Below are 57671 nucleotides of genomic sequence, written 5' to 3'. Positions count from 1 at the left end.
TCGGATCAATGCCGGGGCTTGAGTTCCATCACGTAATCATCCGGATGGGCGACATTGAGATTTTCGCGGATCAGTTCTGCGGCCAGATCACGGTCGGCATTCTCAGGATCGAGCAGATCGACATTGTTGCTCAGATCCGCCCGCTGAAGTTCCAGCTCGGCGATATGCGCCTGTCGTTTTTCGAGCAGGGCCGAGCTTTCCGCCCAGGCGAGCGCGCCATAGGGCCCGACCAGCGCCAGGCCGCCGAGCAGGAGCAGATAGGACAGCGCCGCAAATTGCGACATACGCCCCTTCAAGCCCATCTTTTTCGCCGGCAGCACCATTTGCCGACAGAATCACAGTTATACCGCAGTATCAAGCAGATTCAGACGATTGCTGATGATTTTCGTCCGAATATGTCACCGCTTGAGACAAAGTGATAGATTGGTTACAGTGGAAACCATGGCCGATCTGTTCGACAATCCGCTGCAACTCGACGGGTTCGAGTTTCTGGAGTTCTGCGCACCGAACAAAGGCGTGCTGGAGCCGGCGTTCGAAAGCATGGGATTTAGCCTGGTCGCCCGCCATCGCAGCAAGGATGTGCAGCTGTGGCGGCAGGGCGGGATCAATCTGATCACCAATTACGAGCCCGGCAGCCCAGCCGCCTATTTCGCGGCCGAACATGGCCCATCGGCGTGCAGCATGGGTTTCCGCGTGCGCGATGCCGCCAGGGCCCATGCGCTGGCGATCGCGCGCGGGGCGGAGCCGGTGGCAGTACCGACCGGCGCGATGGAGCTGAACATTCCGGCGATCCGCGGCATCGGCCAATCCCTGATCTATCTGATCGACCGCTATGGCGATGATCTGACGATCTATGACATCGATTTCATTTATGAAGACGGTGTGGAGCGGCATCCCCATGGGGCGGGCCTGCACACGATCGATCACCTGACCCACAATGTCTATGCCGGGCGGACGGCGCATTGGCAGGATTTCTACGCCCGCATATTCGGTTTTCGCGAATTCCGGCAGTTCGATGTGAGCGGCGAATATTCGGGCTTGAACACCCGCGTGATGATGGCGCCGGACGGGCGCATCCGCATCCCGCTGAACGAGGAAGGCGCCGACGGAAAGAGCGGCGGGAAAGGGCAGATCGCCGAATATCTGCGCGCCTACAATGGCGAGGGAATCCAGCATATCGCGCTGGCCAGCGACGATCTTTATGCCGCGCTCGACAGTCTGAAACAGCATGGCATGCAGTTTGCCCCGCCCCCGCCCGACACTTATTACGAAATGCTCGACGAACGCCTGCCAGGCCATGGCGAGCCGGTGGAAGAATTGCGCCGGCGGGCAATATTGGTGGATGGCAGCACCGAAGGGTCATCGCCCCGACTGCTGATGCAGATATTCAGCCAGTTGATGGTGGGGCCGGTGTTCTTCGAATTCATCCAGCGCAAGGGCGACGAGGGATTTGGCGAGGGCAATATCACGGCCCTTTTTCGGTCCATGGAAGAAGACCAGCTGCGCCGAGGGACGCTGTCCAAGCCGGATTAGCCATGGCGGGTCAGGCATGCGGGTTGTGGCCTTCCACCGCAATCCGCTTGCGCACGGGCGCGCCAGTCGCCACTAGGATAAAGATCGATGGAATGATCGGTCGCTGCGTCAAAAATCCCTTGTTTTCCGGATGATCCGAATCGCCAGGCGATTCCGCCCGGTCGAGGGAAAGGCCGCGCCGCCGACGAGAGGGAGTCTGAAAGCCATGAATGCGCCGCGCGCAACCTATCTGCTGGCAGGCGCCGCCGCGCTGCTGGCCGCCACCGCCCCGGCAACCGCCCAGGTCAATGGCGAAGTGGTGCTGAACATCATGCGCGAATGCGCCAAGATCGATGATCCGTCCGCCCGGCTGGCCTGTTACGACAACAATATCCGTGCCGCCGGCGCCAATCCGCGCACGGTGCCGGGCAATGCCCCCGCTCCGCGCGGCGGCGGTGCGCCTGTGGCGGCGACGGGCAACACCGCAGGCTTTGGCGGCGACAGCATCCGCACAGCTGAACGGTTCCAGACCCCGGCCGGCGAAGCCAGCGAGATCACGGCGCGCATCGCCTCCATCCAGCCGCGTGAACCCGGCGTCTATCTGGTGGAGCTGGAAGATGGGGCGCAATGGCTGTTCAGCGAAAGCGTACCCAACAATTTCGGCGTTCCGCGCCGTGGCGATACTGTCCGCATTGCGCGGGCAGCCATGGGCAGCTTCCTGATGCGGATCGACAAGCAGGCACCGGTGCGGGTGCGCCGGGTCCGCTGACCCCCGCGATACCCCCCGGCCGCGCTGCGCGCCGGGGGAATTACAAGCCTGCGAACAGGCGGTTCAATGCTGTTCGAATTCGGCGAAGGCCCGTTCGCGTTCCAACTGCGCCGAGGCATTGCGGCGGATTTTGTCAAAGATCGCCAGAAAGCGCACGCGCCTGTCCCGTTCCAGCGGGGCCATCAGGAAAGTGCTGCGATCATTACCGGCCTGCTGAATGATGGCGAACAGTTCCTGCCCGGCATCTGTCAGGGAAAATCGCCCGTGTCGCCGCCCTGGGCGCCCGCTGCGGGTGATCAGCCGTCGTTCCATCAGCGCGTTCAGGGTGCGGCTGGCCTGGCTGTGATCGCGGTGCAGGCTATTGACCAATGTCGACCAGTCGACCGGAGCACTGCGGCCCACTTCGGACATGACGAAAGCTTCGAACCGGGACAATCCGGTCAGCCGCTTGAAGGCCAGCCCGCCGCTGCGCGCGAAATAGGACAGCAGCGTCATGAGCGAAGGCACGATCCGCTTGCGATCGATTACCAGCTGACCTTCGATCCGCCGTTCGAAATTCCGCGTCTCGGCATCCCCGTCCGCCTCGCCGTCTGCACGCGCAGGCACCTGCGCCGCCAGTTCGCGTTCCTGATCATAGAGCGCCACAGCCCGATCGACCAGCAGCTCGATCGTGTCCGAAAAGCTTTCCAGCTCTTCATCGCTGATGTCGAAGGTGAGTTCGCGATTGCGCAATTCCGCGAGACGCAGCAGCCGGGAAGAAAGCCCCTCCCCAGCGATCGTAAGGCGAAGGGGTGAGCGCAGCTGATCCCGCTCCGCCACCCCCAATTCCAGCAGGCGCTTGACCGAGCGACTGACCTGCGCCTTGTCCACGCCGACGGCACTGGAGATATCAGCGGGCGCCATGGGACCGGCGGTCTGCAGCATCATGAGGATGCGGCGATCCAGCTCTATCAGATCACGTTCACGGGCATAGGACAGTTCCGCGCTTTCGCGCACCTTGTGCAGCACCTGCCATAGATCGCTCTGGATGACGTGTGACTGGGTGGCGCGGTCCAGTTGCAGGCGCGCGGTCTGTTCATCGGCAATCGCGTCGAAACTGTTCAGCAGCAAATCCAGCCTGGTGGCAACGCCAGGCGGCAATTCGCCACCCGCGCCGACAGTCACCCGGGCGCCAAGCGCAAAGGCCTCCACGATGGCAACAACATCCTGCAGCAGCGGCCCGAAGGCTGTGGTAAGGATGTCGAGCTGTTCAGCAGTGAGCGGTTCGAAAGCCCCCCGGGTCCAGACGCCAAGCGCGCGTTCACGCAGCAATCGGCGCCACCCTGGCCTTGCCAGCTCTGCACTGCCGTCACCGCCTGATCGACTGGCAGCACTGCCGCCGGGATCGCTCATGCCTTCCGCCCTCCAACACCCCAGATTTGTGCGCCTACCTATGCGGTAGAGTTATTTTCCATCGGTGAACAGCCACCCGCATTCCGAAGAATTCGGCAACATGCGCCAGCTTTCTCCCAGTCCGCAAAACTTAGCCACGACCGATGCAGCTTGGCAACACCCACCTCTGTGCGCAGACACATGCTGAAACATTTCGGTTTTATTTCAATTCATTAGCTCTTGATACAATTTGCGATCTGCATGGTTTTCAACGATTTTTCAGGCGAATGATCCACGCTTGAACCACCCCGATGTGACGCAATCGGCAAATGGCGCCATCTGGCCGTCTGGACAGCGTCAACTAGCGACAATAAGACGCGGGGGAATTGGACCACACCGAGTCATATGGGGTGGCCATCAGGGGAGGATGCTCAATGATTGCAACGGTGCACGCCACCGCACGATCAGCCCGCAAAGCACGTTGCGGCGTATGCGATTCCCGCAATATTTCCGGCTATTCAACCCGTTCTGCAGCGGCCGCTGCTGCGCATTGTTTCGACAATGTATCGGCTGCCATGTTCGGTCGCACGGCCTGATCTGGATTACCGGCTGCGACTGGCAGCCAAACTTTACGTGAAGGGAGCACAAAGTGAGGATGTTCAATAACATGGGGGTTCACAAGGCCCTGTTGCTGGCAGGTTGCGCCAGCACAGTAGCCGTCGCCGCACCGGCGATGGCGCAGGAAGCAGGAGCGGAAGAGGCTGCCGCACCGATCGTCGTGACCGGTTCGCGCATTCAGCGCCGCGACTTCGAAGCAAACAGCCCGATCGTGACCGTTGACAGCGCGCTGCTCGAACAGTCTTCGACGGCCGCTATCGAGCAGAACCTCAACCGTCTGCCGCAGTTCAGCCCGGCCAAGGTCCCGACCGCCGGCGGCGACATTCAGCCGACCGCGACGAACACTCCGGGTTCGGCAACCATCTCTCTGCGTGGTATCGGTGCCAACCGTAACCTCGTGCTGGTTGACGGCCGCCGCGCCACCCCCTCCAACGCATCGGGCGTGGTTGACGTTTCGACCATTCCTTCGGCAGCGATCGAACGCGTTGAAATCATTTCCGGTGGCGCATCGGCCACTTACGGTGCCGACGCTGTTGCGGGCGTGACCAACTTCATTCTGAAGAAGAACTTCCGCGGCCTGGAACTGGACGCGCAGGCCGGCATCACCGAAAAGGGTGACGGCTTCGAATACCAGATTTCCGGCATCATGGGCACGAACTTCGACGATGGTCGCGGCAACGTGAGCTTCGCCATGTCGATGAACACCCGCGAAGCCAACTATCGCAAAGATCGCCAGTGGTTCCAGGACCTCTGGGCCAATCCCGACACGACGGCATCGGGCTTCTTCGTTCGTAACCCCGGCATCGAATTCACCTTCGGCAACCCGATCCAGAATTCGAACGCAATCTACAACGAACTGTTTCCGAACCGCGGCAATCTGCCGATCACCAACCAAGGCGTGACTTTCTTCGCCAATCCGGATGGTTCGCTGTTCACCACCGATTTCGTGAACCGTGGCGGCGCGACCGGCTTCAACAGCCCGAATGACGACAACCATTACAAGCTGACCTCGGCGGGGACCATTGGCCCCAACTTCACCGACGCGATGCTGATCCTGCCGCTGACGCGTTACAACGCGCTGGCTCGCGGTAACTATGAAATCAACGACTGGATCGGCGTGTTCGGCCAGGCGACTTTCAGCCGCGTGCAGACCAACACCCAGCAGGAAGCTGGTCCGCTGACCGGCGGCTGGTCTACCCTCGTCCCCTGGGGTTCCGGTGTCTACACCGGTGGTGCGCTGAACGGCTATTCGCCCAATGTCAGCTCCGTGTTGCTGAATGGCATCAACGGCTATGTTGATCCGACGCCGGGTATCCTGACCGACAACCCCACCAACCCGGCATTCGCAGCAGCCTACGGCAATCAGTTTGCCTGCGCCACTGCTGCTGTGGGCGGTTGCACCAACAGCGCCATGTTCGGCAGTCTGATCCCCGCGGATCTGCAGACCCTGCTGAACGCACGTGAGAACCCGAATGCACCATTCACTCTGCGTGGCCTGCTGCCGGTTCCCCGCGCCGGTGAAACCACCGTCACCACCTACAACCTGCTGGGAGGTTTCGAAGGCAAGATTCCGGGCACCGACTGGACCTGGGAAGCTTTCGTCAACCACGGCGAATCCGATACCTTCTCCAACCAGACCGGTATCTTCTCGCTACAGCGCCTGCGTACCCTGCTGACGTCGCCGAATTTCGGTGAAGGTTTCAACTTCGTTGGCAACCCGTCTGGCGGTGGCTTCGGCGCATCGACCGGCACCTGCACCAGCGGCCTGAACCCCTTCAACAACTTCGAAGGCGTTTCGCAGAATTGCTGGGAAGCTGTTACGGGCAGCCTGCGCAACCGTTCGACCGTGCGTCAGACGATTGTGGAAACCAACCTGCAGGGCGGCCTGCTGGAACTGCCCGCCGGCACGCTGCGTGCAGCCGTCGGCGCCAGCTATCGTGAACTTGATTTCAACTTCATCAACGATACGCTGACCACGCAGGGCCAGTCGTTCCTGGATCAGGCTCTTGGTATTTACCCGAGCGGCAATGCCCAGGGCTTCATCGATACGCAGGAAGTCTATGGCGAACTGCTGATTCCGGTCCTTTCGGACATCCCGGGCATCAAGCAGCTGGACCTGGAAGTCGGCGGCCGTATTTCCAATTTCAGCACCACCGGCACCAGCTACACCTACAAGATTCTGGGTGACTGGCAGGTAACCGACTGGCTGCGTTTCCGCGGCGGTTACAACCGTGCAGAACGCGCACCGAACATCGGCGAACTGTTCCTGGCTTCGCAGCAGACCTTTGGCGGCAACAACCGCGGCGACGTCTGCTCGACCCAGAACCCGGGCAGCTTCTCGGCCAATCCGAATGCAAACCCGACCGGCTGGCAGAATGTCCTGACCACCTGCGGCCTGCTGATGGAACAGTCGGGCGATCTGACCGCAGACAGCCAGTTCTATGGCAATGACTGGCGTGACATCATCGCCGGCGGCGCTGCGAACCTGGGCACCACGGTCACTCAGCCGCAGTCGAACACGGTTGGCGGTTTCTCGTTCCCGACCCTGGTCGGCAACGCAAACCTGACCCCGGAAAAGGCAGACACCTGGACTGCCGGTGTGGTGATCACCTCTCCGTTCTCCAGCGCGCTGCTTTCGCGTCTGCGTCTGACGGTCGACTACTACAACATCAGCGTAAAGGACGCGATTGCGGCCCAGACCGTTGGTTCGGCTCTGCAGCAGTGCTTTGACCCGGCTCTGAACCCGCTCGCGACCGATCCGGTTGCAAATGCGGATACCGTGTTCTGCCGTAACGTGGCACGTAACCAGACCGGTGCCCTTGGCAACGTCCTGCTCACCTATGTGAACAATGGCCGCTTCAGGGTTTCCGGTATCGATGCCGCACTCGATTGGGGCTTCGATGTTGGTCCGGGTACGCTGAGCATCAATTCGATGCTGAACTATCAGCTCGAATTCAAATCAGCTGACCTTCCGACCAACCCGTTGGTCGATTATGCAGGCACCTTCGGCACCACCGAAAACGGTCTGAACCAGGGTGCATATCGCTACCGCCTGTTCAGCACGCTCGGCTACCGCGTCGGCGCTGTCGGGGCTTCGCTCCAGTGGCAGCACCTGCCTTCGGTGAAGGACGCGTCTTCGGCTCTGCTGCCGACGTCGACCCTTACCGGCGCCAAGGCATATGATGTGTTCCACCTCAACGTGACCTATCAGGCTGCGGAAAATGTTGGCCTCCGCTTCGGTGTAGACAATCTGTTCAACCGTGCACCGCCGCTCAGCGGCGTAAACACGGCGAACACTTCGCCTGCGACGACCGGCCAGCTGCCGGGCGGCACGTATAATGACACGTTCTATGACATCAACGGTCGTCGCTTCTACATGGGTGCGAACTTCAAGTTCTGATCCGCGTAATCATAAGACGACACATGATCTGGCCCTCCCTTCGGGGAGGGCCATTTTTTTTTGCGCAATGCTGGCGCCTGTTTGCACCGAATGATGCTGACGCCGGGCACGACAAGCCGACGCACCATGCGAGGCATGGCGCGATAAATCATTATATCGAAATCAGATTATCCGCCGACCGCTGCGACAGGCGGTCTGGCGCGTCAGCCTTGGCGCAGCAGACGCTGATATTCGGCGATCTGGGCATCCAGGCCCGTCTGGCCAAACACGGCGCGAGCCTCCGCCCGGCCCGCCGGGGCGACCGGATCGGCCAGACTTTCTGCAATGGCCTTCGCGAAGCCGGCCGCATCATCGCGCACGACGAATTGATCCTGCATGTCGGCGGGGAATCCTTGCACGCCGATGCGGGTGGTGACGATCGGGGCGTCATAGCGCAGCATGTCGATCGATTTCACATTCACGCCGCTGCCCGACAGGATCGGGTTTACCAGCACGCGCGACTGCGCAAGGATTTCGTCCGCACTGGGGGCATTGGGCACCAGCACGATATCGGGCGCGGTGGCGAACAGGGCCAACGCCTCTTGCGATGGGTTGGCGCCGGCAAAACGCAGCGTCACGCCGGGGCGGAGCTGGCGCAGGATGGGCAGCACTTCGTTCACAAACCAGATCAGCCCGGCCAGATTGTTCGGCAGGCGCATATTGCCGATATAGCCGACATCGAATTGCCGCTCCGTTGCCGGGATCAGCGTACCATGGGCCGAACCGGGATAGACGGTGGGCGCCCAGGACAGGTTCTGTACGCCCTGCCCGCGCCAGTAATCGAAATCATCGGCGGAAATCTGGAACGACCAGGCGGATTCCCGGGTCATTCGATCTTCCCACCGCTTCAGACCCAGGCGGGCGAGCGTGGTTGTGATGCGCGCCTTGGTGCTGCGGGCAAGCCGGGACTGCTGGGCGAAATAGCGGAATTCGACATTGTGGCCGCGCAATATGGCCGGGACGCCGCAAGCCCTGGCCAGATGATTGCCGAGGAAGCCGCCGTAAATGCCGTCATTGACCACCGCATCGGGCGCAAAGGCCTTCGCTTCTGCGGTAAGCCGGTTCAACGTGACGCGATCGGGGATGCGGGCGGAAACATGGCTGGGATAGAGCGGCAAGCGGACCAGGCGGCGCAGGAAGCTGCCCGTATCGTGACCGATGGGGATGACTTCGATCGATTCAAAGATCGACCGCAAGGCGTCCAGATCGCCGGGCGCCCCTTCGGGATCGATGGGCGATTTCCAGCAGATCAGCCGCAGCTTCCAGCCAGCCTCGGCAAAGCCCTTCCAGCGGTTGAACTGATCGACCTTGTGCCCGTAATTGGGCGGATAGGGCAGGTCGAGCGTGGTCACGATCAGTCTTCGCCCGCTCATTGCCCTGCCACTCCGTGATGTAAATTTACACGCCTATTGCATTGCACAATGCGCCGACGCAATGCTGCCTTCGAAAGATTTTACGGGCGTTGCAGACCGCGTTTGCGCGGCAGCGATGCAGCATTATTCCCGGAGACCCAGAATGAAGTTCTATTATCTCGGCCAGGTTTCGATGGCCAATCGCGGCTGCGAAGCGCTGATCCGGTCCAACACCAAGATCATCCGGGAAAAATATCCCGAAGCGCAGCTGCTGTGCCCCAGCCATGACCCGGCGCTGGATCGCAGGCAATGGCCGGATGCCGAACAGCATGGCATCAGCTTTGTGCCGGTGCCTGATTTTCCCACCTCGCTGAAAATCTATGGCAGGGTGTTCAAGGCTTTGCCGGCGGTGCGCAATCTGGGCGCCCTGCCCATCCAGTTCGACAGCCGCAGCCGGGAACTGCTGGCCGATGTCGATGCCGTGCTGATGACTGGCGGCGATATCATTTCCTTCGATTACGGCCTTAACGCGCTGTATTTCTGGGCCGGGCTGGTCGATGCCGCGCATCGCATGGGCAAGCCGACGCATCTGCTGGCGGCGTCGGTCGGTCCGTTCAAGGATTCGCTGACCGAGCGCCAGATGGTCGACCATCTCAAGCGCTATACCACGATCAGCGTGCGCGAGACGGCGAGCCTGGATTATCTGACATCGCTGGGCATCACCAATGTGCACCTTGTCGCGGACCCGGCCTTCGTGCTGGACGCGGAAGAGTTCGACACGAGCAGCTTCATGCCGGAAGGAAATGAATGGCTGGGCTTCAACGTCAGCCCGCTGGTGCGCAAGTTCCGCGTCGATGATGCGTCGCGCGAAGCTTTCGACAATGATATCAAGGCCTTCATCCGGCGCGTGGCGACCGAAACCGGCCTGTCGGTGATCATGATCCCGCATGTCGATCCGCTGACCGGCACCTGGGACAACAGTGACCGCGCCTATATGAGCCGGCTGATCGAGGGGATGGAGGATTTGGGGCCGCGCATTTCGATGACGCCGGATCTGCTCAATGCTTCGCAGATCAAGCATGTGCTGAGCAAGTGCCGCTATTTCATGGGCGCGCGCACGCATGCGACGATCGGCGCCCTGTCCAAGGGCGTGCCGACGCTGTCGATCGCCTATTCGGTCAAGGCGGTCGGCATCAATCGCGACCTTTTCGGATCGACCGATTACGTGTTGCCGACGCCCGATGTCACCGCAGGTACGCTGTGGGACAGCCTGCTGATGCTGCAGCGCGAGGAAGAGACGATCCGGGGCAAGCTGGCCGAGAAGATCCCGGTCTGGAAACTGCGCGCGCGGGAAAGCGTCAGGCAGCTTTAAATCCATGTTCGTCGGGCTGCCGCGCGATCCGCTGCGGCAGCCCGACGAACATGCCGCTACACGGCGTGATATTGGCGGTACCAGTCGACGAAGCGGGCTACGCCCACATCGACTGAGGTGGTCGGCGCATAACCCAGATCGGCTGCAATCGCATCGATGTTGGCGAAGGTGCGTGGAACATCGCCCGCCTGCATCGGCAGCATTTCGATTTCTGCCTTGCGGCCACAGGCATCTTCCAGCAGGCCGATCACCCGCATCAACCGTTCCGACTGATTGTTGCCGATGTTGTAGATCGCATGCGGCTTCGTGCTGCCACCCGGCTTGAGCATGCCGTCATCTGCCGGGGGATTGTCCAGACAGGCGATCACGCCGGCGACGATGTCATCGATAAAGGTGAAATCGCGAAACATATCGCCGTGATTGAAAACGGGGATCGGCTGCCCGGCCAGGATTTTCGAGGTGAAGATCCACATCATCATGTCCGGTCGGCCCCAGGGGCCGTAGACGGTGAAGAAGCGCAGCCCCGTGAGCGGCATGCGATAGAGATGGGCATAGGTTTCGCTCATCAGCTCATCCGCCTTCTTGGTGGCGGCATAGAGCGAGAGCGGATGGTCGACCCGATCATCCACCGCGAAGGGCACTTTGTCATTGCCACCATAAACGGAGCTGGAGCTGGCATAGACCATCGGCATGGAATCCCGATGCCGGGCCAGTTCGAGCATGTTCAAATGGCCCATGATGTTGGATTCCACATAGGCATGCGGATTCTGCAGCGAGTAGCGTACGCCCGCCTGCGCGCCGAGATGCAGGATGGTGTCGAAATCCTGCCCCGCCACAGCCTGACCCAGCGCAGCACGATCGGCGAAATCCGCCTCGACAAACCGGAAGCGACCAGCGGCGTTTTCGGCGACATCTTTCAGCCGATCCCGCTTCAACGAGACCTGATAATAATCGTTGAGGTTGTCGATACCGATCACGCTGTCGCCACGGGCAAGCAGGGCCTTGCTGACAGCAGCGCCGATGAAGCCGGCAGCGCCCGTTACCAGAATATTTTTCGTCACAAATTCGCCCTTCGGTCCGATGATGATGGCCCGCGATCAGGACCGATTTATCACTTGGGCTGCGCGAAACAGGGTGATTCACTGGCAGCTCAGGAGGGCCGGACAATGGCTGCTCCGGCGCAGTTCGGCAAAGCGCAAATGCGCCGGACGAAGCCATTTCTTGCCGCACGGGCGGGCCTTATAACGCAATGACGCCCTTCTTCAGCAGAAGGGCGTCATCCCGCTTATTGGTCATGCAGTATCAGAACTTCAGAGTTGCCCCCATCGAGAAACGGCGCCCCTGGACATCGTGCAGCAGGTTGAAACCGCCCCCTGGCAACTGGCCCAGGCTCGGATCGACATTCACATCGATATTGGTCCGCGGCGGCCATTTGTTGAACAGATTGTCCACCCCGAACCGCAGGCGGACGTTGTCGTTCAATTCGTAGCTCGCATTGAGATTGAACAGATTATACGCGGGCAGACCATCCTGATCGGTGCCCTGCGCCGCCAGACCGTTCATGAACAGCGCTTCGTTGGCATCTTCGGTCGCCGGCATATGCTGCCACTGCAGGGACAGATTGGCCGGTCCCCAGCGATAACCCACCGTACCAAAGATGCGATATTCGAACGAGGAACCGGAATTGAGCCCCTTCACCGTGGCGCCGGTGGTGCCGACATAATCCACCAATGGTCCGCTGTTCGTTTCCTGGACCTTGAAATCGATCATGTAGCTGCCGTTGAGGTTCAGCGAGAGTACACCCGGGCCCGCATCCATGGCCCAGCTCAGTTGCGCATCAATTCCGGACAGCTGAATCCTGCCGTCATTGGTGTAAGTGCCATACATCTTGGCACTGTTGAGCTGGCCAAAATTGCCCGTGTCGGTGGTCGGATTACGCGCCACGTTCTTGCACGCCATGGCTTGGATCGCGGCCTGTGCTGCCGTACGGCTTTGGGCAGAACCAAGCCCGCCGGCACTGGCTCCGGTTACCAGCGGATTGGACTGCGGATCGATGCAGAACTGCAGCAGGGCACCCGCCCCCACCTGCCCGATCGGATCCTTGATCGAGATGTTGAAATAATCGACAGTCAGGTTGAAGCGAGACAGCAATCCGCCCCTAATCGGGGACTGCACGACGAAGCCGGCCGTCCAGGTATCCGCGACTTCCGGTCGCAACGCCGGGGTCGAGGCATCGATCGTATCGCGATAAACCTGGTTGCCGATGGCGTAGGAGAAGCCGGTTCCCCCACCCGTGGGCTGGCGGGTCTGGGCATCGACCGGATTGTAGTAGCTGAACTCAGCATCCGGTGCGATGAACACACCGCCATTGTCGCGCGCCATCAATTCCATGCAGACGGCCTGGACATCCAACGCCGCCGCTGCGCCGCCGGCATTGGTGGCAGCATTGGCCGAAGCCGGATTGTTATGCCGGGTCGAGCATAGATCGCCAATGATATCGGTCCGGAATGCCTGCTGCGGCGTGAGCAGCAATTCGGCGATATTGGGCGCCCGTTCGGCGCGGTTGAACCCGCCCCGGAAGCGCAGCCAGTCGTTGACCTGCCAATCACCCAAGACTTTGTAGGTGTAGCTGGTGCCCGTGGTGTTGTAATTCGATATACGGCCGCCGACCTCAAGATCGAACTGCTTGATCAATGGCACATCCGACAGCACCGGAATGAGCAGTTCGCCATAGACTTCCTGTGCATCAATCTGCCCCAGCATGTTGGAACTGGGGTAGATCCCGATCACCTGATCCAGGAAGGATTGGCCAGCGGTCGCCAGCGTATCGTTGTCCAGACGGTAGACATTTTCACGGTAGCTTGCCCCCAGAGCATACCGCAACCGCCCTGCAGGCAGATTGATCAGCCCACCCTGGATGTTGAATTCCGCAATGGTTTGTCGCGTCTGAGAACGGTTGGCCACATTTGCTGCGATCGCCTCCCGACAGTCCTGGGTGATCCCCTCGTAGCCACCGAAGAAGTTGAGTCCGCTGGCGCAAGAACCGGTCGAGGCGCCAAAACCGCCGCCGGTCGGGTTGCCGGTGAAGCTGAAACCCTGGCCCATGTTGGGAGAGGTGAAGACAGCACGGGTTCTTTCCAGCGAGTACATTCCGGTCTGCAAGGAGAATGTCGTCGATTCACCGTGATTGACGAAAGCTTCCCAAGTCCAATCGGTCCCTGGTACCGAACCTTCAAAGCCAGCCACCATGTTGTAGGTGGAAACACTCGAAAAGGTCTCACGCGGATTGGGCAAGAAGCCGGTGATCGAATAGCTGGCATTGGGATTGGGCCGCGCGTTCAGCAGTGTCTGAAGACTTTGCGGCACGACGGCCTGAAACACTTCGGTGTTGCTGCAACCATTCGGGCCATTGGCACAGGCAAGCAGCCCGCCGTAAAGATTGCGGAACGCCGGATTGGTCGTGCCATTGGCAAGAACCGATGACGGCGTTGCCGCATTGCCGACATAACGCCCATCACCCCAGGGCATGCTGACCCCCCAGCCCCCGCTGATCGGGCCGGGTTCCTGGATGGTGCGGGTTTGATTCTGGCTGAACATCGCCTGCCCGAACACGCCAATCCAGTCGTTGATTTCATAATTGCCCCGCGCCAGCGCATTGTAGCGCGTCAGCGGCACCGTTAGGTAGGTCAGTGCATTGATGTAGGACAGGGTCCCCACATCGGTCGTTTTCCAGAACGCGCCCCGATCCTGTGCATCCCACGGTTTCCAGGCCGCCGAGCCGCCGCGCCCGTTGAAGCCGGTGGTGAAGATCGATCCATCCTGATTGAAGTAGACGGCATTGGTGTTGTTCGGAACGGCAGGATTGGCCCCGGGGAACATATTGCTCAGCACGCAGCCCTGCGGCAGGGCAGCGCAATTGGCCGGCAAGCCCAGGCCCGTGACGCCGGGGCGGGGAACGAAGAAGAACTGCCCGGATGTGGTGCTGGGGTCCGCCCAAAGATCACGATACCAGGGACGATCCGCGTAGAGCGAATCCTCACGCGTGTTGATCGACATGGCCAGGCTGACATTGCCGCGCCCATCAGCCACGTCGCTGCCGATAATGCCCGAGATCTGATATTCGAAGGCATCGCCGTACTGGCTCATGCCCGCTTGCGCATCCAGTTCGATCCCCTGGAAGTTCTTCTTCAGGATGAAGTTGGTCACACCCGCCACTGCGTCCGCGCCATATGTCGCCGATGCGCCGCCCGTGATCACCTCGACCCGTTCCAGCGCGGAGCTTGGTATGGTCGAAACATCGACGGAACCTGTCGCATTGCCCGGTGTCCCGCGGCGCCCGTCGATCAGCACCAGGGTGCGGTTGGACCCGATCCCGCGCAGCGAAACCGTGGCGGCACCAGGCGTATTGGTGGCGTTGGGCTGGATATCGCCACCAGCGGGGGTCAGGCCGCCTTCATTGTTCTTGGCGGTGGAGGACTGGGATACCACGAATTGCGGCAACCGGTTGAGTTGCTGTTCGACAGCGGCGGTACTGGACTGCTGCAGAAAGGTTGAATCGACCGAAACGGTCGGACTGCCGGCCACGAAATCCGGCCGTGCGATGCGTGAACCGGTTACAATGATGGCATTGTCCCTGCTTTCGGCCCCCGTTTCCGGCTCCGCATCCTGCGCCATGGCAGGACTGGCCACTGCAAAGCAGCCCGCGCTGCTCGCCAGCAGCAGAGCCTTTACCAGGCCCGAATTGCTCAATCTCCCCACTTGATGCTCCTTCTGCACAAGGCGCGCCAACAGCGGCACCGCTGGCGCCATGAAACGAACAGCAATTTCAGGAGATGCAGAGACAACAGAGCCCATCGTACAGAATACGACCGACGTTACGCTGCTGTCATGCTGGCATCCTCCCCCTTTTATGGCCCTGTCTTTGAAGTGCAGGGTCCAATCATCACTTCATATGACTCAAATATTCCACTGTCCAGCGATGCAATGAAAGATTTTATCAATATCCATTTCAAAAATGTAACTTGAGAAGAAATCTATGTTTTATAGTACATTTTAAACAATGCTTGGGATTGAGCGGCGTTTTTACCAGAACTTTTGTGTATGAGCACGGCGTCCTTCCTCACATTTTATGTCAGAAACAACGCCGCATGGGGAAAGGGCCGGCACTGAATGAAGAACATTTTCGCTGACATATGTTTGTAACCAGAACGTTTCAGTAGTGTATCATTTGCCTGATTGTTACAGCCCGTACGCCTGATGCTGAATATTTGTGACTTTCACAAATAGGGCAGCGACACGCACGGACGGCAGCGCAAATGCGTGGCGCTTGACACCCCTGATGTGGGGCATTTTTCTCTCTCAACGAAGAGACATCCGAACGTCTGCAGGGCTGGACAATCACGCCCATGGCGCGCAATTCCTCCGGAAAAATGGGAGAGAGATGCCATGGTGAAGGCAATACGCATGCATGAACTGGGTGGCCCGGAAGTGCTGCAGATCGATGATATCGACATCGGGAAACCAGGAGTCGGAGAAGTGCGCATCCGGGTGGAGGCCGTCGGTCTAAACCGTGCAGAGGCGATGTATCGGGCCGGTCGTTACCCGGTCGCACCGCAGCTTCCGAGCCTGATCGGATATGAAGGGGTTGGCATCATCGAATCGCTTGGTGATGGTGTCACCGATTTTGCGGTGGGCGATCGGGTTTGCGTGTTGCCGATGATCCGTCAGGGTGAATATGGGATATGGGCGGAGCAGGCTATCGTGCCGACCCGGATCCTGCTGCCCTGCCCACCTGGCCTGTCCGCCATCGAAGCGGCATCGATCTGGATGCAATACATGACGGCCTATGCCATCATCGAGGTTGCAAACATTGGCTTGAATGACGCGGTTCTGATCCGCGCGGCATCATCCAGCGTTGGCATTGCCGCCATTCAGCTGGCCAATTGGGCCGGCGCGGTTTCCATTGCCTGCACCCGCACATCGGCCAAGCGGGATGCATTGCTGGCGCAGGGCGCCGCCCATGTAGTTGCCACGGACGAGGAAGATTTGGTTGCGCGTGTGATGGACATCACCGCCGGCAAGGGCGCCCGTGCGGCATTCGACCCCGTGGGTGGCCCCTATGTGGAAACGCTCGCCACAGCACTGGCGCCGCGTGGCATCCTGTTCATCTATGGCGGCCTCAGCGAACAACCCACGCCCTATCCGCACTGGCAATGCGCGTACAAGGGCCTGTCGATGCGCGGCTGGATCGCCAGTGAAATCTGGAACCATCCGCATCGTTACCAGGCAGCGCAGGAGAAAATTCTGGCCGGCCTGGCCAGTGGTCATTTGAAGCCTGTCATTGCCCGCAGCTTCCACGGGTTGGAAAGCCTGCGTGACGCCAATGCCTATCTTGAATCGAACGATCAGGTCGGCAAAGTCGTCGTCGCCATTTCATGATAACACATTCGGGTTTTGGGGGAATTTCCATGCGTATGAAACGCGCTGTCCTGTTCGCACCGCTGCTGGCCACCGCCGCCGTCGCGCAATCGCCAGCGGCACCGGCTGACACCATGAGCGAGGTCCAATGCAAGGCCATGGCCAGTTTCCAGCTGCGGCCAGGTGTGACCATCATCTCTGCCAAGCTGATCCCGGCCACATCCGGCAGCGCCGCTCCGGGCCCAGGCGCGCCGCCGACCCCCGCCCTGCCCGCCCATTGCATGGTGGAAGGCACGATTGATCCGCACACCGGGGCGGATGGCACCGCCTATGCCATCGGTTTCGCCCTGGCCCTGCCGAGCGAATGGAACGGCCGCTTTCTGATGCAAGGCGGCGGGGGCCTGAACGGCAGTGTCAGACCGCCGATCGGCGCCGCCGCCGCCGGCCGCGTGCCTGCGCTTGCCCGTGGCTTCGCGGTTATCAGCCACGACAGCGGCCACAAGGGTGAGGGATTTGATGACAGCTTCATGGCCGATCAGCGGGCCGGGCTGGATTTCGCCATGTCTTCCGTGCCCACGGTCACCATTGCCGGCAAGGCGCTGACCGAACATTTCTACGGCCGCTCCATCGCGCACAGCTATATGGCCGGCTGTTCCACCGGCGGGCGCGAGAGCATGCTGGCATCGCAGCGCCATCCGGAAATGTTCGATGGCATCGTGGTCGGCGCCCCGGCCATGCGCACGGGCCATTCCAACCTCGGCACGGGGTTTGCCAAGGTGCAGTTCAACCAGGCCGCACCGCGCGATGCGCAGGGCCTGCCGCTGTCCGAACAGGCGTTCAGCCCGGCTGATCGGCAGACGATCCATGCCGGCCTGCTGCAGCAGTGCGATGCCCTGGATGGCCGGGCTGATGGGATCATCACCAATGTCGCCCAGTGCCATTTCCGCCCTGCGGCCCTGCAGTGTTCCGCAGCCAAGCAGGATGGCTGCCTTTCGGGCGATCAGGTCGGAGCGCTTGAGCGCGCCTTTGCGGGTCCCAAGGACGCAGCCGGCAACCCTGCCTATGCATCCTTTCCCTGGGATACCGGGGTGACCGACATTTCCGGCCCGGTGTCGGGCTTCATCGTCAGCGGCAAGGCCGATGTCCTGGGTCCGGCAAACCGGGATCTGACCTTCGATGTGGATGGCCGCCTGCAGCAGATCCGTTCCGACGGGGTGCAAACCCTGACCGACACCAATGTGTGGACCGATCTGGACACCTTCCTCGGACGCGGGGGCAAGATCCTCTATTACCATGGCGTAAGCGACGCATGGTTTTCCGCCTTTGACAGTTGGGATTACTGGCAGCGTGCCGCAGAACGAAACGGCCAGTCCTTCACTGATGCCAGCCGGTTCTACATGATCCCGGGCATGGCCCATTGCCGGGGCGGTGACAGCTTTGGCAGCTTCGACCTGCTCGGCGCCGTCGTCGACTGGGTAGAAAAGGGGCAGGCACCAGAAAGCGTCATCGCTCATCGGGAGAGTGGCGAACCCGGAGAACGCCCGCTGTGCCCGCATCCCAGCTATGCCCATTACACTGGCGGAGATCCGCTGAAAGCGGGTAGCTATCAGTGCCGGCAACCCAGCGCGAGTTGAGAATCACTCCGCATTCAGGCCTGGCAACGGACATCTTCGTCAGTTGTCAGGCCAATTTGAGAAAGTCCATAATGTCCGGGACTTAGGTAAAGTTATCCAGGCGCGCTCTCGATTGGGCACCATTTACGCATAGCGCGCTCGGCGGCACATCCATCCTTTTGTAAAATTTACGGTTCTTTCATTGGCTTTGGCGGATGGCAGCGGTCCAACCGACCGGAAACATTCATGCTGCCCATTTTGCTCTGTATCCAGAACCAGCATGATCCCTGGATCGTGGCATTGGCCGCCCTCGTCTGCGTGATGTCAGCGCTCGGCGCGACGATGCTTTGCCGTCAAATCCAGTGGGCTACGCAGCAAGCCCGTATCGGCTGGCTGATGACCGCCGGGATTGTGACGGGCCTTGGCATATGGGCGACTCATTTCATCGCGATGCTCGGCTATGATCCAGGTGTGATCATCGGTTTCGACATGCTGCTGACCATCGGATCGCTCGGCATTGTGGTCATCTCGACAATTGCCGCGATGGCGGTGGCAATGCATCGGCAGAACCACTGGCACAGTTTTTCCGGTGCGCTGATCATGGGGGGCGGCATCGCTGGAATGCATTATGCCGGCATGACCGCGCTGGAAATGCCGGCAGTAATCCTGTGGGATCCTGCCTATGTCCTGGCCTCCATGGTGCTGGTCGTTCTTCCCCTGATCATTGCCCTGCCCCTGGCGCTGCACCGCCGTTCCTCCGCGACCGGGCTGACCGCTGTGCTGCTGATCACCACCGCCGTGGTTTCGCTGCATTTCACCGGCATGACCGCGATCAGCATCATTCCTTCGCGGGCCGAGGTGCTGAATGAGGCGCTGTTCACCCCAGCCACGCTGTCGATACTGGTATTTGCTGCACTGTTGTGTGTGCTCGCGCTTTCCGGGATTGCCGCCATTGCCGCGCGCCGGACCCATCGCGCTGTTCGCGACAAGGATCGGCAGTTCACCACGCTGGTGAACGGGATCACCGACTATGCGATCTACATGCTCGACACGTCAGGCAAAGTTACCCATTGGAATTCAGGCGCGGAACAGATGCTGGGCTACAATGCCGAAGATGTTCTGGGTCGCCATGTCGGCACGTTCTTTTCACCCGATCATGTGGCGCCCGATGATGTGAAGCAGGCTCTGGCCGCAGCCACTCTGGGTGGGCATTTTGCTGGTGAAAGCTGGCAGCAGCGCCGCAACGGGTCGCATTTCTGGGCGCATTCAACGCTGGAAAAGATCAGCGACGAGACCGGCGAGCATATCGGCTTTGCCCAGATCACGCGGGACATGACCCGGATCAAGGAAGATCAGGACAAGATCGAGCAGGCCCGGCTCCATCTGGATACCGCGCTGGAAAACATGCACCAGGGGCTCTGCCTGTTTGGCCCCGACGGGCGCCTGATCCTGCACAATCAGCGTTTTCTGAGCATGTGGCAGCTTTCCGCAGAGGCCATCCAGCCGGGTATGTTGCTGGATGATGTCGCCCGCGCCTCCATGATCGCGCGCTCCGGCACGGATGACGTGGCTGACCGCATTATCAAGATGCGCGACGATCTGGCAACCGCCCTTGCCCAGCCGGACAGCCCGGCCACGGTTTCTGAATTCGGTGATGATTTCGTGGTATCGATTGCAACTACCCGGTTGGGGGATGGCGGCTGGGTTTCCACATTCGAAGACATTACCCATCAGCGCAAATCCGAAGCACGCATTGCCCATATGGCGATGCATGACGGGCTGACCGGGCTGGCCAATCGAAGCAGTTTCAACGCATCGGTCGACAGCAGCATCGAGCAGGCTGCGCGAAACAATGCCCGCTTTGGCCTGGCCGTGATCGATATGGATGGTTTCAAGGACATCAATGACACCTATGGCCATGCTGCAGGTGACGATGCTCTCAAATTGATCGCATCACGCTTCAAGCAGGTGCTGAAAGAGACTGAGACGATCGCGCGTCTGGGCGGCGATGAGTTTGCAGCCATCATGCCCTTCGACGATGATCGCGATCTCGCCGAATTCGTCGATCGTCTGAACGCCTGCTTCGACCTTCCTTGGCAGCCGAGCGAGAATGATTTCCTGCTTAAGGCCAGCATCGGCGTGGCGATCTACCCCGATGATGGTCGTACGCGCGAGCAGCTGTGCAACAATGCCGATCTGGCCATGTATCGCGCCAAGGCCAGCCTGGAAGAGCGCATCTGCTATTACGAAAAGGGAATGGACGAAAGCGCCCGTTATCGCCGGCAGATCGCCGGAGAGCTGCGCTCTGCGATCGACCGCAACGAATTCTACGTGTTGTATCAACCGCAGCGTTCGCTCAAGACGCAGATGCTGATCGGCTATGAGGTGCTGCTGCGCTGGCAACACCCGGTTCGTGGCCTGGTGTCACCGGCTGAATTCATCCCCATTGCCGAGGAGACCGGGGAAATCTTCCGCATTGGCGAATGGGTCTTGCGCGAAGCCTGTGCGGAAGCTGCCAAATGGGACAATGAGCTGGTCATCGCGGTCAACATCTCCGCCGTGCAGCTCAGCCAGCCCAATCTGCCCGAGATTTTGGCGCAGGTATTGTTGGAGACGGGCCTGCCGGCGCGTCGCCTGGAAATCGAGATCACCGAAACCGCGATTATCGGTGACAAGGCGCGCGCATTGCATGTTCTGCGGCGGATCAAGGCCATGGGCATCGCCATCGCGATCGACGATTTCGGTACCGGCTATTCCTCGCTCGATACGTTGAACAGCTTTGCCTTCGACAAGATCAAGATCGACAAATCCTTCCTGCTGCTGTCGCATGACAGACCCCAGGCACGCGCCATCATCCGTGCCGTGTTGGCGCTGGGACGCAGTCTTGATGTGCCGGTGCTGGCCGAAGGGGTGGAATCTAACGCCCATGTCGATCTGCTGGAGGCTGAAGGCTGCGAGCAGGTTCAGGGCTATCTGTTCGGTCGTCCGGGAGCCGCGCCCAGCCTGGCCACGCTTGCGATCGCCAGTTCTGGCGGGTGACGGCCGATATGCAGGCCACTTAGCAGTTCAGATGAGAAAATCCCGGGGGCAAAGCCGCCCCCGGGCATGTCAGGATCAGGCTGCCCGCCGGCCGCTATGCGGCTGCTGAGCGTGCTGGCGCTTGGCCTTGTCGCGATAGCGTTTGAAAGCATATCCACCGAGACCGGCGACGACCAGTCCAATTGGACCGAGGCGCCTTGCGACACTGACGGCACCTGCACCCAGCAAAGCGCCAGCAGGACCGTTAACACCACTAACGTTCTGTGCGACCCGCTGGCCGGCGACCGCACCCAAAATCTTCCCGATCATGATCGTCTCCTTCGACTGTTCCAGCCATCAGCGATAGATGGCGGAAAAGGTTCCGAAATGTGAGGCGATCTTCGTCCGCCCCGCGAGATCCGCAAGGCCCAATACCAAAAAGAGAGACCTCGGCAGCGGCGGGATGCCAGGGGAGGCCATCACATGCGAAAGCTTCGGCCCCATTGCCTTGGGATCGCTAATCCGGATCGCGTGTTGTCCCTGTGGAAGGACCGCACATGAAGGCGAGAGCATATTTCGAGGCAGAAAGACGGCGAACGGGGATCCGTCCGAAATGGATCCAGGAAAAAGATCGGCGGCTGCATGGCGGAAGCAGGCGTAAATCATGGTGAGCAAGTCCACCAAAACGCTGCTGGCCGAGTACAACCGCAAACGCGATTTCAGCAAGACGGGGGAACCGAAGGGCACGCCCAGCCCCTCCACCGGCAAGCGGATTTTCATCGTCCAGAAGCATGCGGCGAGCCGGTTGCATTGGGATTTCCGGCTGGAAATCGACGGCGTCCTAAAAAGCTGGGCGGTGACCAAGGGGCCATCTTCCGACCCGGATATCAAGCGGTTGGCGGTGCGGACCGAAGACCACCCGATGGCCTATGCCGAGTTCGAAGGGACTATTCCCAAAGGCGAATATGGCGGCGGGTCGGTGATGCTGTGGGACAGCGGAACCTGGGCTCCGGTGCCGGGGAAAGATGCCAGCGATGTGGAGCGGGGGCATCTGCACTTCACGCTGGATGGGGAGCGGATGAAGGGCGAGTGGTTGCTGGTTCGGATGAAGCCGCGCGCGGGAGAAAAGCGGGAGAACTGGCTGTTGCGCAAGGTGGAAGATCAGCACAGCCTGCCCGGAGATACACTGGTGGAACAAGGGCTTACCAGTGTTTTGACAGGGCGGTCGATGGCGCAGATCGCCGGTGATCCCGATGCGGAGCATGCGCTGGAAGGCAAGAGCGGGAAGGCCTTTGCCCGGGAGATGGCAAGCGCCGCCCGGCACAACAGAAAAACCACGCCCAAACGCGCCTCAGCACGCCGCAGCACGCCTCAGCACGCGCCACCGCCGTTTCGCGCGCCGCAGCTGGCCACGCTGGTGGATGCCGTGCCGGCGGGGAATGACTGGCTGCATGAGATCAAGTTCGATGGCTATCGCACGATGATTGCCACCGCAGCAGACAAGGTTGCGGTGTTCACCCGCAGCGGGAAGGACTGGACCGACAAGTTCGCCCCGCTGGCCCGGGCGATTGCCGAGCTGGATCTGCCCGCCTGCCTGATAGATGGAGAGATCGTGGCGTATGATGCGCAGGGTAATCCGGACTTCTCGACCCTGCAGGGGGTGCTGAAGCGGGGCCATGGGGCACAGGCGGAAAGCGACCGGCTGGCCCTGCACGCGTTCGACCTGCTGCATCTGAATGGCGATGATCTGACCGGGTTGCCGCTGATCGAGCGCAAGGAACGGCTGGCTGCCTTGCTCCAGCATGCCGTGCCGCCGATCCATGTGGCGGACCATGTGATCGGGCTGGGCGAAAAGCTCTATCGCCAGATGTGCGATGCCGGGCAGGAAGGCATTATCTCCAAGCGGATCGACAGCCGTTATCGCGAAGGGCGCGGCAGCAATTGGGTGAAGGTGAAGTGCACGCGGCGGCAGGAATTCGTGATCGTCGGCTGGACCAAGAGCAGCGCCCGCGGCCGCCCGTTCGCCTCGATCGTGCTGGCCCAGAACGAAGGCGGATCGCTGGTCTACAAGGGCAAGGTCGGCACGGGTTTCGATGAAGCGACGTTAACCGATCTGGCCGGACGCTTTGCCCGCATCGAGCGCAAGACCGCACCGGTCGAGGTGGCGCGGGCGGAAGCGCGCGGAGTAAGCTGGATTACGCCCAAGCTGGTGGCCGAGGTCGCCTTTGCCGAGTTCACCGCCGATGGGCATATAAGGCATGGATCATTCCTGGGGCTGCGGTCGGACAAGCCGGCGCGTGAGGTTGCGCCCGAACGGCCGGAGAAGCTGCCCGCGCCGGAACCCGGCATCGCCATCACCAATCGCGACCGGGTAATCTTTCCCGATGATGGATACACCAAGGGGCAACTGGCCGAATATTACACCGCCCTCGCCCCGCTGATGCTGCCGTTTCTGGCGCAGCGGCCGATCAGCCTGGTGCGCTGCCCGCAGGGTCGGGCTAAAAAATGCTTTTTCCAGAAGCATGATAGCGGCAGCTTTGGCGAAGAGGTACATCATGTGCCGATCCGGGAGAAGGACGGCGGGGTCGAGGACTATCTCTATGTCGAAAGCAGCAACGGCATGCTGGCCTGCGTGCAGATGGGCACGATCGAGTTCCACGGCTGGTGCAGCCGCAGCGATGAGGTCGAACATCCCGACCGGATGATCTTCGACCTGGACCCTGATGAGGGGCTCGATTTCGGTGATGTCCGGCAGGCTGCGCTGGATATCCGGGCGCGGCTGGCCGACCTCGGGCTGGCCAGTTTTGCGATGCTGTCCGGCGGGAAAGGCGTGCATGTCGTCGTGCCCCTGAGCCGGGGTCATGGCTGGGACGCGCATAAGGATTTTGCCAAAAGATTTGCCGAAGCGATGAGCGTGGCCGAACCGGATCGGTTCGTCGCAACGATGAGCAAGGCCAAACGGAAGGGCAAGATCTTCATCGACTGGCTGCGCAACCAGCGCGGCAGCACCGCGATCATGCCCTATGCAGTGCGCGCCCGTGCCGGAGCCCCGGTGGCGGTGCCGATCAGCTGGAAGGAATTGCCCGCTATCGACAGCGCCAACATCTACACCATGTCCGATGCCGAGACGCTGCTGGAGCGAGCCCAGGGCAAGGCGCTGGCCGGCTGGGGCATGGCGGAACAGCAATTGCCCGACATCTAGCCTGGCCAGACCCGCAGTAAAGCCTCAACCTCGGCCCGATCGGGCAGATAGTCGATCACGCCGACACCCCGGCATACCAGCGATCCGCAGGCGGCCGCCTGTCGCAAGGCATCCGCCATAGGCAGATCGTCGAGCAGGGCCGCGATCAGCCCGGCGGAAAATCCATCCCCCGCGCCGATCGTGTCGACCGGGACAGTCGGGAAAGCGGGCTGATGGATGGCATCCTGTCCCGCCGGAAAACAGATCGCCCCACCCGCGCCCTGCGTCACGATCAGATGCTCGACACCCAGGCCGTGGGCAGCAGCAGCCAGCAGCGGCAAGGATGCCGTGTCCTGATCGGGAGGCCATAAAACGCCCAGTTCCCCGGCGATCTGGCGGGCCTCCCCCCAATTGACGATCACGATGTCGGCGAGGCGAAGCAGATCGCAGACCCCGCCCTGCCAGGGTGAGGGATTGAACACGGTGGTGATGCCGGCATCGCGCGCCATCGCAAATGCCTGGGCGATGGCCCTTGGTTGCACCTCACATTGGGCGGCAACGATCCTCGCCTTGGTCAATTGGCCGTGCAGGCTGGCCACATGGTCCGGACTGAGCCGGGCATTGGCGCCGGGGAAGACCGAGATGACATTTTCCCCCTGCCCATCGACCAGCCCGACCGCCCCGCCCGATGGCCCGGGGATCGGCATCAGCCAGGAGGTTGGCAAGCCGATCTGGGTCATCAGGGCTGGCGCAATGCAGCCCCAGAGATCATCGCCAACGGGCAATATCCCATCCACCGCAGCGCCCAGACGGTGCAGCCCGGCCATCAGGTTGAAACCCTTGCCGCCCGGTTGCAGCAGGAAGGATTGCGCCAGGATCGTTTCCCCGCGTTCGGGCATGCGCGCTGCATTCGCGATGCAGCCGGCCACATAGCTGCCTATGACAAACGCGCGATTGTTGTTAGTCATACTCTTCCACTCGCGGCGGGGCGTGCCCACATAGGACGTTCGCGGGCGTGTTATCGAGAACAAAGAGGGTTGCGTGAAGTCGGCTGCTGGCGAACGAAATGTCCATGGGGCCGTGGACCTTGCCTCTCTGCTCAAGCTCGATTTCGTCGGCAACGAACCCCTGTATGTTCAGATCACCAGGCACTTGCAATCCCTGATCCAATCGGGCGAGTTGCCCGAAGGCAGTACCCTGCCATCCGAGCGCCGGCTGGCGGAAATGGTCGGTGTCAGCCGCATCACCGCGCAGCACAGTTACAATGAGTTGCGGCGCCGTGGGGTCATCAGTTCGCACGGCCGGCGTGGCTCCATTGTGCGCAGGCCGGAAAACCGTATCCTTTCGCCGATGAACCAGTTGCGCGGCTTCACCCAGGAGATGGTGGAGCTGGGCAAAACGCCGAGTTCGCGGGTGGTGAAGCGTGAGGTCACCCGCAATCACCAGGTTGCCACCATCTTCGGCCTGCCTTCGACGACCCCGCTGCTGTATCTGGAACGCATCCGCTATGCCGATGATGTTCCCCTCTCGAACGAGAAGGCGTGGTATAATCTCTCCGTCGCGCCGGAACTGGCGGAGGCGGAGGTGACGGGTTCCGTCTACGAACAGCTTGCCCGCCTTGGCCATCCGCTGTCCTATTGCGATCAGGTGATCGACGCGATCCTGCCGGGCAATGATGATTGCGCGATCTTCGGCATTGATCCGAGCGCGCCCTGCATCCTGATCAAGCGGCAAAGCTTCAGCCATGCGGAACAAATGCTGGAATATGTCGAAGGCACGTTTCGCGGCGATGTCTACAGCTATCGGATGACGCTGCAGGTCTGACAGCTGGGTAGCCGTTCCCCGGGTCACCACCCCATTTCAACTGGATATTTGACACTGTCCATCAGCAGGATGGCGTGCGGCGTCGCCATGCCCGGATTTTAAGGTGGCATATCCATAGACATGTCCATTGCATAACCATATTATTTCGCATCGATTGCCCGTCCGTGGGCAGAATCGGGGGAGAAATTTGGTTATGAAACATAATCTTGCACTGTCAGTCATGCTGACAAGCTCGTCGCTGGCTGCCGTTCTGGCCATGGCGCCCTCTGCGGCAGTCGCCGCGCCCACGCCTTGTGAATTGGTGCCAGCCGGTGCGGGCCCTGATGGACTGTTTGGAACGTCCGACGACACCGCGCCTGCCGTCAATTGCGGCGGTTCTTACACCCCGATCAATGGCTCAGCCTCCGTCGGTGAAGTCAGCGCCACCAGTGGCGCGACGGCAATCGGCCAGTTCGTCGTGGTCGAACCGAGCACCAGCGGCAGCGACAACAATGTCGGCAGTGCGGTCGCGTTTCCCAATGCGAGCGTTGGTGTCGGCTACCGCGCCAGGGTCGATGGCGGGCGCAATGTTGCCGTGGGCGGCAACAGCCGGATCGGCGGGAACTTCGGCGAGTTCCTCAGCGTGGAAGATTCGGTTGCGATCGGTTCCACCACGCTCGTGACCGGCAGCAAAAGCACCGTGGTAGGATCCAATGCCTATACCATTGGCGAAAACTCCACAGTCATTGGCGCCGGCTCATTTGCCAGCGCCGATGGTGTGGCTGTTGTCGGCGCGTTTGCCGGGTCAAGCATTGAAGGCGCCGTCGTCATGGGGCGCAGCGCCTTCGTCAACAGCCCTTCGTCAGGATCGATCAGCCTCAACACGGCCCCGGTGCCTGCAGTCATTGCCGGCGCGACGGTCGGTGATCGATCGCGTGTCAGCGGTGACGACGGTGTAGCCCTGGGTGGCTTCGCGGTGGTTGGGGTGCGCAACAGCTTTTCCATGGTCAATGGCGGCACTGCTATCGGAGCGGGATCGAATGCTTCCGCCACCAACGCGACGACATTGGGGGCTCGATCGCTGGCATCGGCAGTCAACAGCGTTGCCCTGGGCGCAGGATCGGTCGCCAATCAGGCCAACACCGTCTCCGTTGGTGACGTGGGGGCGGAACGGCGCATCACCAACGTCGCAGCGGGGACCAGCGCCAATGACGCGGTGAATCTGGCGCAATTGCAGGCGGCCACAGGCACGGTGGTCAGCGGCGGCGGCGGAGCATCGCTGGCGCTGGGCAATGGGTCGCTGGCGGGGGGATCATCCTCCGTCGCCAATGGCAATGGCGCGATAGCGCTGGGCGAGGACCAGTTGGCGACCGGCAATGGCGCGGTCGCCATCGGTGACCCCAATGTCGCCACCGGCAATGGCGCCGTGGCCATTGGTGCCGACAACAATGCGACCGGCGACGGGGCGCTGGCCATCGGCAACCAGAACACGGCCAGCGGGATCGGGTCGATCGCGTTGGGCAGCAATGCCTCCGCCACCGGCGGCGACGGCGTGATCGCCATCGGTTCAGGCGCAACCACCACCGCAGCCAACAGCGTGGCGCTGGGGGCCGGATCGATTGCCGATCAGGAAAACACCGTCTCGATCGGCGCTGCGGGTGCTGAGCGCCGCCTCACCAATGTCGCCGCCGGGGTCGGCGCGACCGATGCCGTGAACGTCAGCCAGCTGAACGCCGTCGCCAGCGCCGGCTCTGCCGCACAGGGAACCGCCAACACCGCGCTGGCCAATGCCGCAGCGGCCCAGGGAACCGCAAACACGGCCCTGGCCAATGCTGCCACGGCTCAGGGCGCGGCAAACACCGCGCTGGCCCAGAATGTGACGCAAGGCAACCAGATCACCGCCCTGCAGGCCGTCGATGTTACCCACAGCGCGGCCATCGCCGATATCCAGACGGTCAATGCCACACAAAGCGCGCAGATCACCGCGATCCAGGGGGTCAACACCACTCAGAATACGCGCCTGACCGCGCTGGAGACGGTGACATCGGCCATTCCCGGGCTGATCGCCCTGACCGAGCAGCACAGCCAGCAGATCGGTGAGTTGTTCACCATTACCGACACCGACCGGCGCGACGCCCGGCGCGGCACCGCCGCCGCCGTGGCGATCACCACCGCACCGATGCCTTCGGAACCCGGCCGGACCAGCTACACGGTCAATGTCGCCAATTTCCGGGGCGAACAGGCTGTGGGCGCATCGCTGGCGCATCGGGTGGATTCGGACAATCCGTTCGCCATCACGGCGGGCGTCTCCTACTCCGGCGGCAAGAGCACGGCCGCCCGGATCGGCGTTGCCGGGGAGTTCTGATCCCCGGCGATTGGGTGAGGTCATGAGGGCGTGGCGGTGTGAGCCGTCACGCCTGGGGCGATTGTGGAGATTGTGTGGAGACCGCTTCGCGCCCCTCGCCGCCCCCCCGGCAAAAGCTGCCCTATACGCTGGCCGCCATGCTTGCCGCCATGCTTGCTCAGGGGGCAGGATTGGTCCCGATGGTAAAAGCCGCGCTTGCCATCGTCAGCCCATTGACGATGAGTTCGACCTCATGGCGGCCGGGATGATGGCGCCGCGTGGTGAAATCGCGAATGGTCTGGCGAATTCCCAGCGTGGCGGCCTCTCCGGCGGGGAGGTCAAATTCTCTGAGCTTGAAGACCTTGGTCGCAGTCTTTCCGCCAGCCCGCACGTAATGCACGCGGTAATCGACGACCAGACGTTGATCATGCGGGGCGGTCGAGATCAGTTCGGCATCGATAAAGATTGTTTCGCCCAGACGCACACGGTGCGGCTCGATCGAAAAGCGGCGCACCGTGACAGACGCACCGTGGCCAACGCCGATGAGAGCCAGGGCGCGCGGTTCCCCCTTCTTGATCAATGTTCGCAATGCATGACGGATGATCCAGAGCGTATGAGGGTTGTCGGTTGGCCAATCTGCCAGACGATCGAGCAGCCAGTCGGGACGGTCCTTCGCGATATCGTTGAGATGATTGCCGACAGACTTGCGGACATAGGCGCTGGGATCGGCCTTGAGCGCCTCCAGAATCGGGGCAGCGAGCGTCGGATCGTCCTTCAGCGCAGGAATGCGCGATGCCCATGGCAGCCTTGGCCGGCTGCCTTCGCTCGCGAGCCTGCGGAGGTGTTCATCGGCGCTGCTGGTCCACCGTTGCATCACAGCGAGTGTTCGTTCCGTATCCTGGATCAGAAATGGGCGGATGGCGAAATCGGCCGTTCCGAACCGGGTCAGATCGGCAAGCGCGGCCATCGATCTATCGAAATCGCCCAGCCCATAGCGCGCCACGAACTCGGTGACAGCGACCGCCTGGAAACCATGGGTGAGGTTTGGCGCCATGGCATGGATGATCTCAAGCGCGTCCACATACCGACCGGGCAATGCGGTGTGGAGCGCGTCAGCGACATGGCGCACACGCTCCATGATCGACAGCGCGTCGAGCCCATCCGACGCGGCGCTGAGAAAGCTGGTGCGATCGAAGCGGGCGGATGCGGACACGCCAGCATCGGCGATGGTGGCAAGCGCCTGAAGACCAAGAATGTCTTTCAGCAAGGCAGGTGTGGTTTTGTCCGTCATGGCAAAGCCGATTTCAATTGGGATGGAGCGGAATTGCAAGCTTTCCAGCGGCAAATTCTCGCGCGAGCGCGATGAAGGCCTGGAAGGCAGCAGAGGGATTGCGGCGATTGGAATAATAGAGACACAAAGGCAAAAGGGGCGGCGTCCAGTCTTCAAGAATGCGCACGAGCCGTCCCGCCGCGATGTCTTCGCGGATGTCGGTCTCCATGAAATACCCGATCCCCACGCCGTTGATCACAGCAATGCGCGCCAGGGAGGCTTCGTCGAGGGTCATCGGCCCCTCGACGTCGAACTGAAGTTCTTCGCCATCCTTCTCGAACCGCCATCGCAGCAACGCGCCATTGGGCAGCCGCCCACGGACGCAGGGGTATGCGAGCAATTCCGGCGGTATTTGGGGGATCGCTCTGTTCTCAAGAAAGGCCGGGGATGCCGCAACTGCGATGCGCCGCGCCTTGCCCAACGGTACGGCGATTGCGTCGCTGGGCACCAGATCGGCGCTGCGCAAGCCGAGATCAAATCCTGCCGCCACTACATCGATCAGCCGGCCCTCTGTAACAAGGTCGATATGTACCTGCGGATAGCGCTGCATATAGGTCAGGATCAGCGGCACCATGATCTCGCGCGCCGCCGTTGCAAAGGCGTTGATGCGCAAGGTCCCCGACGGCGTTTCCTGCTGGGACCGCGCCGTATCCATCGCCTTCCGAATGTCTTCGAATGCGGGCTTGATTTGCGCGACAAAGATCCGCCCCGCATAGGTGAGCGAGACGCTGCGCGTGGTGCGATTGAACAAGCGCACAGCAAGATCCCGCTCAAGCTTGCCCACCGCGTTGCTGATGGCCGTGGTCGACATGCCGAGGTCAAGCGCTGCCGCGCGAAACGAGCCACAACGGACAATCGCGAGAACCGCCTCAAGCTCGATCAGCGAATGGCGAGGCATTATCCCGATCTCCGTGACACTTCATGCCGATTTGTCTCGATTATCAGGCGAAAAGTCCACCGCTAAAAGGGTCTCGTCACTACCAAGGAGATGAAGATGCCGATGGAACTACCCAAACCGATCGCTGCCTATGTCGAGGCAAATGCCCGCCTCGATATCGACGGCATGTTGAAGCCCTTTCTGAATGACGCCGTCTTTATCGACAATGGCAAGCGGTTCGAAGGGCATGCAGCGATCCGTGAGCTGCTCGAGGAAGAAGTGCTTCCGGTGAAGGCAATCTTCGTACCCGATACGGCTCGGGAAGAAGGCGGCGACGTCGTGGTTGAAGGCCCCGCCCATGGCGACTTTCCAGGCAGCCCGCTCCGCTTTACCTATCGCTTCACCCTGGCGAACGGCGCCATCAAAATCCTGCAGGTGGCGGTATGAGCATCAAGGCGGATCCCACCGAGTTCGCCGGCAAGCGCGTTCTCGTCAGCGGTGGCACCAAAGGTCTGGGCCGCGCTACGGTCGAGCGTTTCCTGGCTGGCGGAGCCCGTGTCATCACAGCAGCCCGCGCGATCAAGCAGCCCATGGAAGGTGTCGAATATGTGCAGGCGGACCTGACGACTGCGGAAGGCAGCGAAGCGCTGGCCAAGGCGGCAATTGAACGGCTGGGCGGCATCGACATCATCGCGCATGTCATAGGTGGCTCGGCTTCGCCGGCAGGCGGTTTTGCCGCCTTGACCGATGAACACTGGCTCGCCGAGTTGAACCTCAATCTGCTGGCAACGGTCCGGCTCGATCGCCTGTTGATCCCGCACATGCTGGAACGGGGAAACGGGACCGTGGTGCACATCACCTCGATCCAGTCCGTCCTGCCTCTGCCCGAATCCACGACGGGCTACGCCGCTGCCAAGGCTGCGTTGCGGACCTACAGCAAATCGATCTCCAAGGAGATCGGCCCCAAAGGTGTCCGGGTCAATGCCGTCTCGCCCGGCTGGATCATGACGGAGGCCACCGGGGACTTCCTCGAAATGCTCAGGACTGCCAATGGCGGGACAATCGAGGATGCGCGCCAGTCCGTGCTCGATGCCCTGGGCGGGATCCCGATCGGACGTGGGGCACAACCCGAAGAGGTGGCCGACCTGATCGCCTATCTCGCTTCAGACCGTGCCGCCGCAATCCATGGCGCTGAGTTTGTGATTGATGGCGGGACAATCCGCACCGTCTGACGGTGCGGCCCGCCGATGGCCCTCAGGGGAAGTGGACCGAGCAAGCGCTGAACGGCAGCTTCTGCCAAAAGCTGCCGTTCAATCTGTCGCGCGGGGCGACAGCTTCTTTCCCCCCCTTACCCATCCACACGCTGAAACAGCGCCTGCCCGGCGCGCAGTTTGGTGCCGGTGGCTACGCCCGGCGCGAGGGTGAAGCCCTTTGGCACCAGGACGATGATGGTCGATCCGTGTTCGAACCAGCCCATTTCCTCCCCCTTGGCCAGGCGGGCGTTGCAGGCGACCGGGGCGGAGCCGCGTTCGCGCAGGAGTGTGGGGGTGTCGAGGAAATGCAGGCGGATGCCGGCCACCAGAATGGCGGCGACCGGGACCAGCAGCATGGGTTGCGCATCGGGCCCGGCCGTAAGGCGCAGCACGGCACGTTCATTGCGGCAATAGAGCCGGTCGACCCGGTCGAGCGCGGGCGCGTTGACGTTCCAGCAGTCGCCGGGAAAATAGCGCACCTGCTCCACCACGGCGTCATGCGGGGCGTGGAAGCGGTGGTACATGCCGGAGGTCAGCCGCAGGGTGACATAGTGGCCGCCGTGCAGCCAGTCACTGGAGCCGCCGATCAGTTCGGACAGCGGATAGGGGTGCCCCTTGGCCTGCAGCACCATATCGCTGTCGATAGCTCCGCAGGCGCCGACGATGCCGTCGCTGGGGCTGCACCAGACAGCAGGGTCCGGGTCGGCCGGGCGGGACCCGGGGCGCAGCGAGCGGGTGAAGCAGGCGTGCATGGAGCGGTAGTTGCGCTCCGTCGCGTCGGACAGGTCGACATCGGCGAAGAAGCGCCAGGTGGCGATCGAGGCGCGCGCCACCCAGGGGTTTTCGATCTTGCTGAGCCGCCCGACCATCTGCGTCAGCCAGCGCCGCGGGAGGCGGTTGGTCAGCGCGAAATTGACCGGTGCGGCGCCGGTCATCCGGGCGATCGATGCACGCAGTGTCACAAAGCTTTCCTCTCTCCGGCGTAGCGCCGGTTTTTATGCAGATAACCCTTGCCGCTCTCGGCCTCGCTGCCGGAACATTCGCGCTCTGGAAAGGCAAACAGCGGCTGACGCTGTCCCGTGCCAAGCATCCTTCCATCACCGGTCACGTGCGCTGGGGCCAGCGACTGGCACGGCAAGTGCCGTTCTATGATTATGGCGAGGACCGCTTCTTCGCCGCCGATGGCGCGCCTGGCGAGATCGTCCAACGCCGCAAGGCAGGGTTTGCGCGGCTGGCGGCGACCTATGCCGAACGCTTCGCCCGGACCAAGGCCGAAACCGCGCTGCTGGCCGATGGCCTTTCCGACCTGCGGTTTACCGCACGCTATCGCGTGCCGTTCCAGTTCAGCCGGCTGGTGCGCGAAAATCTCGGCACCGGGGTGTTTGCCGATGCGGTCGATGGGCAGAGCATCACCGATCTTGATGGCAATCGCTTCCTCGATCTGGCCGGATCCTATGGCGTCAATCTGTTCGGCCACGACAGCTACAAGGCGACGATCGCCGAGGGGGCGCGGCGCGCCGAACCGCTGGGCACGCTGCTGGGCCTGTATCATCCGCTGGTGCGCGACAATGTCGAGCGGCTGAAGGCGCTGTCCGGCATGGATGAGGTGTCGTTCCATATGTCCGGCACCGAAGCCGTTATGCAGGCGGTGCGGCTGGCGCGGTATCACACCGGTCGCCCGCGACTGGTGCGCTTTGCCGGAGCCTATCACGGCTGGTGGGACGATGTGCAGCCGGGCATCGGCAATCCGACCCCGGCCGATCGCACGCTGACGCTGGCCGACATGTCCGACGCCACGCTGAAGGTGCTGGCGACGCGGCGCGACATTGCCTGCGTGCTGGTCAATCCGATCCAGGCGATGCACCCCAATCGCGGGGCGCCGTCGGACGGCACGCTGGTTGACGGGCGGGAGTATCACGGCGTTTCGCGTGAGGACTATGCCGCCTGGCTGGCCCGGCTGCGCGAGGTCTGCACCCAGGCCGGGATCGTGCTGATCCTGGATGAGGTGTTCATGGGGTTCCGCCTGGCACGCGGCGGGGCGGCGGAATATTTCGGCGTGACCCCGGATCTGGTCACCTATGGCAAGACGCTGGGCGGCGGGCTGCCGGTGGGCGTGCTCGCCGGCCCACGTCAGCTGATGCAGCGCTGGCGCGGTGATCGCCCGGCCGACATCTGCTTTGCACGCGGGACGTTCAATGCCCATCCGCATGTGATGGCAACGATGAACGCCTTCCTCGATTATCTCGACGGGGCAGAGGCACGGGCGAGCTATGACGGAATGGAAGCCCGCTGGAACGCGCGGCTGGCGCAGTTCAATGCGCGGATGGAACAGGAAGGCGTGCCGGTGCGCGCCGGGGCGCTGCTGACCGTCTGGACCATCTGTTACACCATGCCATCCCGCTATCACTGGATGCTCCAATATTATCTGCGCGCAGAAGGGCTGCATCTGAGCTGGGTCGGCACTGGCCGGCTGGTGTTCAGCCTGGATTGGAACGATGCCGCCTTTGCCGACATGCTCGACCGCTTCGCCGCCGCCGTGCGGGCCATGGCGGCCGATGGCTGGTGGGAAGGCAACAGCGCCACGGGCAAGATGCTGCGCCGCAAGGTGCTGAAGGAAACGCTGTCAGCACGGCTTTCCGGCAAGAAGGGCTGAGGGTCTACCCTCGCCCGAGGCCCGGCAAAGACAGAGCGGTCGTTCCCGTGCAGAACGACCGCTCTTTTTTTTGCGTCATCGGATGAGACCACCCGGTGACGCAATTGCTCAGTGGCGGGCGGCTTCCTGCAGCTCGCTGTCGATCCGCACACCGCGCATCAGCTTGCCCGGGGCGCGGCAGTAGAGGCGGAAATCGCTGATCGGATCGGTGAGGATCTTCACCGCCCAGACCACGCCGGTCTGCACATCGCGCTGAATGAACAGCTGCAGCACGCGGAACAGCAGGGCGGAACCGGCGAGCACCAGCCACATCATGGCGACATTGCGGGCGAAGCTGATGAAGCCATCATGCGGGGTCAGCAGGCCGAACAGTTCCGGCTGCAACAGCAGGACCACCGGGCAAGCAGCCCAGATCCCCATCAGCACCCATTTGCGGAACAAATTGTAGCCGACCTTCACCTCTTCCTTGTACTCATGGGTCGCCTTGTTGACGTGATCGTAGCCCTTGGGTTCGAAGAAGAAGTGGCCTGACTGGCGCGTGGTCATCGCGACCAGCCAGCCCAGCAGGCTGGCGATGGCCGGATCGAAGAACAACACCACATAGGCGACCAGGAAGGTCGATGCGCTGACGAAGTGCAGCGACTGATTGACGATGCTGTGGTGGTAATACCGATGATCGTCCCAGCGCTGTTCATGCAGGGCTTCCCGAAATCCGTTCATGACTGTGCTCTCGTGATTCGTTTCTAGGGTCAGGCCGCAGCGCGCGCGGCATTGTCGATCTCCGCACGGCGGAAGCAGACGAGCGAGAAATGGCCGAAAGGCGGCAGCGGGCGCCGGGTCACCAGTTCCGCATCAGGCCGGTCGGCAGCCCAGTCGGCATAAATCGACCAGGGAAATTCGGTGCGGAAGCCCAGGCGGCTGGTGACGGGCATCAGCGCATGTTCGATCGCCTTGCGCACACCCTTTTCCGCGCCCATCCGCGTGGTGATGACCACCAGCCCGCCCGGGCGGGTTACGCGGAGGAATTCATCGAGCGCGCGGGCCGGATTGGGCACGGCCGACACGACATATTGCGCCACCACGGCGTCAAAGGAGCAGTCAGGAAAATCAAGCGCTTCGGCATCCCCAATGGCAATGCGCTCGACCTGGCTCAACCGCTGCCTGGCAACGCGTTCGCGCGCCTTGTCCAGCATGCCGTTGGCGATATCGACGCCGACGACGCGGCTTTCCTTCGAATAGAGCGGCAGGGAAATCCCCGTCCCCACGCCCACTTCGAGAATGCGGCCGCCAACGGCCTCAGCCTCCGTCACCGCAGCAGCCCGCCCCCGCCGGAACACCGGGCCGAACACCAGATCATAGACCGGTGCCCAACGATCATAGGCGCCGGCTACCCCGGCATGATCCATAACTTTCGCCATTGTGTCGTGCTTTCCCTATGTCCCCGTCCGGACATGTCGGAACACCATGGCGATGGTTGATAACGTCGTTGTTTCGTCCGGGTGACAGGATCAGGTCCACCCGAAGGCATGCATGTCACAGGCCTGACCGCGCCGGGCCGCTGCGGGTCTGCGATGCGACACGGCGCGCGGGGTTGCCAAGGCTCGTGCGTGTCGCAAACCGTGGCTGGAACCGGATGAGGAGTGTTGAGACACGAAACCCTGCAAATCCTGGCTCAGTTGCATAGCGTCACACCGGCAGCCGTCACGAACGGCCGCCGCCGCGAACTGTTGCACACCGCCCGGTTTTACGGATGATCCCGGCGGGTTTCGACGCGCATCAGCGAAACGGCGGTGCGCCGGGGTTGGGTCAGCATGAAATGGGTGGCGGCGGCAATGTCTTCGGCGCGGAGCATCTGTGCCTTGCCGATCAGTTCGCGCTGCTTTTCCGGCGGGTAATCGGGATACTGGAAATCCGCGCCGGTGAAGCCCGGTTCGATCAGGCCAATCTTGATATCATCATCGCCGAGTTCTTCGCGCAAGGCGTGGGCGAAACCCTGGATCCCGGCCTTTGCCGCAACATATACGGATGATCCACCGGAGCGCGATACGGCCGACATCGATCCGATCAGCACCACATCGCTGCCCGCACCCATTCGATCCAGCGCGGCCCTGGTTGTTGTCAGATAGGACGTGAAATCAACGGCGATCTGATAATCGAGATCATCTTCCGGAGTATCAGCCAACGCTTCGGCCGGAACTGCTGCATTGATCACGGCAATATCGAGGCCGCCCAGCCAGTCATCTGCCGCCGCAAAGAACCGCGCCACATCTTCCCGGTTTGCCAGATCGACATTGATGCCGTCACCCTCCCCCACTTCACGGATCCGGGCGAGGGCATCATCGAGATGTTCGGGGGTTCGGCCGCAGATGAACACCCGGGCGCCTTCAGAGGCCAGCAGCACGGCGATCGCCCGCCCGATACCGGTGGTGCCGCCCGTTACGACGACGCGGCGACCGGCGAGGCTCGGCTGCTCTGTATGTGCATCCTGAAGATTTTCGGCGTGATTGGATCCAGAATGATCGGACATGATGGTGCTCCTTACCAGGTGATGATGATCCGCCCATTGGCGGGTACGTCGCAGCTGATGACATCGGCCGACGCCTGCAGGCGCAGTTGATTGCCCGACAGGCTGTGAACGGTGATCTTGGGAAGCGGTTTGCGCGGCTGGCGGATCAGCCGCACCACGGCAGTGCGCCCATCCCCCCCGCCAAGCTGGAAGCTGAGCGTGCGGTCCGACGGTCGATCAAGCGCAAGCAGGAAATGATCGCAGAACAGAACGAAGGGGACGCCATCGAAATGGTGGAACAGCCGGCTGGTGAACACGAAGGCCGCGCCACAGCCATAGATTTCCTGACCGACCTGCCCGGCCGGCTGCCCATCGACATAGAGATCCTCGACCGGGAAGGAGAGCGCGCGGTCGACATGGCCGTTGTTTTCGCGCTGTTCCTTTGCGACGGCGTCCGCCGGCAGGGTGTCGGGATAATAAAACCACGCCCGATCCGGTGCGTAGCGGCAATATTCGCTGACCAGCAGCCGAACATGCGGATCGAGATCAGGGCCGCCGTCCTTCAGATAGCGTTCGAAGGCAGCGAAGCTTTCAAAGCATTCGTAGAGCGCCATGTAGGGCGCATCGTGCAGCGCGGTGACGCCCAGAAAGTTCGTGTAATGGCGCGCGTGGCCGATCGCACTTTCCCACATGGCGACATTGTGGAAGAAACTGGCGAGATAGACGTAGGACTGTTCGAGATAGACCGGATCATTGTCGATCCGCCACAAGCGCATGCAGGCGGCCGCACCCCAGGCGGTGAGATTGGCCTGATAGTTAAGTTCGAAGCGCATGCCCCGGGCAGCGGCGATGGCAGCCCGGGCTTCTTCGAGAAAGCGTTTATCATCCGTCAATTCGAAGGCCTGAAGCATGACATGGGCGTAAATGCCGCCGACATCGGTCTGCCCCAGTTGCTGATCGCCGCGCGTAGCAGTGATGACCGAAAAATCGGTGACATTGTACTGGATCGGCCAGCGATAAGCGAAATGGTGGGCGGCGCGGATCGTGAAATCGATCGCATCGCCAAACAGCCGCCGGGCCCTGCGATCGCCATCCAGCGCGAGCCGTCCGAGGTTCAACAGCGGGTGGTAGAGATACCAGCTGTCGACCGCATCCTTGTCCTTGTCCTTGCCGACATTGGGAAGGTAGCGGCGCAGCGTCTGCAACTCGCGATCGTAGAACTTGCGCAGCCCGCGTGACAGTTCGGCTTTCAGTGGGATTTCTTCCCCCCGCCATGCCTCATAATCGCGCAGTGCCGCGATGACAGAGAGCTGGACCATGGAGTCCGGATATTCGGCCGCAGTATAGGGATGGAGATAGCGAAAGCCATAATGCTGCAGGCTGGCCTCCGGAGCGGTTTCCAGATCGCGAAGCGTCTGTTCAGCGCGCTTGGTCCAGTCATGGAATTCCGGCTGCGGGTGACCAAGCTGACGATAAAGCGAGCCGAGCAAGGTCAGGTAGCGGTGCGCAACGGCGGTTTCATCTGCGTCGCAATCGTCATGAATGGCGATCAGGGCATCATACACGGTAACAGGCTGCCCCGCCGACTGGGGCGACAGCGGCGGCTCCGGACTTTGGCGCGGGGTTGTCGGCAGATAGCCGAGTTCAGGCCATTCGCCGCCCACCGCGCCATCGGGCGTGGTCTCGGTGACTTGAAAGCGATCATTCAAGGACGTGAAGTTCTGCAAGTAAAGCACACTGCCAAAGGCGGGCTGTTCCAGACGGAGATAACAGACCCCGCTGTTCAACCCGCGCTGAGCCGCTTCCACCTTGCCTTCGGCACCAGTGGGATCGTCATGCGCATCAAGTGGATAGAGATCGCGCGGATAAAAAGGGATCAGCAGATCGGCGGATGGGGTGAGCACCGTCGTTGCGCGGAGAACCGGAATTTCATCAGCGGTGATGCGCAAGGCGACGTCCAGCCTGCCGATCACACAAGTTGCCTCCAGCCTGAAGACTTCGCCCTCCTGCCTGGGAAGTTTGCGGACGGCGGTCGCCCCGCCCGGCAATTGCGCCACACGCAGGGCCAAGCCGCCCTTGCCCGCACGCCGGACAAGGGCCCAGACGGCATCCTGTCCTACTGCCACATCCACAGCGAGATCGCGCAAGGCAAAGCTGCCCAGCTTGCGCATGGAGCCGGTGGCGAGTTCCGCCCGCAATGCCAGGACATACGGGCTGACCGGCAGGCTGGGGCGTGCTTCCTTGCGAGAGGATCGACGGGTTGCCTTGGTGCTTGCCATCTCAATTCTCCATTGCCGCGTGCCGCTGTTTGCGCAGCCAGCGCACCCGCACGCGCGCATCGCGGACGAATGAGCCAGGAAACTCGGTCAACGCACGCAGGCCGGATACGGTGCCGAGATTTCGTGCCGCGCGGCGGGTTTCGAACCAGACCTGCTGCACCATTTCCCGTCGATCGATCTGCCCCTCCTCCTCAACGAAGGACAATCGGTGCAGTGCGTAGAGGCCAAGCAGCCCCGCCCCGATGAAATAGAAATCCCAGTTCGACAGGGTGATGGGGGAGAGGATCGAAGTCCCGCCCGGGTCCGTCCAGCGGACCAGCAGTTCGAACCGACGGGCAGCGAAGAAATCGGCAAACAGACCGCCCAGGATCGGGGCGATCCCCGCAGCGAGCGAACTGGTCAAGGCACTGGTTGCGACATAGGCAGTCGCTTCCCCGCGCGGGCTGAGCTTGAGCGCGATGCTGGCGGTGGCGAGCGTGACCCCGGCCACGGCGGCGCCCATCAGCATGTGCAGCGCAACCAGATAGGCCATGCCCATCTGGCTGTTACCCAGTTGCGAGGCGCCGACCATAGCGACGATGGAAAAAATGTAGGTCGGTGCGGCGACCGCCAATACGGATTTGTGTGCGAAACGATCGCTGAGCGCACCCCACGCCCGCACGGAGGCAAGATTGGTGATCTGACTGACCACGCTCAGCACGACGACAAAGGTCATGTCGAATTGCAGCTGGCGCACGATGAAAACCGTGAAGAATGGGGTGGCCAGGTTCACCGCAAATTGCCAGCTGGCGAGGAAGCGGATCAGGCGACGAAAATTGCGGTCTGCGAAGGGCGTTCGCAACAATTCGCCGAGACCCAGCGGTTCGACACTGGGCGGCGGCATGCTGGGTTCAGGCATGCGCGCCACGACAAAGGCGCTGATCATGCCGGACACGCAGCCAGCCGCATAGAGGCCGGCGAATGCCCAGTCGCGTGCGCTGGAGCCTTCGGTCGTGCGATCAAGCAACAGTGCCGCAGCCAGACCGGCAATCAGCGTTACGGAGGTCGTGTAGACCATACGCTGGGAGAACAGAGTGCCGAGCCGTTCCTGTGGGGCAAGATCGCGCAGCCACCCATTCCAAGCGCAGCCTCCAATCGCACCGAGACCGCACAGCACGAATTGCGCAAAGATCACCGCGATCATTGCCAACCCGGGCGGAAGGAACAGCGCAAGGGCCATCAGCGCCAGCATCGAACGGCCCATGATGCTGCTGATCACGGCAATAGCCTTCCGCTTGCGAATGCGGTCGACCAGCAGCACGGCGGGTGCCTGGAACAATTGCCCCAAGAAGGGTGCACTGGCCAATATTCCCACCTGCAGATTGGACGCGCCGAGGTGCAGCGCGAACGCGGTGAGGATCACCCCGCTGGTCAGCGCCGCCGTGGCGCTGGAATAGCCAGCCTCATAAACCAGACGTGACAAGCCCGCTTCACGTTCGGCATCGCTGATGTCGGTCTGGGGCGCCAGCATGGCCCTACTCCGTCTTTCCGCCGAACAAGGGCTCAATCAGCAACAGACTTATTGCTGGTGGGGGTAATCTTCCGGCTTCACCGTGCTGACCATGGGGCGGTCTTCCACCTTCTCCGGTGCCTGCCCGCCCCCGGTACGATCATCGCCCGTGCCCGCATCCGGCCGGGCATCGCCCAGCGGACCGCGGGGCATCTTGGCAGGGTTGCCGCCTTTCTTGTCAGAATTTTCGGCCACTTCAGCCTCCTTCTCAGCTCCGTCCAGCAAAGAACGGAGTGTGCTGCTGATTTTTGGGCAGTTGGCAGGTAAATCGCCATGCTGCGTCCGGTCCTGAATGCCGCAGTTGGACGGTTGTTCCGCCGTCATTGTCAGGGCGACGAAAGAACCATGCATGCCCGGGCGCGTTCCGACATCGGAAACGATCCGTCACGATCCAGCATCGGCTCACACGAGATGGGTTATTCGCGGCGGGGTTCAGCTTTGTTGATCAGGGCCGTGGTGGTGACGGCCTGCCGGCTGACCTCTATGGTGGCCTGGGCCGTGATATTCCCGATCTTTTCTACGACGGCGCCCTGTTGATTGGCATCTTCGATCATGAGCTTGACCCAGAGCGTTTCGCCATCCCTGAACCATGCCGTCTGGCTGGCGGCGCGCAGCGCGGCAAGGCTTTCCTGCGGGGTGCCGCCGGCGGTGGTGGCAAAGCCGGGCAGTTCAAACAGCACGAAAGAATTGCGGTCCATTTCCCGGAGCGACAGGGAAAGCGTATCGCGGCTGGTTTCCACGCGGACTTCCGCGCCGCTGCCGATGGTGGTTTCGCCATTGTATTCGAAACGCTTGCCATTGCGCTGCAGGATAATCGGATCGATGATAGGACCGGTTTCGAACCCGCTGAAATTGCCGGCAATGCTGAACCGCCCCATATCGCCGGTGCAGATGGCGGCGCCCCAGCTCTGCCGGATTTCGCAGCTTTCCTCATCAGAGGCGATGCCATTGTCGACGACGATATAGGCGCCGGGAATGCCGCCGACCGAGCCATCCTTGTCATGGAAGGCGGCGCTGCGATAGGCGGCGCTGCGGCCATAGTCCGAAGCCCAACGACGCTGGATCGGGGGGAAACTGACCGGCTTGGCATTGACGAAGGTCAGACCCTCTACCGAATTGTTGGTGCTCATGCCGAAGCTGGTGAACAGCAGATAGGAAATCGCCCCGGCGTCGCGCAGGGCATTGGGCTGGAAATTGACGAAGGTCGTGTTTTCCACCTGATGATGGAAATCGTAATATTCATAGCCGCGAATGGGGAAATCCGCCGCTGCGGCCGGCAGGCTGCGGCCATAGGCGATTTCTTCCGGCGTGGTCGGGTTACCGATATTCTCGCTTTCTCCCACGAACAGCGAATTGACCACGCGAGAGGTGTAGGGAGCGATGCCCGGAATGCCCGAGGCATGGGTGAAGCCGATCGCGTTATCGGCCAGTTTCAGGTTGGTGTAGAGGTGCATTTCCCCGCGGCCCCAGATCGCGCCATTGCGGTTCTTGTAGCCGGTGAAATTGTCGAACACCGATGCGACCACCCCACTGCTGGTATCGGTGGGATCGGCATAGCTGGTGAGATTGGGACCGGCGATACCGAAGGTGCCATTGGCCGCCGGCCCGCGATCCAGCATCATGCCATCGAAATTGGAATGGGCGGTGTTGCCGCTGAATTCTCGCACCTTCGTCCGGCCCGGCCAGATATTGGCGCTGATCGCGGCGCCTTCGAACGCGCCGGTCGGATGCTGCGGCAAAGCGAACCAGAAGCCGATCTGGTCCGAACCGGCCGCCACATTGCCGCGATAGACATTGTCCGGATTGGTGATCCAGAAGGTGGAGACGGTGTTGTCCGACGGGATCAGGATATGTTCGGCCTTCTGCCCTCGCGTCGACTGAGAGGCCAGGGTGAGATTGGTCGGATCGCACGGCAGGGTTGGATGGCAGATTGTCTGAATGCCGAGATTGTTGACGAACTCGTTGCCCGTTTCGATCCCGTCTTCGAGGAAGAAGCAGTGCCCGACCGTGTTGAAGGTCACATTGTTTTCGACCTGCAGATTGTTGGTGCCATGCACCGTGACGCAGCGGCTGAAGGTGTCATGAATCGCGGCATTGCGGATATATTGCCCCTGCCCTTCCCCGATCAGATGCCAGTGGATGGGATAGCGCGCCAGCGTCAGATGCTGGCCCATGCGGTTGAGCTCAACGCCCGAGACATACATTCTAGAGCCGACCATCGCCATGATGTGGCCGCCGAAATAGGTCTTGTCCGCATCCTCCGACGCCTGGATGCGGATGTTGCGGGTCAACAGCCCGACCTCTCCGCGCTGATCGACGCCGAAGGTGATCTGCCCGAAATGCATATGGTCGAGCGGCCGGTCCAGCGTCAGCCGATTGTTGCCGATAGCCGCGATGCGGCGCCGTTCGGCCTGGCGCGGATTGAAATCGGTGGAGGCAAGGACGATCTCATCCCCCACCCGCCAGCCGCCGGCATCAAGCACTTCGATCTCGGTACTGCCCGCCGGTGCCGTGCGGGCCAGCTTCGTCCAAGCGTTTTCGCGATCGCCATGCAGGGTGAGCGTGCCGCGCATCAGCACAATGCCCCGATCGCCCATAGTGTTGACGTCTTCACCCGGAACATTGTCCGTCAAGGTGATGGTGGCATTGCGCGTGTGCGGGCGCGCCTGGGTGCCGATTTCCAGTTCCCCGCCGGGCACATAGATCCAGTCGGTTTCCAGCGCGATATCCCGCTCGTCCGAGAAGCGGAGCTTGCCCTGGATCGTCAGGCTGCGCAGCGTGGGTGGGCTGACATCGAGCAGCAGGTCCATGTCGCGGGCAATAGTGACCGCATCGCCCGCCCCGGGCACCCGCCCATCGGGCCAGGCGGCGGGGTCGGACCAGCGCATGGTCTTCATCGCTGCCGGAGCGGAAACGGGGCCCGGATCATCATGATCATGCGCCTGCTGCGCAGAAGCCCCCGTGCCCATGCCAAGCATGAGAACCGCCGGAATAAGCGAAGCAAAACACCGCAGGCCAGGCCGCTTGTGCATGATATCCATCCCCTCCGCCGGGGCTTTGGCCCGTGCCTTGTATTTGGGCGGGATTTTGCAAGCTGCGGCGCGATATGCAAGTCGATATCGGATACGGATTGTTAAGTTAAGAATGGATGCGGCTGGAAACCGTTGATTTCCGAACATTTGGAAAAATGGTGCACCCGACGGGATTCGAACCCATGGCCCCCAGATTAGGAATCTGATGCTCTATCCTGCTGAGCTACGGGTGCGCCGGAAGGCGGTTTAGGGGAGCATTGAGCGGCTGGCAATCGCCGGTTGACGATCAGTTGAGTTCGTCGGGCGGGGCCACCGGGAACGGCAGCGGGGCGATGGCGATGCCTTCTTCGAGCAGTTCATGCACATCCTGGGCCGTGGCGCGACCATGGATGGTTTCGGTATCCTGATCGCCATAGTGCATGGCACGGGATTTCTCAGCGAAGGAATCGCCCACCCAGGTGGAGCTTTTCAGCGCCTTTTCCTGCGCCTTGGCCAGTTTCTGCAGCGCCTCTGCCACCTGCGGGGGGATTGGCGTGTTGGCCATCACCTGTTCCAGCACGGCGGTGGGCGATGGCGGTGCGGGCGAGGTTGAATGTGGAGCGCTTGAATGGAGGGGCGGCTCTGGCAGGGAGGCGCGCTGGTTGCCCTTGCGTGGGACGGCCGGGGCCATGGGGGCCTTGGTGATGGCAGCAGAGCCGCAATGCGGACAATCGAGCAGACCGCGTTCACGCTGACGGTCATAATCGGCGGAAGAACCGAACCAGCCTTCGAAACGATGGCCGGAATCACAGTGAAGGTCGAACACGATCATGTCACGCCGATGTAGGAATCGGCCGGCGGTTCGCAAGGCTCGGCAATTGGCTGCGCACAGTCTCTATGCGGGCGGGATCGATCTCTGCAAAACCGAGGCCGGGTTTTTCGCCGCCCATGTCCAGCAGCACATCCCCCCAGGGATCGATCACCAGCGAATGGCCGTAGGTGCGCCGGCCATCGGCGTGTTCGCCGACCTGGGCGGCGGCGATGACATAGGCGCTGGATTCGACCGCGCGGGCGCGCTGCATCAGGTGCCAGTGCGCCTGACCGGTGGGCACGGTGAAGGCGGCGGGAATGGCGATGGCGTCGCAGCGGCGGCGGCCCAGTTCGCCGAACAGCGCCGGGAAGCGCACATCGTAGCAGATGGCCAGGCCGAGCAGGCCGATCGGCGTCTGCGCGCTGACCACGTCTTCCCCCGGGGCGTATGCGGCCGATTCGCGCCAGCTTTCCCCAGTGGCGAGTTCGACATCGAACATGTGGATCTTGTCATAACGGGCAGCGACATGGCCCTGCCCGTCGATCAGCAGCGAACGATTGGCCCAGCGCCCATCGGGCCGCAACACGGCGAGCGAGCCGAGCGCGACCCAGATGTCGTGAGCGGCGGCCGCCTGCTGGACAGCGGCCAGCACGCGATTGTCTGCCTCCGCCACGACATGCGGGCGGGCGCGTTCGCGGTCGCGATCGAGCAGACCGGACATTTCCGGGGTGAAGAGCATGCCTGCCCCCTGCCCCGCCGCGCCGGCGATGGCGTCGACGATCAACCCCGCATTCTCGGCAGGGTCGATGCCGGCGGTCATCTGCAGCAGAGCGATGCGCGCCATGGTCACAGGCCCAGCAACGGATCCAGCCTGCCAGCGCGGTCAAGCGCAGCGAGATCGTCCGACCCGCCGATCGGCTGATCATCGATGAAGATCTGCGGCACGGTGAAGGCATCGGGCTTGCGCTGGAGCATTTCCTCCCGCTTCGCCCCATCCATGGTGATGTCGTATTCGGTGAATTCGACACCCTTGGACGTCAGCAACGCCTTGGCACGGTGGCAGAAACCACAGGTGAACTTGGTATAGATCTCAACCTTGGGACTGGTCACAGCGAAACCCTTTTTTGTTCAGCGCCGATCCGGGGCGCCAATCGCCCCTTGAACAGCCTGTCTGTTTTCATATCTATCAGCAACCGGAGGCCCCCGCGAGGGGGCTGACGGATGGGTGCCGCCAAGCGGGCCCACAATGACCAAATTGCTCAAAAGAGGATTTGTTTCGATGAATCGTTTCGACTTTACCCCCTACCGCCGCTCCACCGTTGGCTTCGATCGCCTGTTCGATCTGCTGGAAACCAACAATCGTGCTGGCGGGGACAATTACCCCCCCTTCAATATCGAGCGCCGTGGCACCGACACCTATCGCATCACCCTGGCGGTGGCGGGATTCCGCGCTGGCGATCTTGACATCACCGCGCAGCAAAACCTGCTGGTCGTCCAGGGTCGCAAGCGTGACGAAACCAGCGACGGCGAGATGCTGCATGTCGGCATTGCCAACCGCGGTTTCGAACGCCGGTTCGAACTGGCCGATTTCGTCCGCGTGGCGGGTGCCGATATCGCCGATGGCCTGCTGATCATCGACCTGGTGCGCGAAGTGCCCGAGGCGATGAAACCGAAAAAGATCGCCATCGGCGGCAATGTCGCGCTGGAAGTCGTCAAGAACGACGACAAGGAAGCCGACGCCGCCTGATCTGATTGTCAGCGGAACAATTGCGCGGGGTGGAGCCACAAGCTCCGCCCCGTTTTCATATGCGCGGCGGGCAAGAAAAGGCCGACGTTGTCGCCGGCCTTTTCGGGTGATCAGACGAGGCGCGCCTGCTGTACGGCAGCGGCGATGAAGCCGGCGAACAGCGGATGCGGATCGAAGGGCTTGCTCTTCAACTCCGGATGGAACTGCACGCCGACAAACCAGGGATGATCGGGCCGCTCGACGATTTCGGGCAACAGGCCGTCAGGCGACATGCCGGAGAAGACCAGACCGCCCTGTTCCAGCGCGTCGCGATAGGAGACGTTCACTTCGTAACGGTGACGGTGGCGTTCCGAGATCGCCGTGGCCCCACCGTAGATGGCGGAGACATGGCTGTTGCCCGAGAGACGCGCCTCGAACGCACCGAGCCGCATGGTGCCGCCCTTGTCCCCCTGATCGCTGCGCTGTTCGAGCCCTTCCTTGCCCATCCATTCGGTGATGATACCGACCACAGGTTCGGCCGTGGGGCCGAATTCGGTGGAGGAGGCTGCGGCAATGCCGGCGGTGTTCCGTGCGCCTTCTATGCAGGCCATCTGCATGCCCAGGCAAATGCCGAAGAACGGCACATTGCGTTCGCGCGCGAAGCGGACGCTGGCAATCTTGCCTTCCGAACCGCGTTCACCGAACCCGCCCGGCACCAGAATACCGTGCATCGGTTCAAGCTGGGCGGCGATTTCCGCGTCGCCCTGTTCGAACAGTTCGGCATCGAGCCAGCGGATCTTGACCTTCACGCGGTTGGCCATGCCGCCATGAACAAGCGCTTCGTTCAGCGATTTGTAGGCATCCTGGAGGCCGACATATTTGCCGACCACGCCGATGGTCACTTCGCCTTCGGGGTTTTCGTAGCGATCGAGAATATCGTCCCAGCGCGCCATTTCCGGCAGTGGGGCAACGAGGCCAAAGTGACGCAGCACTTCATGATCGAGCCCTTCGGCATGGTATTGCGAAGGCACGGCATAGATACTGGAGGCGTCGAGCGCAGGGATCACCGCCTCTTTCCGGACATTGCAGAACAGCGCGATCTTGGCGCGTTCATTGTCGGGCAGCGGCTGTTCGCAGCGGCACAGCAGCAGATCGGGCTGCACGCCCAGGCTGGTGAGTTCGCGGACGGAGTGCTGCGTCGGCTTTGTCTTCAGTTCGCCGGCAGCGGAAATATAGGGAACCAGCGTCACATGGATCAGCGCGGTTTGATCGCGCGGCAGATCGTTGCGCAGCTGACGGATTGCTTCGATGAAGGGCAGGCTTTCGATGTCGCCGACAGTGCCGCCGATTTCGCAGAGCACGAAATCGAGATCGGATGCTTCGGCCAAGGCGAACTGCTTGATCGCATCGGTGACGTGCGGAATGACCTGCACCGTCGCGCCGAGGTAATCGCCACGCCGTTCACGAGCGATGATCTGCTGATAGATCCGGCCGGACGTGACATTGTCGCTCTGCCGTGCCGAAACGCCCGTGAAGCGCTCGTAATGGCCAAGATCGAGATCGGTTTCGGCCCCGTCATCGGTGACATACACCTCGCCATGCTGATACGGGCTCATAGTGCCTGGATCGACATTGAGATAGGGGTCGAATTTGCGAATGCGGACCTTGTATCCGCGTGCCTGAAGCAGAGCCGCCAGGCTTGCCGCCATCAGCCCTTTGCCGAGCGACGAGACCACGCCGCCGGTGATAAAAATGTACCGCGCCATGGGAACCGCGCCTTAAGCCACACGACAGATTCGGCGCAAGCACCGAACCTGTCTGTTTTCACATATTGTCGAATTGTGGCCGAACCGCCCGGTTCGGCCGCAGCGCATGTTACTGCGCCACATCCGCCAGCGGGTCACCCGTAGCCGGGCTGACCTGCGTTGCGGGGGCAGCTTCCCCGGCCGGCGCGGTAGGCGCCGGTGCGCCAGGCGCAGGCGAAGCACTGGCCGGCGCAAGCGGATCCTGCTGCACCGGGGCCACATTGCGATTGAGCGAATCGTCGAGTTCGCGGCCGGAGGTGCTGTTAACGGCAACCGCTGCCAGCATGATTGCCAGAACGACGAAAGCCACCGCCAGCCACTTGGTCGTGCGGGTCAGAAAATCCGCTGCGCCACGGGCCGACATCAGACCGCCAGGACTGCCGCCACCGCCGACGCCAAGGCCACCACCTTCGGAACGCTGCATGAGGATCACGCCGACCAAGGCGGCGGCGACGATCGCCTGCAGCACGGTCAGAAAATAGAAAAGCGACATGGATCGTTCCAGAAACTACGGCCAGAAAAAGGAGACGCCGCGCATCTAGGCATGCGCGGCGAAATCGGCAAGGCCGGGGATGCCCCGGCCCGCGCGGGATCAGCCCTTGGCCACATCCGCAGCCGCAGCGATGATGCCGAGGAATTTTTCCGCCGTGAGGCTGGCTCCGCCGACCAGTGCGCCGCCGACTTCGTCAGCCGCGAGCAATTCTGCCGCATTGCCGGCATTCACCGAGCCGCCGTAGAGGATCCGAACCTGGCCGCCGGCCGGGCCGTAGATTTCCACGAGCTTGGCGCGGATCGAGCGATGCATGGCGGCCACATCGTCAACCGTGGGGGTGCGGCCGGTGCCGATCGCCCAGACCGGTTCATAGGCCACGGTCACCTTGTCGACGACGGCATCGCCCAGCGGCAGCGAGCCTTCGATCTGGGCTGCGACCACGGCTTCGTGAGTGCCGGCATCGCGCTGTGCTTCGGTTTCGCCGACGCACACGATCACGGCCAGACCAACGGCGAGCGCAGCATCGGCCTTGGCCTTCACCACGGCATCGCTTTCGCCGTGATCGGCGCGGCGTTCGCTGTGGCCGACGATGACGAAGCTGCCGCCGGCATCCTTGATCATCGCGGCCGAAATATCACCGGTGTGAGCGCCGCCTTCGGCAATATGGCAATCCTGCGCACCGACGCCGATCAGCCCGGCTTCGTGACGGGTCGCGTGGATCAGGGTGAACGGCGGAGCAAGGGCCACTTCAGCCTTCAGCAGTCGTTCTGCCGCACGGTCAATGGCACGTGCTTCAGACAGCATGGCACGGGTGCCGTGCATCTTCCAATTGCCTACAATGTAAGGGCGCTGGGCCATGTATATCCTCGAAATTCGCTAACGATCACGGGCCTCGGTTGAGGCAAAAAGTGCATGCCCGCTAATCTGCGGGGGCATCGATGTCAAAGCCGGTTTTTTCCCGCGATGGTATGTTGCCTGCACTGTTGCGGCGCGGACGCATGACGGATAAAGCGCAGGCCCAATCCGGCGGATCCAACCCGCCCCCCATGACATTACGACGAAAAGCCCGCTCATGATCCAGATGTTCCGCAGCTTCTTCAGTTCGAAGTTTGGCATTATTTTCATGCTCGGCTTCGTCGGGGTGATTGGCATCGCCTTTGCGGCCGGCGACATTTCCGGCAATTCCATACTCGGCGGTGTTTCGGGTGGCGAACAGGTGGCGGTTGTCGGCAAGCGCAAGCTGTCCACCGGCGATCTGACGACCAGCGCCAACAATGCGCTCGAACAGGTTCGCCAGCAGGACCCCACTGCAACGATGCAGGGCTTCATCGGCAGCGGCGGTCTGGATAATGTGGTCGATCAGCTGATCAGCCGCACCGCGATTGCCGAATTTGCCCGTTCGATCGGCCTGCGCGCCAGCAACAGGTTGGTGGATAGCGAGTTGCTGCAGATTCCGCAGTTCCAGGGTGCGGATGGCAAGTTCGATGCCAATGCATTCCGCAGCCTGCTGGCCGAGCGCCGCCTGACCGAAGCGGCAGTGCGTGACGACCTCGCCATCGGACTGCTGGCCCAGCAATTGCTGACGCCGGTGGCACAGTCGGCCACCGTGCCGCGGAGCGTTGCCCAGCAATATGCATCGCTGCTGCGCGAACAGCGCCAGGGCCAGATCGCGACCTTCCCGGCGACATCCTATGCCCCGACCCGCGCGCCGAGCGATGCGGAAATCCAGGCATACTACAAGGACAAGACCAGCAGTTTCATCCGCCCTGAGCGCCGGGTGATTCGCTTTGCCGCTTTCGGCGCCGATGCGCTGAAGAACCTGCCCGCCCCGACCGACGCGCAGATCGAGGCACGCTATCGCCGCGACAGCGCGCAATACGCCGCCGTGGAAAACCGTCGTTTCGGCCAGCTGGTGCTGCTGACCGAAGCGGCCGCAAAGGCCATCGTCGCCGAGTTGAATGGCGGCAAGTCGCTGGAACAGGCCGCCCGTGAAAAGGGCCTGGCTGTTGCAGCGATCGCCCCCTCCAGCCGGGCGCAGCTGACGACCAGCACCTCCGCCGCCGTCGCACAGGCCGGCTTTGCCACCGCGCAGGGCAAGGTTTCCGCACCCGCCCGCGGCCCGCTGGGCTGGTACGTGCTGCGTGTCGATGCCATCGAACAGCGCGCCGAGCGCCCGCTGGCATCCGTTCGCGAAGAGATTGTCACCGCGCTGAGCGCCGAACAGCGCCAGACCGCACTGACGGAACTGACCGCCCGCATCGACGGCGAGTTCGAAGAAGGGCGCAACCTGTCCGACGTGGCGAAGGAACTGAACCTGACGATCACCACGACCGAGCCGGTGACCGCCAATGGCCGCGTGTATGGCAAGCCGACCGAAACCGTGCCTCAGGTGCTGGGGCCGGTGCTCGCATCTGCATTCGCCGCCGATGAAGGCCAGCCCCAGCTGGCAGAACTGGTGCAGGGTCAGGCCTTCCTGATTTACGACGTTGCCTCTGTCACCAATTCCTCCGCCGCACCGCTGGCGGAAATCCGCGAAGACGTGATCGCCCTGTGGCGGCGCGATCAGGGTTCGGCAGCCGCCAAGGCCGCCGCCGACCGCGTGTTGAAGCGGATCGCCGATGGCTCCAGTCTGGCCGATGCCGTGAAGGCGGAAAACCGCACGCTGCCAGCCGTCGAACAGCTGAATGTGAACCGGGAGCAGCTGGCCCAGCGGGGCCAGGTCCCCGCGCCGCTGGCGCTGTTCTTCAGCATGGCCGAAGGCACGGAAAAGCGGCTGGAAGCGCAGAACCGCAATGCCTGGTTCGTTATCCAGGTCGACAAGATCAATGCCCCGGCGATCAAGCCTGAAGATCCCATCGTGCTGGCGACCGTGCAGCAGCTTGGTGCGAGCACGGGCGAGGAATATGTCGCCCAGTTTATCCGCGCCGCCGAAAGGGCCGTGGGTTCCGAACGTAACCAGAGTGGCATCGACGCCGTCCGCGCCACCCTGGCCGGCGAGACGAATTGAGGAACAGTACCCTGTCCGGTCCCCTGCCTGAAAACACCGCCAGTGCCATTGCCGATCTGACTGCGGGCAAATCCGCGCTGGTCTGGCGCAAGCTGGTGGCCGACACCGAAACCCCCGTGGGCGCAGCGTTGAAGCTGATCGTCCCGGGACGGGGTGACTTCCTGCTTGAATCGGTTGAAGGCGGAGAAATTCGCGGCCGATACAGCCTGCTGGGTCTCGACCCCGATTTGCTGTTCCGCGCTACGGGCACCACGGCAGAGGTCAATCCGCACTGGCGCGATGACCGGGACGCTTTCTCGCCCCTGCCGGGCAACAGCCTGGCCGAACTGCGCGCGCTGGCTGAGGCCTGCCGCATCGATGTGCCGGCCGCCCTGCCCTCTGCGCTCGCCTGCCTGGTCGGTTATTTCGGCTATGAGACGATCGGCCTCGTCGAAAAGCTGCCGCGGGCGCCGCAGAGCGATCTGGCGCTGCCTGACATGCTGTTTGCCCGGCCGACCATTCTGCTGGTGTTCGACCGGCTGAGTGACGAGCTGTTTTGCATCGCGCCGTTGTGGGCCGGCGAAACCCACCCGGAACGCGCCGTCGAACAGGCTGGTGAACGGATCGACGATGTGTTGCGCAGGCTGGCCCAGGCCGCCCCGCCCGCCGTGCGTGCGACCGACCTGCCGGACATGGCGCTGAACCCGGTAATGGCGTCTGCCGATTACGAGAAGATGGTGCTGCAGGCGAAGGAATATATCGCTGCCGGCGACATCTTCCAGGTGGTGCTGGCGCAGCGCTTTACCTGCCCCTTCCCCCTGCCCCCCTTCGCGCTCTATCGCGCGCTGCGCCGGGTGAACCCTTCGCCGTTCCTCTATTTCCTCGACCTGCCGGGCTTTGCCGTGGTTGGATCGAGCCCCGAAATCCTGGTCCGCGTGCGTGATGGCGAGGTGACCATCCGCCCGATCGCCGGCACCCGCCCGCGCGGAGCCAATGCCGAGGAAGACCAGGCGGCTGAGGAAAGCCTGTTGGCCGACCCCAAGGAACGGGCCGAACATCTGATGCTGCTGGACCTGGGTCGCAATGATGTGGGCCGCGTGGCCAGCGCGGGCAGCGTGCGGATCACCGCCAGCTACACCATCGAGCGCTACAGCCATGTGATGCACATCGTCAGCAATGTCGTTGGCCAGTTGGCAGACGGCAAGGATGCTCTGGATGCGCTGTTCGCCGGCTTCCCCGCCGGGACCGTGTCGGGTGCGCCCAAGATTCGTGCCTGCGAGATCATCGCCGGGCTGGAGCCGGAAACACGCGGGCCCTACGCCGGCGGCGTCGGCTATTTCGCCCCCGATGGATCGGTCGACAGTTGCATCGTGTTGCGGACGGCGGTGATCAAGGACGGCACCATGCATGTGCAGGCCGGCGCCGGCATCGTGGCTGACAGCGACCCGGATTATGAATCCCGCGAATGCCGCGCCAAGGCCAGCGCCCTGGTGGCAGCTGCACGCGAGGCTGCCCGCGTCGCCGGAGAGGCGGAGTTCGGGCAATAATTGCCAGAGACACGGACAGGCTGGATTTCGACGACACTCTGACAGGTGTAACCCTGGCGCAGCCTCGCTGGGCGAGGCGCGGCGCACGGATTATGGGTGGGCGTGTCGGGCTGTTGGCGGCCGTGCTGTTGTTGGCGGGGTGCGGCGGAGTTTCTGAAGGCCAGCCCGAAGCAATCGCGGAAACCGGGTCGGTCTGCGAAACGATCGCTTTCGAAGGCACTGCCCTGACCCATTGCGTGGCCGACCCCAAGCGACACACGGTGTTCACCGTCCTGGCCGATGGCGAGGGCAAGCCCTATCGCAGCCTGGCCGCCTACGCCGCCGCCCGGCCCGCTGATGCGCCTGTCGTGGCCTTTGCGATGAATGGCGGGATGTATGATGAAGCTGGGCAACCGATCGGCTATTTCGTGGAACAGGGTGATCGGCTGCACAAGCTGAACCGGGCAGAAGGACCGGGCAATTTCCATCTGAAACCCAACGGCGTGTTCTTCGGCACGGGATCGAAATGGCAGGTGCTGGATAGCGAAAGCTTCTATGCCAAAATCAGCAAGCGGCCGGAATTCGCCACGCAGTCCGGACCGATGCTGGTGATCGATGGAACGCTGCATTCCGGGTTCGATGCCGATGGCGAATCCCGCAAGCTGCGCAACGGCGTGGGTGTGGGGGCAGATGGGCGCGCGCATTTCGTGATCAGTGATCAACCGGTCAGCTTCGGCAAATTTGCCCGTTTTTTCCGCGGCGAGTTGAAAACCCCCAATGCCCTGTTCCTGGATGGCAGCGTTTCGCAATTGTGGGACCCGGCGCGCGATCGCATGGATGTGGGCGCCGTGCTTGGCCCCTTGATCATAGTGGAAAACCGGGCGACAGCGCCCTAGTTCAAAATTTCCGGTCCGAATTATCGGATTGAAGCCGTTCTGGATAAGGCCAGCCATGATTCTCGTCATCGACAATTACGACAGCTTCACCTTCAACCTAGTCCATTATCTGATGGAACTGGGCGCCGATGTGGAGGTGGTGCGCAATGATGCGCTGACTGCGGCACAGGCGCTGGAATCCGGGGCCGAGGGCTTTCTGATTTCGCCCGGGCCCTGCACGCCCGATGATGCCGGGATCAGCCTGGATCTGGTGGCGGCCTGCGCCGATGCGCGGCGCCCGTTGCTGGGCGTGTGCCTGGGGCATCAGGCGATCGGCCAGTTCTTTGGCGGGAAGGTGGTGCGCGGCGGGCTGATGCATGGCAAGACATCACCGGTTACCCATGACGGCAGCGGTGTGTTTGCCGGCCTGCCCAGCCCCTTCACCGCAACGCGTTATCATTCGCTGATCGTGACCGACATTCCCGACAGCCTGGTGGTCAACGCCGAGAGTGAAACCCCCGGGCTGGACGGTACCTGCGCCATGGGCTTCCGCCATCGGGAACTGCCGATCCATGGGGTGCAGTTCCACCCGGAAAGCATCGCCACCGAACATGGCCATGCGCTGCTGGCGAATTTCCTCGCCATATGCGGTATCAAAGCGAAGGCTCTGGCGTGAAAGCCTTTCCTTCGGTCGAACACCCGCTGACGGAAGACGAGGCGGAAGCCGCTTTCGGCGCAATGCTGGACGGCGGAATGGCGGATGAGGACATTGCCGCCTTTCTGGTCGCCCTGTCCAACCGTGGCGAAACCGCCACCGAAATCGCCGGGGCGGCCCGCGCCATGCGCGCGCGACTGTTGCCGGTGTCGGCTCCAGCCAATGCCATTGATGTGTGCGGCACGGGCGGCGACGGCCATCACACGCTGAATGTTTCGACCGCCGTCAGCCTGGTGGTGGCTGCCGCCGGCGTGCCCGTGGCCAAACACGGCAATCGCGCGGCATCGTCCAAGGCCGGCGCTGCCGACACGCTGGAAGCGCTGGGGCTGAACCTGGATCGCGCCGCCGAGACTGCCGAGCAGACGCTGGGCGATCTGGGCATCGGTTTCCTGTTTGCAGGCAAGCATCACCCTTCGATGGGCAGGATCATGCCGATCCGCAAGAAGCTGGCCCAGCGGACCATTTTCAACCTGATGGGCCCGCTGGCCAATCCGGCCGGCGTTTCTCGCCAATTGGTGGGTATTGCCCGTCCGGCCTATGTGCCGATCTATGCCGAGGCGCTGGCCCGGTTGGGCATCGAGCGGGCCTTTGTCATTTCCGGCGATGAGGGGCTGGATGAGCTGAGCCTGGCTGGCGGCAATGAAGTGGCCGACATCACCGGCACCGAAGTTCGGATGACGCGCATATCCGCGCCCGAGGCCGGCCTGCGCCCCGCCCCGATCGAAGCAATCCGTGGCGGAGACCCGGCGCATAATGCCGCCCAGCTGCGTGCACTGTTGCTGGGCGAGCGGGGCGCCTATCGCGATGCCGTGCTGTTCAACGCCGCCGCTGCCCTGCTGATCGCCGGCGAGGTGGAAGACTGGGCCGAGGGCGTGGAAGAAGCGGCCGAAACGATCGACAAGGGGCTGGCCAATACTCTGCTTGATTGCTGGATTTCGGTCACTCGTTGACGTCTGAAGGACGGTTGACCGTCCGTTTCCGCTCTCGACTTCGACGGAGACGGACGGCATGGGGCAAAGATGGACAAGCTGAGCGAAATCTGCGCCACCAAGCGCGACGAAGTGGCCGCGCGCAAGACGGCGGCATCTGTTTCCGACCTGGACACGCGTGCCATGGCACAGACCGCGCCACGCGGCTTTCACGCTGCGTTGAACCGGGCCAGCGCCGACGGGTTCGGGCTGATCGCTGAAATCAAGAAAGCATCCCCTTCCAAAGGGTTGATCAGGCCTGACTTTCACCCGGCCGATCATGCCGCATCCTATGCGGCCGGCGGGGCAGCCTGCCTGTCCGTCTTGACCGATTCACCCTATTTCCAGGGGCATGAGGACTATCTGGTTGCCGCGCGCGCGGCCTGCCCCCTGCCTGTGTTGCGGAAGGATTTCATGGTCGATCCGTGGCAGGTGGCCGAAGCGCGATCGATCGGGGCCGATGCGATCCTGATCATCGTGGCCGCATTGGACGACACGCTGATGGCAGAAATCGAGGCGGCCGCCTTCGAGCGCGGCATGGATGTGCTGGTCGAAGTGCACAATGAAGCCGAAATGGAACGTGCTGCGCGCTTGAAATCGCGCCTGATCGGGGTGAACAATCGCGATCTCAAGCGCTTCGTTACCGATCTGGGCACGACCGAGCGGCTGTTGCCATTTGCGCCCGAAGGCGCGTTGCTGGTCAGCGAGAGCGGGATCAACAGCCATGCGGATTGCCAGCGCCTGGCCGCTGCCGGGGTGCGCTGCTTCCTGGTCGGTGAAAGCCTAATGCGGGAACAGGATGTGACCGAGGCCACCCGGCGTCTGTTGCACGGCTGAGAGATTATTCCATGCACATGAGTCATGACCCCACAGCAGAGGCTCAGCCGGAAATCGGTTTCGATCAGTTTCTGGCCGTCGATATCCGCGTCGGGACGATCATCCAGGCCGATCCCTTCCCCGAGGCGCGCAAGCCGTCCTATCGGCTGCTGATCGATTTCGGGCCGGTGATCGGCCAGAAGAAATCCTCCGCCCAGATCACCGAGCATTACACGCTGGAGGAACTGGTCGGGCGGCAGGTGGCTGCGGTCGTCAATTTCCCGCCACGGCAGATCGGGCCAATGAAATCCGAAGTGCTGACACTCGGATTTCCCGATGCGGAAGGCAAGGTGGTGTTGATCGCGCCATCGGAAAGCGTGCCCAATGGCGGCCGCCTGTTCTGAGGACCTGTTGCAGTGACCCAATTGACCCATCTCGATGATAAGGGCGCCGCGCGCATGGTCGATGTCGGGGGCAAGCAGCCCACGGCCCGGGCCGCGATTGCCAGCGGCCGAATCCGCATGTCGCAAGTGGCGTTGGTCGCCATTCGTGATGGCAGCGGCCCCAAGGGCGACGTGCTGGCCGCAGCGCGCATCGCGGGGATCATGGCCGCCAAGCAGACAGGATCGCTGATCCCGCTGTGCCATCCGCTGGCGCTGGATGCGGTTACGGTAGATTTCACC

At 62.2% G+C, this 57671-nt stretch carries 45 protein-coding genes and 1 tRNA gene (1 of these 46 cut by a window edge); 23 read left to right on the top strand and 23 right to left on the bottom strand.

What is annotated here, in order from left to right; translation table 11 throughout:
- Positions 1-5: 5 nt before the first annotated feature.
- A complete protein-coding gene (locus GRI97_RS13255; protein WP_161391633.1) occupies positions 6-284 on the bottom strand; it encodes a septum formation initiator in 279 nt (92 codons plus the stop codon).
- A 157-nt stretch (positions 285-441) separates the two neighbouring features.
- Here GRI97_RS13255 and hppD point away from each other — a divergent pair, with 157 nt between their 5' ends.
- Both hppD and GRI97_RS13245 read left to right on the top strand, forming a co-directional pair.
- Entirely contained in the window at positions 442-1533 is a 1092-nt protein-coding gene (gene hppD, locus GRI97_RS13250) for a 4-hydroxyphenylpyruvate dioxygenase (protein WP_161391632.1), read from the top strand.
- A gap of 205 nt (positions 1534-1738) precedes the next feature.
- Positions 1739-2281: a hypothetical protein gene (locus GRI97_RS13245; protein ID WP_161391631.1), complete on the top strand. Its 543-nt coding sequence runs from the start codon at positions 1739-1741 to the stop codon at positions 2279-2281.
- A gap of 63 nt (positions 2282-2344) precedes the next feature.
- Here GRI97_RS13245 and GRI97_RS13240 read toward each other — a convergent pair whose 3' ends face one another.
- Positions 2345-3673, bottom strand: a complete 1329-nt coding sequence (locus GRI97_RS13240) for a MarR family transcriptional regulator (protein ID WP_161391630.1) — start codon at positions 3671-3673, stop codon at positions 2345-2347.
- Positions 3674-4319: 646 nt separating this feature from the next.
- On the opposite strand from GRI97_RS13240, the gene GRI97_RS13235 reads away from it, so the two are divergent.
- The gene (locus GRI97_RS13235) at positions 4320-7670 is read left to right on the top strand and encodes a TonB-dependent receptor domain-containing protein (protein WP_235917787.1); all 3351 of its coding nucleotides are present in this window, start codon (positions 4320-4322) and stop codon (positions 7668-7670) included.
- A gap of 203 nt (positions 7671-7873) precedes the next feature.
- Here the strand turns inward: GRI97_RS13235 and GRI97_RS13230 are convergent, their stop codons facing one another.
- On the bottom strand, positions 7874-9082 hold the full coding sequence (locus GRI97_RS13230) for a glycosyltransferase (protein WP_161391628.1): 1209 nt from the start codon (positions 9080-9082) through the stop codon (positions 7874-7876).
- A gap of 142 nt (positions 9083-9224) precedes the next feature.
- Here GRI97_RS13230 and GRI97_RS13225 point away from each other — a divergent pair, with 142 nt between their 5' ends.
- Positions 9225-10433, top strand: coding sequence for a polysaccharide pyruvyl transferase family protein (locus GRI97_RS13225; protein ID WP_161391627.1), 1209 nt, complete (start codon positions 9225-9227; stop codon positions 10431-10433).
- Positions 10434-10489: 56 nt separating this feature from the next.
- Here GRI97_RS13225 and GRI97_RS13220 read toward each other — a convergent pair whose 3' ends face one another.
- Together GRI97_RS13220 and GRI97_RS13215 are read right to left on the bottom strand one after the other, a co-directional pair.
- Positions 10490-11494, bottom strand: coding sequence for an SDR family NAD(P)-dependent oxidoreductase (locus GRI97_RS13220; RefSeq protein WP_161391626.1), 1005 nt, complete (start codon positions 11492-11494; stop codon positions 10490-10492).
- A 241-nt stretch (positions 11495-11735) separates the two neighbouring features.
- Positions 11736-15191, bottom strand: coding sequence for a TonB-dependent receptor domain-containing protein (locus GRI97_RS13215; protein WP_161391625.1), 3456 nt, complete (start codon positions 15189-15191; stop codon positions 11736-11738).
- A 687-nt stretch (positions 15192-15878) separates the two neighbouring features.
- Between GRI97_RS13215 and GRI97_RS13210 the strand changes: the two genes are divergently transcribed.
- From GRI97_RS13210 to ligD, 5 genes are all read left to right on the top strand, one after another.
- A complete protein-coding gene (locus tag GRI97_RS13210) occupies positions 15879-16871 on the top strand; it encodes a zinc-dependent alcohol dehydrogenase family protein (protein ID WP_161391624.1) in 993 nt (330 codons plus the stop codon).
- A gap of 35 nt (positions 16872-16906) precedes the next feature.
- A complete protein-coding gene (locus GRI97_RS13205; protein ID WP_161391623.1) occupies positions 16907-18484 on the top strand; it encodes a tannase/feruloyl esterase family alpha/beta hydrolase in 1578 nt (525 codons plus the stop codon).
- 225 nt (positions 18485-18709) lie between these two features.
- Positions 18710-21502 carry a bifunctional diguanylate cyclase/phosphodiesterase gene (locus GRI97_RS13200; RefSeq protein ID WP_161391622.1) on the top strand — a complete coding sequence of 931 codons (2793 nt, stop codon included), beginning with the start codon at positions 18710-18712 and terminating at the stop codon, positions 21500-21502.
- A gap of 96 nt (positions 21503-21598) precedes the next feature.
- Positions 21599-21874 carry a hypothetical protein gene (locus tag GRI97_RS13195; RefSeq protein ID WP_161391621.1) on the top strand — a complete coding sequence of 92 codons (276 nt, stop codon included), beginning with the start codon at positions 21599-21601 and terminating at the stop codon, positions 21872-21874.
- Between the two features lie 271 nt (positions 21875-22145).
- Positions 22146-24683, top strand: coding sequence for a DNA ligase D (ligD, locus tag GRI97_RS13190; RefSeq protein WP_161391620.1), 2538 nt, complete (start codon positions 22146-22148; stop codon positions 24681-24683).
- Here the strand turns inward: ligD and GRI97_RS13185 are convergent.
- Complete coding sequence (locus GRI97_RS13185; protein WP_161391619.1) at positions 24680-25630, bottom strand: PfkB family carbohydrate kinase; 951 nt, start codon at positions 25628-25630, stop codon at positions 24680-24682. The genes ligD and GRI97_RS13185 overlap by 4 nt on opposite strands.
- Positions 25631-25703: 73 nt before the next feature.
- Here GRI97_RS13185 and GRI97_RS13180 point away from each other — a divergent pair, with 73 nt between their 5' ends.
- Entirely contained in the window at positions 25704-26486 is a 783-nt protein-coding gene (locus GRI97_RS13180; protein ID WP_202392731.1) for a GntR family transcriptional regulator, read from the top strand.
- A 220-nt stretch (positions 26487-26706) separates the two neighbouring features.
- The gene (locus GRI97_RS13175; RefSeq protein ID WP_161391618.1) at positions 26707-28830 is read left to right on the top strand and encodes a YadA-like family protein; all 2124 of its coding nucleotides are present in this window, start codon (positions 26707-26709) and stop codon (positions 28828-28830) included.
- 157 nt (positions 28831-28987) lie between these two features.
- Here GRI97_RS13175 and GRI97_RS13170 read toward each other — a convergent pair whose 3' ends face one another.
- Together GRI97_RS13170 and GRI97_RS13165 are read right to left on the bottom strand one after the other, a co-directional pair.
- A complete protein-coding gene (locus GRI97_RS13170) occupies positions 28988-30100 on the bottom strand; it encodes a DNA alkylation repair protein (RefSeq protein WP_161391778.1) in 1113 nt (370 codons plus the stop codon).
- Between the two features lie 13 nt (positions 30101-30113).
- Complete coding sequence (locus GRI97_RS13165) at positions 30114-31037, bottom strand: LysR family transcriptional regulator (RefSeq protein ID WP_161391617.1); 924 nt, start codon at positions 31035-31037, stop codon at positions 30114-30116.
- Positions 31038-31133: 96 nt separating this feature from the next.
- Between GRI97_RS13165 and GRI97_RS13160 the strand changes: the two genes are divergently transcribed.
- On the top strand, positions 31134-31463 hold the full coding sequence (locus GRI97_RS13160; RefSeq protein WP_161391777.1) for a YybH family protein: 330 nt from the start codon (positions 31134-31136) through the stop codon (positions 31461-31463).
- Positions 31460-32248 carry an SDR family oxidoreductase gene (locus GRI97_RS13155; protein ID WP_161391616.1) on the top strand — a complete coding sequence of 263 codons (789 nt, stop codon included), beginning with the start codon at positions 31460-31462 and terminating at the stop codon, positions 32246-32248. Before GRI97_RS13160 ends, GRI97_RS13155 begins: the two co-directional genes overlap by 4 nt.
- Positions 32249-32364: 116 nt before the next feature.
- Here the strand turns inward: GRI97_RS13155 and asd are convergent, their stop codons facing one another.
- Complete coding sequence (gene asd, locus GRI97_RS13150; RefSeq protein WP_161391615.1) at positions 32365-33231, bottom strand: archaetidylserine decarboxylase; 867 nt, start codon at positions 33229-33231, stop codon at positions 32365-32367.
- Positions 33232-33266: 35 nt separating this feature from the next.
- Here asd and GRI97_RS13145 point away from each other — a divergent pair, with 35 nt between their 5' ends.
- Positions 33267-34922 (top strand): aminotransferase class III-fold pyridoxal phosphate-dependent enzyme, encoded by a 1656-nt coding sequence (locus tag GRI97_RS13145; RefSeq protein WP_161391614.1) that lies wholly within the window; start codon positions 33267-33269, stop codon positions 34920-34922.
- A gap of 108 nt (positions 34923-35030) precedes the next feature.
- Here the strand turns inward: GRI97_RS13145 and GRI97_RS13140 are convergent, their stop codons facing one another.
- The 11 genes from GRI97_RS13140 to grxC all read right to left on the bottom strand — a co-directional run bounded on the left by GRI97_RS13140 (position 35031) and on the right by grxC (position 46188).
- The gene (locus GRI97_RS13140) at positions 35031-35642 is read right to left on the bottom strand and encodes a hypothetical protein (RefSeq protein WP_161391613.1); all 612 of its coding nucleotides are present in this window, start codon (positions 35640-35642) and stop codon (positions 35031-35033) included.
- Positions 35643-35671: 29 nt separating this feature from the next.
- Complete coding sequence (locus GRI97_RS13135; protein ID WP_161391612.1) at positions 35672-36340, bottom strand: class I SAM-dependent methyltransferase; 669 nt, start codon at positions 36338-36340, stop codon at positions 35672-35674.
- Positions 36341-36666: 326 nt separating this feature from the next.
- Positions 36667-37449, bottom strand: a complete 783-nt coding sequence (locus tag GRI97_RS13130) for an SDR family oxidoreductase (protein WP_161391611.1) — start codon at positions 37447-37449, stop codon at positions 36667-36669.
- 11 nt (positions 37450-37460) lie between these two features.
- Complete coding sequence (locus tag GRI97_RS13125; RefSeq protein WP_161391610.1) at positions 37461-39707, bottom strand: hypothetical protein; 2247 nt, start codon at positions 39705-39707, stop codon at positions 37461-37463.
- A 1-nt stretch (position 39708) separates the two neighbouring features.
- Positions 39709-41217 carry an MFS transporter gene (locus GRI97_RS13120; protein ID WP_161391609.1) on the bottom strand — a complete coding sequence of 503 codons (1509 nt, stop codon included), beginning with the start codon at positions 41215-41217 and terminating at the stop codon, positions 39709-39711.
- A 48-nt stretch (positions 41218-41265) separates the two neighbouring features.
- Positions 41266-41451, bottom strand: a complete 186-nt coding sequence (locus GRI97_RS18450) for a hypothetical protein (protein ID WP_202392775.1) — start codon at positions 41449-41451, stop codon at positions 41266-41268.
- Between the two features lie 221 nt (positions 41452-41672).
- Positions 41673-44225 carry a G8 domain-containing protein gene (locus tag GRI97_RS13115; RefSeq protein WP_161391608.1) on the bottom strand — a complete coding sequence of 851 codons (2553 nt, stop codon included), beginning with the start codon at positions 44223-44225 and terminating at the stop codon, positions 41673-41675.
- Between the two features lie 219 nt (positions 44226-44444).
- Positions 44445-44521: transfer RNA gene (locus GRI97_RS13110), tRNA-Arg, on the bottom strand.
- A gap of 53 nt (positions 44522-44574) precedes the next feature.
- The gene (locus GRI97_RS13105; RefSeq protein WP_161391607.1) at positions 44575-45099 is read right to left on the bottom strand and encodes a DUF1178 family protein; all 525 of its coding nucleotides are present in this window, start codon (positions 45097-45099) and stop codon (positions 44575-44577) included.
- Between the two features lies 1 nt (position 45100).
- Positions 45101-45922, bottom strand: coding sequence for a carbon-nitrogen hydrolase family protein (locus GRI97_RS13100; protein WP_161391606.1), 822 nt, complete (start codon positions 45920-45922; stop codon positions 45101-45103).
- A 2-nt stretch (positions 45923-45924) separates the two neighbouring features.
- Entirely contained in the window at positions 45925-46188 is a 264-nt protein-coding gene (gene grxC / locus GRI97_RS13095; protein ID WP_161391605.1) for a glutaredoxin 3, read from the bottom strand.
- A 169-nt stretch (positions 46189-46357) separates the two neighbouring features.
- Between grxC and GRI97_RS13090 the strand changes: the two genes are divergently transcribed.
- A complete protein-coding gene (locus GRI97_RS13090; RefSeq protein WP_161391604.1) occupies positions 46358-46825 on the top strand; it encodes an Hsp20 family protein in 468 nt (155 codons plus the stop codon).
- 110 nt (positions 46826-46935) lie between these two features.
- Here GRI97_RS13090 and GRI97_RS13085 read toward each other — a convergent pair whose 3' ends face one another.
- From GRI97_RS13085 to tpiA, 3 genes are all read right to left on the bottom strand, one after another.
- Positions 46936-48570, bottom strand: coding sequence for a CTP synthase (locus tag GRI97_RS13085; RefSeq protein WP_161391603.1), 1635 nt, complete (start codon positions 48568-48570; stop codon positions 46936-46938).
- Between the two features lie 109 nt (positions 48571-48679).
- Positions 48680-49102 carry a preprotein translocase subunit SecG gene (gene secG, locus GRI97_RS13080; RefSeq protein WP_161391602.1) on the bottom strand — a complete coding sequence of 141 codons (423 nt, stop codon included), beginning with the start codon at positions 49100-49102 and terminating at the stop codon, positions 48680-48682.
- A gap of 99 nt (positions 49103-49201) precedes the next feature.
- Positions 49202-49960, bottom strand: coding sequence for a triose-phosphate isomerase (gene tpiA / locus GRI97_RS13075; protein WP_161391601.1), 759 nt, complete (start codon positions 49958-49960; stop codon positions 49202-49204).
- 214 nt (positions 49961-50174) lie between these two features.
- Between tpiA and GRI97_RS13070 the strand changes: the two genes are divergently transcribed.
- The 8 genes from GRI97_RS13070 to moaC all read left to right on the top strand — a co-directional run.
- Complete coding sequence (locus tag GRI97_RS13070; RefSeq protein WP_161391600.1) at positions 50175-52109, top strand: SurA N-terminal domain-containing protein; 1935 nt, start codon at positions 50175-50177, stop codon at positions 52107-52109.
- Positions 52106-53635: an anthranilate synthase component I gene (trpE, locus tag GRI97_RS13065; protein WP_377019294.1), complete on the top strand. Its 1530-nt coding sequence runs from the start codon at positions 52106-52108 to the stop codon at positions 53633-53635. Before GRI97_RS13070 ends, trpE begins: the two co-directional genes overlap by 4 nt.
- 92 nt (positions 53636-53727) lie before the next feature.
- Positions 53728-54510: a phosphodiester glycosidase family protein gene (locus GRI97_RS13060; protein WP_161391599.1), complete on the top strand. Its 783-nt coding sequence runs from the start codon at positions 53728-53730 to the stop codon at positions 54508-54510.
- A 55-nt stretch (positions 54511-54565) separates the two neighbouring features.
- The gene (locus GRI97_RS13055; RefSeq protein ID WP_161391598.1) at positions 54566-55165 is read left to right on the top strand and encodes an anthranilate synthase component II; all 600 of its coding nucleotides are present in this window, start codon (positions 54566-54568) and stop codon (positions 55163-55165) included.
- The gene (gene trpD / locus GRI97_RS13050) at positions 55135-56154 is read left to right on the top strand and encodes an anthranilate phosphoribosyltransferase (RefSeq protein ID WP_161391597.1); all 1020 of its coding nucleotides are present in this window, start codon (positions 55135-55137) and stop codon (positions 56152-56154) included. The genes GRI97_RS13055 and trpD overlap by 31 nt, the downstream gene beginning before the upstream one ends.
- A gap of 69 nt (positions 56155-56223) precedes the next feature.
- Positions 56224-57009 carry an indole-3-glycerol phosphate synthase TrpC gene (gene trpC / locus GRI97_RS13045; RefSeq protein ID WP_161391596.1) on the top strand — a complete coding sequence of 262 codons (786 nt, stop codon included), beginning with the start codon at positions 56224-56226 and terminating at the stop codon, positions 57007-57009.
- Between the two features lie 11 nt (positions 57010-57020).
- Positions 57021-57392, top strand: a complete 372-nt coding sequence (locus tag GRI97_RS13040) for a tRNA-binding protein (RefSeq protein ID WP_161391595.1) — start codon at positions 57021-57023, stop codon at positions 57390-57392.
- A gap of 12 nt (positions 57393-57404) precedes the next feature.
- Positions 57405-57671 carry the 5' portion of a cyclic pyranopterin monophosphate synthase MoaC gene (gene moaC, locus GRI97_RS13035; protein WP_161391594.1) on the top strand. The gene runs 204 nt beyond the window's last position, so only the first 267 of its 471 coding nucleotides appear in the window; the start codon lies at positions 57405-57407; the stop codon falls past the right edge of the window.

It is taken from the genome of Croceibacterium xixiisoli (assembly GCF_009827305.1).
Taxonomy (GTDB): domain Bacteria; phylum Pseudomonadota; class Alphaproteobacteria; order Sphingomonadales; family Sphingomonadaceae; genus Croceibacterium_C; species Croceibacterium_C xixiisoli.
The sequence above is the reverse complement of the archived record's forward strand: the minus strand, read 5'-3'. Positions and strand labels throughout refer to the sequence as shown.

Coding starts and splice junctions, on each gene's coding strand:
- trpC (WP_161391596.1), top strand. CDS start 56,224: ATGGACAAGCTGAGCGAAATCTGCGCCACCAAGCGCGACGAAGTGGCC.
- GRI97_RS13145 (WP_161391614.1), top strand. CDS start 33,267: ATGCAGATAACCCTTGCCGCTCTCGGCCTCGCTGCCGGAACATTCGCG.
- GRI97_RS13230 (WP_161391628.1), bottom strand. CDS start 9,082: ATGAGCGGGCGAAGACTGATCGTGACCACGCTCGACCTGCCCTATCCG.
- GRI97_RS13165 (WP_161391617.1), bottom strand. CDS start 31,037: ATGCCTCGCCATTCGCTGATCGAGCTTGAGGCGGTTCTCGCGATTGTC.
- trpD (WP_161391597.1), top strand. CDS start 55,135: ATGCGGTATCAAAGCGAAGGCTCTGGCGTGAAAGCCTTTCCTTCGGTC.
- GRI97_RS13040 (WP_161391595.1), top strand. CDS start 57,021: ATGCACATGAGTCATGACCCCACAGCAGAGGCTCAGCCGGAAATCGGT.
- GRI97_RS13225 (WP_161391627.1), top strand. CDS start 9,225: ATGAAGTTCTATTATCTCGGCCAGGTTTCGATGGCCAATCGCGGCTGC.
- GRI97_RS13120 (WP_161391609.1), bottom strand. CDS start 41,217: ATGCTGGCGCCCCAGACCGACATCAGCGATGCCGAACGTGAAGCGGGC.
- GRI97_RS13205 (WP_161391623.1), top strand. CDS start 16,907: ATGAAACGCGCTGTCCTGTTCGCACCGCTGCTGGCCACCGCCGCCGTC.
- GRI97_RS13255 (WP_161391633.1), bottom strand. CDS start 284: ATGTCGCAATTTGCGGCGCTGTCCTATCTGCTCCTGCTCGGCGGCCTG.
- GRI97_RS13160 (WP_161391777.1), top strand. CDS start 31,134: ATGCCGATGGAACTACCCAAACCGATCGCTGCCTATGTCGAGGCAAAT.
- GRI97_RS13135 (WP_161391612.1), bottom strand. CDS start 36,340: ATGGCGAAAGTTATGGATCATGCCGGGGTAGCCGGCGCCTATGATCGT.
- ligD (WP_161391620.1), top strand. CDS start 22,146: ATGGTGAGCAAGTCCACCAAAACGCTGCTGGCCGAGTACAACCGCAAA.
- tpiA (WP_161391601.1), bottom strand. CDS start 49,960: ATGGCCCAGCGCCCTTACATTGTAGGCAATTGGAAGATGCACGGCACC.
- GRI97_RS13125 (WP_161391610.1), bottom strand. CDS start 39,707: ATGGCAAGCACCAAGGCAACCCGTCGATCCTCTCGCAAGGAAGCACGC.
- GRI97_RS13100 (WP_161391606.1), bottom strand. CDS start 45,922: ATGGCGCGCATCGCTCTGCTGCAGATGACCGCCGGCATCGACCCTGCC.
- GRI97_RS13175 (WP_161391618.1), top strand. CDS start 26,707: ATGCTGACAAGCTCGTCGCTGGCTGCCGTTCTGGCCATGGCGCCCTCT.
- GRI97_RS13235 (WP_235917787.1), top strand. CDS start 4,320: ATGGGGGTTCACAAGGCCCTGTTGCTGGCAGGTTGCGCCAGCACAGTA.
- GRI97_RS13070 (WP_161391600.1), top strand. CDS start 50,175: ATGATCCAGATGTTCCGCAGCTTCTTCAGTTCGAAGTTTGGCATTATT.
- GRI97_RS13195 (WP_161391621.1), top strand. CDS start 21,599: ATGCGGCTGCTGAGCGTGCTGGCGCTTGGCCTTGTCGCGATAGCGTTT.
- GRI97_RS13085 (WP_161391603.1), bottom strand. CDS start 48,570: ATGGCGCGGTACATTTTTATCACCGGCGGCGTGGTCTCGTCGCTCGGC.
- GRI97_RS13170 (WP_161391778.1), bottom strand. CDS start 30,100: ATGACGGACAAAACCACACCTGCCTTGCTGAAAGACATTCTTGGTCTT.
- GRI97_RS13185 (WP_161391619.1), bottom strand. CDS start 25,630: ATGACTAACAACAATCGCGCGTTTGTCATAGGCAGCTATGTGGCCGGC.
- GRI97_RS13105 (WP_161391607.1), bottom strand. CDS start 45,099: ATGATCGTGTTCGACCTTCACTGTGATTCCGGCCATCGTTTCGAAGGC.
- GRI97_RS13115 (WP_161391608.1), bottom strand. CDS start 44,225: ATGGGCACGGGGGCTTCTGCGCAGCAGGCGCATGATCATGATGATCCG.
- GRI97_RS13060 (WP_161391599.1), top strand. CDS start 53,728: ATGGGTGGGCGTGTCGGGCTGTTGGCGGCCGTGCTGTTGTTGGCGGGG.
- GRI97_RS13210 (WP_161391624.1), top strand. CDS start 15,879: ATGGTGAAGGCAATACGCATGCATGAACTGGGTGGCCCGGAAGTGCTG.
- GRI97_RS13140 (WP_161391613.1), bottom strand. CDS start 35,642: ATGAACGGATTTCGGGAAGCCCTGCATGAACAGCGCTGGGACGATCAT.
- secG (WP_161391602.1), bottom strand. CDS start 49,102: ATGTCGCTTTTCTATTTTCTGACCGTGCTGCAGGCGATCGTCGCCGCC.
- GRI97_RS13240 (WP_161391630.1), bottom strand. CDS start 3,673: ATGAGCGATCCCGGCGGCAGTGCTGCCAGTCGATCAGGCGGTGACGGC.
- hppD (WP_161391632.1), top strand. CDS start 442: ATGGCCGATCTGTTCGACAATCCGCTGCAACTCGACGGGTTCGAGTTT.
- GRI97_RS13090 (WP_161391604.1), top strand. CDS start 46,358: ATGAATCGTTTCGACTTTACCCCCTACCGCCGCTCCACCGTTGGCTTC.
- GRI97_RS13155 (WP_161391616.1), top strand. CDS start 31,460: ATGAGCATCAAGGCGGATCCCACCGAGTTCGCCGGCAAGCGCGTTCTC.
- GRI97_RS13245 (WP_161391631.1), top strand. CDS start 1,739: ATGAATGCGCCGCGCGCAACCTATCTGCTGGCAGGCGCCGCCGCGCTG.
- GRI97_RS13200 (WP_161391622.1), top strand. CDS start 18,710: ATGCTGCCCATTTTGCTCTGTATCCAGAACCAGCATGATCCCTGGATC.
- GRI97_RS13130 (WP_161391611.1), bottom strand. CDS start 37,449: ATGTCCGATCATTCTGGATCCAATCACGCCGAAAATCTTCAGGATGCA.
- GRI97_RS13055 (WP_161391598.1), top strand. CDS start 54,566: ATGATTCTCGTCATCGACAATTACGACAGCTTCACCTTCAACCTAGTC.